Here is a 51,264-nt window from a genome sequence, read left to right as displayed (position 1 = left end):
TGCCAGAAGCGAAGGGCTGAAGATCACCCTGGATTATTTTAAATCCCTGCCCCAAAAGGAAATAAACCACAAGGATTTTGCGTACTATAATAAACTGCACAATTTTCCAGTAGTCGAAAATATTGCAATATAGAATTAACCGAACCGATTAAGAGAAAGCCCGGATCAGAGTTAACAACTCAGATCCGGGCTTTCTTTATTTCATGAACAGCGAGCTAAATAAGTCAGACCCCCACTTGCAATAGCATGGTACTACTTGTCATTTAGAGCCTGGTAGTTCGTTACACAATCGGTGGGTTTAAGTCCAGCCACGGTATTTAAAATACCAGATCTCTTTAGCGTATCAATTAGTTTGGCATTATATATATTAACTCCAAACTGATTTAAATGACTATCATCATAGTACATATTATCAGGTAAATTCAATATTTTATTGAAATTATAATACTCACCCAAACCAGAAAACAACCTGTCAATTTCATCATTATTTGTATAGGAATTATAGTTCGATTTTGAAAAAGGCGCCTGCACTATGATGTATTTAATGTTTCTGTGCCGCAACTCAGCCAGCATTTTTTTAAATGCGCCTAACTGTAAAGCAGATACACTAATTTTTTGAGTAAATCTTACCTTCTTAAATTTCAAACTTTCATATGATTGCACATATCCTCCGGGAATATAGGTATCTCCTTTTTTGTCTAATTTCTTTTGCTTTCTTAAATGGAACGTATTATTAAATGCGCCAAATATTAAACTGTTATAAAGCCTGATGTTATTAATTTCGAACGACATTTTCACGATATCCTTATCCATTAATCCACTTGATATCAAATCTATTTGCGATTCTAAGCCATCCACACCAAATAAAATGGGATATATGTCAACAATAACAAATTTTGGTTTTAAATTTTTAATATACTTTTCTACCAGGTATTTTGTTTGTAATGGCGATTGAGAACTTGAGCCAAGATTAAAAACACTTAATCCTTCCTTTTTAAATATCCTCGGGTCATAACCCCTGTAAGCATGTGATGATCCTATAATTATTACATCAACTCCATTTACCTTTGCCGCCTCACTCATCCTCCTGCTGGTAAAGCCCAATCCCCCAAAATCATCAAAGTTTTTAGCAAGCGACGAGGGAATTAATGTTCCAAATATTAATATCGTTATGATATAAAAAACGCTGGCAAACGCTATAAATAAGCATAGTCTAACTGTAAATCGTTTCATAACTAAAATTGAAAATAAATAAAATCTGACCCGCTCGTTTGCATATACATACCTATGCAAACTATAATGAATGAATAAAAACTCCACCTTAAAACTGGTGTCCATCTTATTCCTACATTTTCAATAGCATACCTTCCTTCCCTCCCAATCCATTCAATAATCACGAATAAAATGATTATAACCAGAATTACAGGTCGGGGTGACGTTTGAGGCATCTTAAATAAGTCTTTAGAAAATATACCGCCTATTATTTGTAGCGCTTGCCCTACACTTGCCGAGCGGAAAAATATCCATGCTATTAGAGTTAAAGAGAAGGTTAGCAGAATATCAAAAAGCTCCCGCAGAGAAGGAAGGGACTTACCTTTTGCTGCTATTTCTAAGTTGCTCCTGTTGGTTTTGAAAATTATAGAGGGCATTATAAAAAGTGCATTTAGCGCGCCCCATATTACAAATGTCCAGTTTGCTCCGTGCCAAAATCCGCTCACTATAAAAATTATAAATGTATTTCTAACCCGCATCCATAGGCCGCCTTTACTACCACCTAAGGGAATATACAGGTAATCTTTAAACCAGCTTGATAATGAAATGTGCCATCTCCTCCAAAACTCAGCTATATCTCTTGAAAAGTACGGAAAGGCAAAATTTCTTAACAAATCAATACCAAATAACTTCGCGGTACCTATGGCTATATCTGAGTAACCAGAAAAATCACAATAAATTTGAAAAGCAAATAACAAAGCGCCAAGCACTAATGAACTTCCTGAGTAATTAGAGGAATGATTAAAAATCAGGTTAGCGTATTCGGCGCAATTATCGGCAATTACAACTTTTTTAAACAGTCCCCATAAAATTTGCCTTAAACCATCAATTGCTTTACTATAATCAAAATATCTCTTTTTCTTTAATTGTGGTAACAGATGGGTTGCCCGTTCAATTGGCCCGGCCACCAAAAGCGGAAAAAAGCTTACAAATAATGAATAATCAATAAAATTTCTTTCAGGTTTAATGCGGTCTTTGTAAATATCAATAACATATGATAAACCATGAAAAGTATAAAAAGAAATACCTACCGGCAAAATCACATTAATTGTTGAAAGTTGCAGGTGCACGCCAAGGTGACTAAACATATCAACAAATGATTGCCCGAAGAAATTGTAATATTTGAATACACCCAAAAAGCCCAGATTAACCAACACACTTAACCAAAACCAACCTTTTTTACTCCGAGGGGTGCTTGCTTCCGCCATTTTAATGCCGGTGAAATAATCAAGTAAGGTTGAAAAAATAAGAAGAAAAAGAAATCTGTAATCCCAGCATGAATAAAAGTAATAGCTGGCAACTAAAAGCAGAATGTTTTGGATACGGAGACTTTGTTTATTTAATAACCAGTATAAAATAAAAATTACCGGTAAAAAAAATGCAAAGTTTAATGAGTTAAAAAGCATGAAAGAAAATTAAGATTTCAAATAATTAATTTTTCGACAAAACATTAATTTTAATGCATAAATTGTAATTGCTTTAATAGACACCATTATCAATAACACAATTTAATGTGTTAAATATATCTAACTTTTACGCGTTAGATAGTATATTCTATTCACAGTTTACTACACATTTATATACATTTTTTGTTCATCCCCAGTAAAGTAAATACCCTGGTGAACACAGTGTTCATGTACAGGCTATCTGTTCCTGTACATCTTCCGGAAGCATTAAAAGTTGAACTGAATAACGAATTATTTCTTTCTACCGGCAACACCTTTGACAGTTATGGAAAGGTATTATCAAAGGCCAACAAAAGGACATAGGTATCCCATGTATTAAAATCAGATGGAGGTGGATTCTAAAAATGTCTTATTTTACCAATCCAGCTTTAATAAAGAAACACCCTGGCGCGGCAATGCTATTTCGGTTTGTAACACGCCCGATTTAACCAGCATCTTTTCTGGCTTACCTGTCATTTGTAATTGCCCCGCCTTTTCAAGCTCCTGAATTTGTGCTGTAGTTGGGTTTTGAGGCGAACCCATTTTTTTCCAGGACTCGTATGAATTACTGTACTGCTTATCAATGCGGTACTGGGTAAATGTTACCGTTTTAGCAGGTAAATCGTTGATGTTTATTTTCACAGGTGCATCTGCACCTTGCAGGTCATCATCATGATAATTCCAAACCATCAGGGTAACTCCCCTTTTATCTTTAGCGGCCAATCCGCCAATATCGGTATAAGCACCTCTGACACTTGAATCTGCAACAGATTTAACTGTAAACATCTGGCTACCTTTTACTTCTACCCTTTTACCTTTCATCATACCAAACATGCGAAACACGTTTAGCACTGGCTTGTCTACCCCATTGGTTGCCAGATCACGAAAGCCATAGAACCAGGGTTGATTTTCAAATTCAAACGACCAGGAAACTGCGCCCATAAAATTTACCTTCAATGAATCTGCCAGCAAGTATTCCCGGGCAAATGAGGCCGCAGTGTAACTGGAATACATGGTTCCATTGCGGTAAGCATTTGATGGATTGGTTGCCATTCCGCAGGCAGCACAGCCTTCGGGATCAGATTCGCCGATAACTATCGGTATATTTTTGACCTGTGGGTAAGAAGCCACAATTTTAAATCCTTCCCTGATATCACGCAATTGCGGGGCCATATTCATCCGGACGTGCCCGTCTTCAACAGATGGCTGACCTTTGGCATGAAACGAGATCACATCAAGCGGGGAGCCAGTTTTACCTGTTACATAATTGGTACCGGTTATACAATGTTCAATAAAGGCTCTCAAAAACTTCATACCGCCGGGGCTGGAACCACCCGCCACTTCCGGTCCCCCTACCTTAGCCGTGGGCAATGCCCTTTTTACACCATGAGCCGCGTAATCATACAATTTAAAAAACTCAGGCATTGTACCTTTCCAGTACCCTATGTTGGGTTCGTTCCACACCTCCCAGTACCAGCTTTCCACTTCTTTTTTTCCATATCTGCCCACCTCATGTTTTACCCATTGGTAAACCAGTTCTTCCCATTTATTATAATCTTTAGGTGGATAGGCCCAGCCGGTATAAACTTCATTATAGTCGCGACCCGGCTGCCAGTGATGCCGGTAAGGTTCTGGGTTGGTAGACAGCACTTCGGGCATAAACCCAATCTGGGCATAGGGTTTCATACCCAATTTAATGTAGGTATCAAATATGCTGTCAACCAGGTGCCAGTCATAAACAGGCTTACCCTGAGCATCTTCAGTATAAGCATTGGTGGAGCCCCATTTTAAAGCAGCCTCGCCATTACCCGTATTTAGCAGGTTGTGTACGCGCATGTTAACAGGAACAGGGCTTAAAGCAGCTAATTCCGAAAGCAATTTCTTTCCATCCTTCATATAGGTATAGTTTGGCTCATCATGCCCAAACCAGGCCCAAACAGGACTTATTTCCCCAGCTTCTTTTTTTAAATTTACAGTGATGGTTGCAGGCGATTCTTTCTTTACCTGTGCAAATAAATACTGATAGCTCGTTAAGAGAACAAGCAGTGTAAAACTGAAGTACCCGGTTCTTTTCTTCATGCAGTAAATCTAAATAATTATTTATACCAAAAGTCCGATATAAAGATGAAGAAAGTCTATTTGAATTTAGCAATTAATAGTATTATTACTTGATAAGCTTTTACCTTTGCCGCTTAAATTTTATAACTAATTCAGTAATGGCTGCAATTGACGTCCACCCATCAGTAAAAGCGATCCGAACTACCCAAATAGGTATAGGGATCAGTATCGCCCTGATTTTCATGAAAGCTATTGCGGGCCATTTAGGGCATTCATATGCCTTAATTGCGGATGCAACGGAAACAGGTGCGGATGTATTCAGTTCTACCTTATTATGGATCGGGTTAAAAATTGCTATGAAACCGGCAGACCGGGAACACCCCTACGGGCATGGAAAAGCGGAGCCAATCGTATCTATCATTATTTCTTTTTTCCTGATGGGCGCTGCTGTCTGGATTGCCTGGCACGCTATCGAATTTGTAAGAACTCCGCATGATATGCCCAAACGGTTCACTTTGTATATCCTGTTAGGAGTTATTATTATCAAAGAGGGTATGTTTAGATATGTACTGAATATAGCAAATCAAATAGGCAGTAATGCTGTAAAAGCCGATGCATATCATCACCGGAGCGATGCCATTACATCTATCGCTGCTTTTATTGGAATTGTTATCGCATTAATAGCTGGTAAAGGTTATGAAGGAGCCGATGATTGGGCAGCACTTTTGGCATCGGGAATTGTCTTTTATAACGCGATCCAGCTTTTACGCCCTGGTTTAGCAGAAATCATGGATACAGCACCATCTGGTGAAATCGTAGATCAGGTTAGAGAATTGGCGGCCGAAGTTAAAGAAGTTAAATTTATAGAAAAGTGCTATGTAAGAAAAATGGGCTTTGATTATTTTGTTGACCTCCATATCCAGGTTGACCAGAATTTATCTGTTGCCGAGGGGCACCGTATAGCACATTTAGTCAAGGATAAATTATTAGAAAGTACCCTTTCAATAAAAGATGTACTTATCCATATTGAACCCTTCTCCTGAGTATTCAGCCTATGGTTAGTGTTATCACTATAGGTGTTCGGAAGAAATAAAAAGAAAGCTTGGGCCTAGTGCGATTCCTTCCTTGGGGAAGGGGGAGGTAGGGGTTTATTGAACATTACAGGTTTAATCGCACGTATAAACCCCTCCCTGCCATTTCACAATCCACGGCACCCCTCCCAAGGGAGGGAATATATACTGCAATTACAATCTTCCGAACACCTATAGTGTCATCACCAACCATAGGCTGAATATCTATTTAAATTCATTGATATTTCTTATCCTTACATTTGGCATACTTTTGAAAATGTCTTGCATATATTTTGTATGACTGGCCCCGACAATAACGACCACTTTTTCCGCCCCTGCCATTCTCGCTCTATTTACAACATTGTCACACATTCCCTTATTTCTCATTATCCACCAATGTATTTTTGAAAGCATTTCTTCTTTAGGAAAGTTCTTCATATCATACATCTCTGGCAAATAAAAATCGTCTGAGGCAGAAATGGCAGATGCCTCGTCCGTGTTTAACCATTCCGTTACAGTTTTTGAAGATTTTTCAATACTTTGATATTTTTCAGAACCATTATTGATCTTAGTCAAATTCGACTTCAATTCTTTTCTAAAAGACGCAGTGGTATCTTTTCTAAATAAATTGAATTTTGCATCGAATGCTGCCCAGGCTGCTCCCCAATTCAAATCGTAATCTTGACAATCCATAGAAAGCAATTCGTGAATTCCCATTTCCTGCATCATTGGAAATGCTATAAGTGCATATTCAGAGGTTTTCAGTCTTTTCATACTTCGCCCTGTTGTATCCAATTGAGGACTAAGTAATTTATTAACATAGTTTTCAAGTTTAGCATCAGGTGTTTGCTGAAGGTTATTGAAAACTTGCCAGAATTGATAGTGGCCGTTTGCAACATCTTGATTAAGATAATAGGCATGGGCTAAATCAGTTTTTACCCGATAGTCTTTGGGTTTTGATAGGGATAGTTTTTTTAAACTGTCAATTGTCTTAGGAAGCATCGCTACTGCTATACTTCGATTGTTCATCAGCATTTTTAGCCGTTTGATATTGTCCTGTTTACACCAATAATCCGTCACAAGTCGCTCATCTTCCTTACTCAAGAACTCGCCAAAAAAAGCATTAGGTTCGAATTTTTTGATTTTATTATAAATGCCGGAAAAATCCTGTGTAGGGTACTTGCTATAGTTATGGGAAGCACCTATCAGTATAATATCCACTTGTTGCGCACTGGCGTTAATCGAAGTAAAGAAAATAAAAAAAATGAAATACTTCATATTTCTGCCTTTTGTTTAGTTTAAGTGTTTGTCAGCTCTATTCATTTCAACCAATGACGACGGCCTGGTCATGTGGCGTTATTTGAAAATCGTCTGTATTTGTCTGCTACTAAATTTATAGATAAAAATTTATTATTTCCCTAAAAGATGAAACTCCCCCATCTGGTTGCCGTGGCGAATAGCTTTTTATAAAAGCGGGATGATTATTATAAGCACCGCTGCAACTCACTTATTTTAAGTATTTTTATCAAATTGAGAATTACATGACAAAGTTTATTTATTTTACAACTACGCTAATCAGCACCTAATTTGAAGAACCTGCTATATATAATTTTTTTTACCTTATTCATAACTGCAGGGGCGCAAGCTCAACCTGCACATCCGGATACGGTGCTAAGCGGAATCTATATCACCAGTATTCATGATATCAATTTTAAGGATAAGGAATACACCGTTAATCTTTGGCTTTGGTTAAAATACAAGAACAAAGATTTTGACTTTTTGCAAAATCTGGAAGTACCACAGGCAAAATCCGTTTCCAGATCCTTTTCAACAATTGATACATCCGGGAGCAGAGTTTACCTACTGATGAAACTGCAATGCGTAATGAAGGATTCATGGGCAATTGACAACTTCCCGTTTGACCGGCAAAAGCTGCGTTTCTCCATTGAAAATTCACAATTCGATTCCAAATCGCTGATTTTCGCCGCCGATACGCTGGGCAAACATTTCGACCCGCGTTTTACACTCAGGGGATGGCGCATCGATAGCCTTGATATCTCCACCGGGATCAAAGCCTACGAAACCGCCTTCGGGGATGAGAGCCTGAAGAAGCCCCATACTGATTACAGTAACTTTAAGGTCAAAATTGTGATCAACAGGGATGCCATGGGGCTGTTCTGGAAAATGTTTCTGGGCATGTATATAGCCTTCTTTATCGCCTACATGTGCTTCTATATCCATACAGACAGTATCGATTCACGCTTTGGGCTAAGTGTAGGATCACTTTTCGCGGTAATTGGTAATAAATATATCGTAGATTCATCACTGCCTGATTCTACCACCTTCACTTTAGTGGATACCCTACATGGAATTACGCTGTTGTTCATACTAACCATTATCATATCCACATCCTATACCCTGAAACTTGTTAAGCAAGAGAAAATTGAACAAGCTAAAAAGTTTGACAGAATGGGTGCCTGGGTTCTGCTGTCTGTTTACGTATTACTCAACTCCTATTTTATTATCATGGCCAGCCAGTAATTGGTCACTGGATTACAGCCTTGTGACCTTTCCTTATAACACATAAAGTATTAAAAAACACAAATACCTGTAGTCCGGCACTGTATAATGACTAAGGTCAGCCAAACTTTTAGGCATAAATAAAGGGGAGAAAAAATTCTCCCCTTTTCCTTTTGATAATGCTGATGCTTAAAACAGCAATAGCCCCTATTATCTCAAATTGCAATGAACCTTATTTTTATTTGGATTTATTCTAAATAATAATTTACTTTGCAGCTCACCTATAACGCTTCGCCATGAAAAAATACGGCCCGTCCTGAAAGCTCTTCTAAAAAAAGCCCGGTGATCCGTCGCCAAAACATCCCACCAGGCAACTGTTAACAAATCCTTAAACACATTAATCCATTTCATAATAATGAACTATTCAGTATGCAGTAATAACTTTACTTCTTTTACCCTCAAAAAAGTTTACCTAACCCTACTATTCCTGTTATTGGCGGGTATAACATTCGCGCAAACCGGTACGATCACCGGTTCTGTAAAAACAGCCGACGGCAGCCCGGCCGAGTCTGTAAGCATCGCAATTCAAGGGAGCAGCAAGGGCGCCCTCACCGATCAGAAAGGGAATTACCAGCTGCGAAATGTGAAGGTTGGACAATACCTTTTAATAGCCTCACTAATTGGCCTTGAAAAACAGGAACAGCGGGTTGAAGTAAAGCAAGGCGAAAAACTAACCATTAACTTTGTACTGAAAGAAAATACAGCACAATTAAATGAGGTTACCATATCCGCGAGAAACTCCAATAAGGTAAATGCTATAGTAGCTAAAATGCCTTTAAAAAAGCTGGAGAACCCGCAGGTTTACACCACCGTTTCTTCGGAGATAATCAAGCAGCAGGGTATTACCAATTTTGATGACGCGATGCGTAACGTTCCCGGCATTTCCAGAACCTGGGAATCAACAGGCCGAGCCGGTGACGGTGCCTCCTACTTCGCATTACGGGGATTTGAGGCACAACCTTCCCTGTACAACGGCTTTCCGGGCTTTACTAACGGCGACCTCGACCCGGCCGATATAGAAGAAATACAAGTATTGAAAGGTCCTTCGGGAACCCTTTTCGGCGCCAACTTTGTAGGTTACGGTGGCATCATCAACGTTGTAACCAAAAAGCCCTACTTTACTACAGGAGGCGAGATCACTTATAATATCGGCAGTTTTGGTCTCAACAGGATCTCCGCTGATGTAAACACGCCCCTCAGCAAAACAGAAAAGGTTGCTTTACGCGTTAATACCGCCTATTCCTCAGAAAACAGCTTTCAGGACGCCGGTTATAAAAAGACATTCTTTTTTGCGCCTTCATTGGTTTACCACGCTAATGATAAGCTGACCTTTAATTTCATGGCCGAGATTTTACAGGAAGACAGAGCCGTAGCACCGGTATTTTTCCATACAAACCGGGTAGACCCACTTACTTTTAAAACAATAAAAGATCTTAATCTGGATAATAACCAGTCATTCACCAGCAATGACCTGTCGATCAAAAACCCGCGCTACAATTTGCAGGGACAAATGCAGTATAAAATATCCGATCAATGGACCTCGCAAACTGTTATTTCAAGAGGTTCGGCACAGTCCAAAGGTTATTATGGCTACATATTTGGCAACGAGGCGGGAAGTAACGAATTTGAACAGTACATCCACAAAGAAAATCAAACCAGCAATACCACCGACATTCAGCAAAATTTCAATGGCGATTTCAAGATCGGCGGTTTAAGAAACCGTTTACTGATCGGGCTTGATTATTTTAACAGAAATATCATAGATAATGGCACCGGTTACGGGTTTATGCGATATGTTACCCCGCAGGGAGCAATAAGCTATGCAGATCCCGCTCATCCGGTATACACGACCCAAAACTCAGTTGATAGTTTATTAGCCGGCACCGGCGAAAGCAAAAGTAATGTAAGCAATAGCTCCTACAGCGCGTACGCATCCGATGTGATCAACATTACTCCCGAATTATCGGTAATGGCAAGCTTAAGGGCAGATTATTTTGTATCAAAAGGTGAAAAAGCGGACCCTTCAGACAATTTCAATCAGTTCGCACTATCACCAAAATTCGGTTTGGTTTATCAGCCTGTTTTAGATAAGGTATCGCTTTTTGCCAACTATATGAATTCGTTTTTAAACGTAGCTCCGCAACAGGTAACTGATGAGGATGGCAGCAACCCTCGTGTTAAATCATTTAAACCCGAGCATGCCAATCAGCTGGAATTTGGTATAAAGACCAACTTATTCTCAGATAAATTATCAGCCACAATTTCTTATTATAACATTAAAGTGGCTAACAGGGTAACACCGCTCGTAGGCAATATCAATGACGCCGACCAGCGCGGGGCAGTAAAAAGTAAAGGATTTGAGCTGGACCTGAATGCCAACCCGGCCCCTGGGTTCAACCTGATCGCTGGGTACAGCCATAACAATATCGTGAATACGTCAAGCAACGGAACCGACTTTTATACAGAACAGGGCCGGGCACCCGGAGGGCAAGGACCGCAGGACCTGGCTAACTTATGGGCGACCTACAAATTTACCCGTGGCTCACTAAAGGACTTTGGTTTTGGCCTTGGCGGAAACTATGCTGGTGTTTATAAAGTGGTTGATAACAGCGTAGTTGGTGTATTTGACCTGCCCAGCTATACGTTGCTAAACGCCAGCTTATTTTATAATGCCGACCGTTACCGTTTTACATTTAATGCTAACAACATCACCAACGAAAAATATTACATCGGTTACTGGTCGGTTAACCCGCAGCGCCCGGTCAATTTTACGGCGAGCGTTGCATTTAAATTTTAAGTAAATAAAAAGCCCGGTGATCCGTCGCCAAACATCCTACCGGGCAATGTTAACAAATCCTTCAATCCATTAACCATTTCGGCAAAACTATGAATTCTTTATTATTGTGCAGTAATATCTTAATCTTATCAAACTTCCTCTAAAAATACCTTTAAAGGAGGCCGTGCCATTGTTCGGCTTATAGATATGAAAGAACGTCACAGAAAAAGGCGTTCTTTTTTTATGACAATGATTTCCCGGGTAAACCTGACTTTCCTTCCCTATCCAATCCGGAGCATATCAGCTATCCCTTTTGACACACGTATCAGATTTTGCCCGGTACGGTTAAGCGCTGTCGAAATATCCGAGGGTTCGTTCCCTATGGCCAAAAGCACATCAAAGTACTGGTTAAGCTGCTCATTTGGCTTAGCTGGTACTTTGCCGGCCAGCCCTATAACAGGTATACCTTTTAGTTTCGCAAGGTTAGCTACCCCGAAAGGCCCTTTCCCCTGAAGGGTTTGTTCATCTATACTTCCTTCTCCGGTGATCACCAGTGTACTTCTGTTCAAAGCTTCGTTAAATCCGGTAAGCTCCATGAAATTATCAATTCCATTTACCAGGCTGGCATTTAAATAAGCATATACCCCGGCGGATGCCCCCCCGGCAGTACCTCCGTATTTTATTGTGGATATATCTTTCCCGGTTTCCCGGAGAGTGATATCATTGAACCTGGAAAGCCCTGCTTCCAATTTTCCAACCGCATCGGCATCTGCCCCTTTCTGCGGACCAAAAACAGCGGCTGCTCCCCTGCTTCCCAACAGCATATTATCCACATCACAAAGTACGGTGATTTCGCAATCAGGCAAGCGCTTATCCATATTTGAAATATCTATCCGCGCAAGGTCGGTCAGGCTTGCGGGTAAGTTGATTAGCTCATGCCCTGCTTCGTTCAGGAACCGGGCACCAAGCGCTTTTAAAATACCTGTACCTCCATCAACCGTTGCCGAACCGCCCATGGCTATGATGACTTTATTTACCCCGGCGTCAAGCGCCGTTTTGATCATCTCGCCAGTGCCGTATGAAGTAGCCGAAAGAGGATTGAGCTCATCATGCTTTAACAATCTTAAACCCGATGCATCCGCCATTTCAATCACAGCGGTACGCCCGTTTTCAATTAAACCGAATGAAGTTTGGATAAGTCTGCCTAACGGATCATGAACTGTTACAGGTACTGTTTTACCCTGCAGCTGCTTAATGATCAGGCTGGCTGTTCCATCGCCGCCGTCAGCTATCGGAAAACACTCTGTAGTGCATTTCAGTGTACTTAGTTTTATCCCCTTTTGAATGGCTTGCGCTGCATCATAAGCAGACAAACTATTTTTAAAGGCATTGGGTGCTATAAGGATATGCATAAGACTATATTAAAAAGGAAACAATATAAACCATAGCTAAAGCGGTTAAGCCCATGCATACCGTTGCCAGGGAATATACTTTTAACATGGTTTTCATTTCGAGGCCGGAAAATTTCGCGATCACCCAAAAATAAGCGTCATTAGCGTGCGAGATCATCATTGATCCGGCGCCCATTGATAAAACACAAAGTAAATGACCTTTGTCGGTATTAAGACCAAGTGCGTGCAGTAATGGAAGTATGATAGAAGCCGCGGTAATAATAGCTACGGTGGAAGACCCTTGTGCCGTTTTAAGTATACAGGTTAATAAAAATGGGAATAGTATCCCGAGGGTGGCCAGGGGTAATGCTTCACTTAAATGTGTCCCGAGTTTTGTAGCTGCCAAAACCGCTCCGAAGGCGCCACCTGCCCCAATAATCACTAAAATTCCTCCGGCTTTTTCTGCACCTTCCTGCAGTAATGGAGCAAGGATGTCTTTTTTCCACGATGACATGGTATTAAAAGCAAGCAATACGCCTATTGCCAGTGCAATTACGGGATCACCAGGTATAAGTAATAAATTTATCCACTTACCGGCAGCACCCGGTTCCACTACAAAAAATGATTTTACCGCTATTAAAATTATGGGAACAACCACCGGCATAAACGCTTTAATAACCGATGGCAGCTGCTGATTTCCGCTTATAAGCTCTGGTTCATCTATAACCTGTACGGGAATTTTCTTACCTGCGTATTTTGACCAAAGGTATCCGGAAATCATTGCCGGAATAGCGATCAAAATTCCTGTAAGCATGAGCTTACCAAAATCAACACCGATGATACCCGCTGCCGCCGCGGCACCCGGATGTGGCGGGATCATACAGTGAACCGCATATAAACCCGTAGCCAGTGAAGTGCTCATGATAATCAAAGAGATACCCGTACTTTTTGCCAAAGACTTGTTTAACCCGCTCAAAACAATATAGCCCGAATCACAAAAAATAGGTAAGCCTACTATAAATCCGGTTAAGCTCATGGCCAGCGCCGCATACTTTTCGCCAACAATTTTTAATATAGCATTGGCCATTACTCTTGTACTACCAGTATGCTCCAGTATAGCACCGAGTGTAGTGCCCAAAACTATCAGCAAACCCAATGATTTCAAAATATTGCCAAAACCTTCTTTAATCGTTGTCAGCACATCATTGAAAGTCATCCCAACTCCCAAACCAACTAAAAAACAAGCTATGATTAGTGCAAAGAAGGCATGCACCCTAAATTTTGCGGTAAGCAATACAATAATCGCTATTCCGGCTATGAGAGAGGTTAAAATACGTACAAGGGTAACATCCATAGAAGTGAAACTAATTTAGTAACAATTGCGCATTAATTAATTTTTTACTTTAATTATAACCTTCCTTATCATCTCACTTTTATCTAACTAAACACCCTTAATGCAAAAATCCCCTCTGTGTTTTCAGAGGGGATTTTTGCAATTTAATAATTAATTTATTTCGGCTTGCAGTTCTACAGAACAAGGATTTACCTTTACATTCTCATACCTGGCGCCTGGTGCTTTTACATATGGCCTACCGCGTAAGGAAAAGCTATGAGCTGAATAATCGCCTGTAGGAGGTATCTGCACATAATAGGTGCCTGATTTGAGTGCTACTGTTTTACTTCCTTTTGCCGGAAAACTAAAAGTATAATCTTGCGGCCCTGAAAATGTAATCACAAATGAATTAATGCCTGTTGAATTGCTTAAAACATAATGTATTATTTGAGCAGAGTCGCAATTGCGTTGTGTAGGTTGGCCTACTGATGAAACAGAATCTGTTTTGTTTAAGCCATTTCTGGGTTGTATTGCCTCATTTTTTCTACAAGATGCAATCAATAAAATAACGCATAATAAAGCTGGGGAATAAATTAGATTTTTCATGATGAGTTAATTAATGTGTTAACAATTTGTTAATTGGTCTGACTACTTCATTAGTCGAAAATTGGAACACAATAAGAAACATGTTTTACACTTTTTTAATGGATTCGCGAAGATTACAAGCAATAATTTTGCTTATTTCACAGGTTTCTTTTGCTCAAACACAAGTACATAAAGACAACCAAGCAAAGCGACCACCATTATGGAAGGGATAAATAACTGAATGAAATTAAGCGAACCCTGACTTAAAGGGGTGATTACGGCTGAGCTATCGCCTAAAATTATGGTAGCCCCCCAGTAATAAGGTAATAAATGGGATTGATCACTTTTTAAATAGTCGAGTTTGGCTAATCTTAAAGACACATCCTTGGGTAACCCTATCCTAAGGTAATTATAAAAGCTTTCTGTTAACTCATAAGTGGCCTGGTTATCAGCCTGCCATAAATTAGTTACCGTACTTGGAATACCCGCTAAACGAAATCCCCTGGCAAGGCTAAACAAGCCCTCACCAACTGCCATATAGCCTACCCCCGTGTTACAGGCCGAAAGTACTACCATACCCGTACCCCGGCATTTTAACTTTTGTATATCACTCATCAAAACAACCGAATCGGCCAAATAAAGCAACGGATCGCGTGTGGTACTGTCTGCCGCGGCATGTGAGTATATTTGTGCAATTTGAGATTGAGGCAACTTGGCAAGTAACTGGCTTCTTTTAGCATTCTCGCCATTTAACAATAAAGAGGCCTTGAACCTGGCTCCTATGCGCTTAAGAGAGGCAACAGAACCTGTTAAACTTTGCAGGTGGGTAGGCGAAGCATAATTTTCAGGAGCAATTCCTAAAAAAACAATCTTTTGATCAGTAGTGCTCCGGCGATGATTCATTAATACCCGCATGGAATAAACATAACTGAATGAATACTTTTTGACCAGGAAGCTATCGTCTGAATGCGGATCGTCAAGCAGGGCATCAAAAGAGATAAAATGATCTCCAGGCGAAATAATAACCCTTTGAGTTTTAATTTGCAAAGGCTCAAAAAGGTTTTGATATAATTTGCGGGCCAAATTTGTGTAATGGTCATAATGCTGATTAAGCAGGCCTGCATTTGAGCAGTATTTTAAAAATTCACTGCTATCATGAAAATAATCAGCATAAGATATTTTATATATCTGCGCTTTAACGGGCGTTATTAATAAAGCATAAACCACAGCGTTATTATTAAAATATTCTACCAGCGACTGTTTATTATTCAAGAGCTGCTGTTGTACCTTTTTAACTGACCAGAATGAGCTATCGGGAAGCATGGTGCTTTCAGACAGTTTTGCTTTAAGCTGGTTTTGCTCATCTTCCCACTCCTGGTGAACAGACAACCATTCTGTTTTTAACCTCTTAACAAGCTCATCACTATTTAGTGATATCAATTGTTTGTTAAGGCTATCCATTTTCGCCTGTAATTTCTTTTTCAGCTTTTCATCCGGAATGAACTGTGTTCCTGATGAGTAGCTCAGTTGATCATTTAGTAAAACAGACCTGCTTTTTTCAAAAAAATAAAATGCTTTTTCAATATCATTAAGTAGGTAACAAACTTCTATGGCATTCTCATACATTTGCCTGGTTTGGCTGCGCCAAAGCAGTTTGGAAAGTTCTCCGTACTGTTTCCAGCGCATCATATCTACAGATCTGTCGGCCAGGGTAAAAGTTTGCAGGGCAGCTTTTAACAAATTTTTATCTGATTTCTTTTTATGCGAGGCAAGCAGACTTTCTGCTTTATCAGCAAGTAATGTACTTACGTAGTAATCATTGGATACCTGGCTTAACATCCCTATTGTAGGATTACTGATAACCGCCGTATCTTTAAATTTTATTGGAAGAGCATTTAACCCTTTCTGATAAAATGTTAAAGCCTGTTTATAATCGCCCTGTCTCCAATAGCTAACGCCTATGTTTTCATAAAATCCCACCATTTGGTAACTGTTTTTATACTTGCTGGCTAATTGCAGCCCCAGGGTAAAGCATTTCCTTGCATTAGCTTCCTGCTTCAGATCTTTGCCATAAACATTCCCCAAATCATTTTGATCATTTGCACATTGATTAAAGTTTTGAAGTTTTTTATTTAAAAGAAAGGCTTTTAGGTAATAAACCAGGCTTGCCTGATGCTTGCCGGTAGCGTTGAGAAAATTAGCATAGGTAGAATAAGCTGAAGCAAGCTGAATAGTGGCTTTCCCTTTAAGCATTGATAATGCCATAATAATACTTTGTTGGGCACTTTTAAAATCACCAAGCTCAATCTCGGCCTGCGCCTTTTGCACCCACAGGGCCCCTCCCTCCACCGTATCTTTAGCGGCATTTGAGAAAAACATCCCTTTAGATGAAATTTCTTTTGCCTGTTGATAGTCACCAGCTTTAAAAAAGGCATATGCCAATTGCGTATGGGCCATCCCTGTAATAAAGTATTTTTCGGGAAAGTTCCTGCCAGTTGTTATGCAACGGTTAAAACAATCATTTGATTGATGGATCAGGTTTAATTGTAAATAAAATATCCCCAGATTATAATAGCTATTACATAAAAAAGGCTTCTTAATGCCGGTATGTTCATTAATGTTTACTGCAGCAACTGTGTACGCTATCCCCAATTCCAAATTTCCGGTTTGGGCGTAATAATCACCCAACCGGTGCATGATTTCTGCATATACTGCGCCAGTTTTTTGATGGCACTTTAAATAGGAGATCCGCAGTGTTGTAAGCTTGTGTATTTTTAAATAATTATCGCTCTGATCATTTTTAATGATACTGATCTCCTGGCGGATGCTATCATCAGAAAGACATTGCGCATGGCATATGGTTATCTGGAAAACCAACATGCATAACCAAACAGCAATTCTCCACAAGGCTTTCATAATGGACTTTTTTATATATCGGGGTGCTTTTGCACACACACGCCGTCTTTAATGAGCTCCTGTTCTAATGCCGCAAATTTTTTGCATAAAGCAACTCCCCGGGCATTTTCGGAAAAATCAAAAAGGTTTTTGATAAATGATTGTTTGTTTATCGTTTTTCTGGTATAAAGCTTCGTATCGCAATTGGCGCCAATTATGCCGGTAGCAATAGCAGTTGCAAAAGACGAACCTCTAACATACTCAACAGCCCCATTTAGGTTAAACGGAACTTCAAATAATAAATCCCCTTTTTCAGATTTATCTGCTAATACCCCAAGATCAACAAAAACATTAGAGTGATTTTCTGTAGCAGCAACCACTTCACCATTACTTGTAGTAGCAGTGATCAGATTTTCCGCAGATTTGCTAAGATTAGCCGGCAAAAAGTGGTGTATGGCCAGGTTACGAAGTTGAAAAGGGGAAGGATTGATACCTTGTTGCGCAAAAATTCCTCTTGCAATTTTATCGTCGGCATCGCTCTGATTACCTGCAGCAGTAACAAATAAAATACCCTCATCCTTTAAGGTTGCAATTAAGGCATTAAGTTGTTTTACAGGAGCTTCTTCATAATGATAAAACCCCCAACTGGCATTAATAATTTTCGCCCCCTTTGCTATTGCATAATAAATGGCGCAAAATATTTTAAACAGATCGCCCTTTCCGTTACGGTCATGGGTTTTTAGCGGAATGATCTTAACTGATTTAGTTGAGTTTTTAAACTGATTGATGATGAATTGAGTTACCAGGCTTCCGTGAAGACCAGGGTTATCATCTTTTATATTCGCGTTATCATCAACAAAGTTCCAGCCATTTACAGCATCGCCGAAACATTCATATCCAGGTTTGTTTTGATAATTATTACTGATATAACCCCCATCTACAATAGATAGATCAATACCCGTATCAAGAACAGCAATAGTTATTATCTCTTCTTTGGCAGGAGGGCATTCAGAATTTTTATATGGATAATGCTTGGACTGCCCCCAATGATGGCGCGGAATTTTACTTAAAAAATTTAGCGAGTAACTTTCGCCTACAGTTTTGGTACCGGGGCCTGTACCTGCTTTAACGCCATTTCCACTTACTATGGTATGAATATCCTTTGCAAGCCACAATTGTACGGGCATATTACAATTGCATTTAACTTTTTTAATCTTTTTAATACCCATTTTATTAAAATAACCTTTTACTTCTTTAACTTCTTCATCTGATGGAATTTTTCCAAAAGTTACAATAAGTTGGTTTTTGCGATAGGTTTTCTCCAAAAGGCTGTAATTTGGTTTGCAGGGGATAGCAATACGCGTAAACAAGTGCTGTGATTTTTTCTGATTGGTTTCCATGGGGCCTAATTTTTAATTTGTTTTAGCCAGTTCCTGGCTTCCTGATTGCCATATAAATTTTCATTAATTATTTTCCGTAGTATTTCTTTTGCTTGTTGAATATCTGAGCCCTGTGACCGTACCATGAGGGTAAGCGCTTTATAAAACTGCCCTGGATTGGTATATAAAGGCATTGCTGATAATTCATCAAAATTTTTCAAAGCATCATCATACCGCTTCATAGCAAGGTGGGTTAGCCCGAGGTATTTAATAGCCTCGGGAGCCATTCCCGGTTTATTTGTAAGCGGCATAAACAATCGCTCTGCTAAGGGGTACGATTTTGAATTATAGGCAGATATTCCTGCTTGCAGCGAATCAGCCCCTCCCATGTTTAACCCAAGTGTAGTTAAATTTGCAGCTATATATTTATCAGCGATTTTTTGAGGGTCAGGAGATTTTAAAAATGCAAACCAGCCAATGATCAACAGAATGCAGGCAGCTGCCAAAAAGGCTATCTGTTTAAGGTTAATAATCTTAGCTGGTTTGGTCGGGGCAGCAGATAACTCCTGGTATAGCCTTGCAAATTCTTCTCGTTTTTGCTGTTGTACGTGCACGTTTAACCCGTCACGAATACTGATATATCCCGCAACCTCCTTTGCGAAGTCCTGGTCATTAAGGCATCTTTGCTCAAATGCTTTTTTTTCATCATCGTTCAGTGCTCCGGTGAAATAATCATCAATATAGTGCAATGAATTATTCATTTTGGTGTTGGGTTCTTGTAAATTTCAATTTCAATTTTTCCAAACAGCGTAACCGTGTTGTTTTAACTACATCGGCCGACTGATACTTCATATATCCGGCAATTTCTTTATCGTTGTACCCATCTTCAAACAAGAGCAGCAACTCCTTGCATTTATTACCTATTTCCTCTAATTTTTCAATTATTTGCTGTCTTTCATCTTTTGCAATAAGCTTTTGGATAATGTTTCTTGTTTCATCCGGCAACTCATAAACCAAACTATCATAAGGTATGGTATCTTCTAACCTCCCCTTATTTGTCGTTTTTTTTCGCAAAAGGTCAACACATTTATTAGAAAATATTTGATAGATGTATGTTTTAAGGGAAGAGCGCCCTTCAAATTTCCCCGAGATTATATTTTTAATAACAGCCAGAATGGTATCGGAGTATATACTTGCAGCGTCCTCATCAGGAATGCCATACTTTTTTTCCGCTTCTTTTATTAAATAGAAAAATGTTTTATAAAGCTCCTTTTCAAAATTACGCCTTGAAGGTTCTCCAGATTTCAGTCCGCGCAAGATCAAATTTTCTGAAAATGAAGCCATGGCGTAAAAAATTAGTATTAAGGCATTTAGCGTAGAATTATGGTACAATATTATGAAAAAAAACTACACATACTTTACCATTACTGGCACAATATGGTAACAATAAGTGGTAACTAAACCTCCATAAATGGGTGTAAAATGTAACCATAAAACAAATTTTCGAATTAATAAGAAATTAACCTGCGAACCCTATTTTTGCTGAAATGGAGAATTTGTATGACGAAGCGCTGCATACTTTAATGCAAAATGACAACGTGGGTGCTTTCGCCGTGGTTGTTCACCGCTACCGACAACAACTCCCGATAACTGCCTCTTCCCTACCATACCTGTCAGGGCCGCGCAAGCGCTATCACCAGCATAATGAACATTTTGGGCTTTATGCAGTAAATAAAGCCCGCTAATTTTTAATAAAAGAACATGAAGACAAATTATAACATCGGCATTGCGTTTATTTTAACACTGTTTAGCCAAACGGTAAGCGCGCAAAAAACAACCCGGATAGATAGCCTGGTTAATCAGTTACACAACCCTTCGGATAAGCAGATCATGGTTACTGCACACCGGGGCGACTGGCGCAATGCCCCGGAAAATTCATTACAGGCATTCAAAAATGCCATAGCGATGGGTGCTGATATTATTGAACTGGACCTAAATAAAACCAAAGATGGTGTAATTGTAATTATGCATGATCAAACTATCGACAGGACCACCGATGGTAAAGGGAAACCGGGCGATTATACCTGGAGTGAGTTAAAACAGTTCCATCTAAAAAATGGTTTAGGCAGGGTTACCGCTCATACCATACCTACATTGCAAGAGGTAATGCTGCTGGCTAAAGGTAAGGTGCTGATTAACCTGGATAAGAGTTATAACTACTACGATGAGGCTTACCAGATACTGAAAAATACGGGTACTTTAAAACAAGCCATTTTTAAAACAGATGCAGTTTATGAAGCGCTGAAGAACAGGTACCCTAAAGTTGTAGACAGTATCACCTTTATGGCCGTTGTTGACCTGGATAAACCTGATGCACGGCAAATTATTAAAGACTATCAGCAACATATCAAGCCGGTAGCATTTGAACTTAATTTTAAAACAGATACCTCGGCTATTTTATCTGATTATGGGTTCATTAAAAATAACGGATCCAAAATATGGATTAATTCTTTGTGGGCAAGCCTGAATGCAGGGCATGATGATGATACGGCTGTTGATTTGGGAAATACAAAGGACAGCTGGGACTGGCTGATTGCTCACGGTGCAACTATCATTCAGACCGACAGGCCAAAAGAGCTATTGAGTTACCTTAAGAAACGGCAATTACATAGGTAAGTTGCCTGGTAACTTATTTAGTCGCCCCTTTCCATTGGTGTAATCCTTAATTCCAGATTTTGACTTCCTCTGATGATATTCATATATTGAAATTGCCCGATCTTGTCTTCGGAAAGTACTTTAAACAACTGGTCAGAAGTTTCAGTCAAACGATCATTAAACGCGTAAATAATATCACCACTTAAAAGACCTGCTTTCATCGCCGGGCTATTTCTTTCAACCTGAGTTACAAAAAGTGCCTGTTTGTTTTTCAACCCATGAAAACTTCGCAGTTTTGGAACAAGTTCAATTTGCTGTAAACTGGCACCGATGTAAGCTCTTTTCACCTTGCCGAATCGAATGAGCTGATTTGCGACGGATTTGGCTGTATTAATACTGATAGCGAAACACAAACCCTGGGCCCCATTAATAATAGCGGTATTAACGCCTATGATTTCGCCATCGCTGTTAACAAGCGGCCCACCAGAATTTCCAGGATTTAACGCAGCATCCGTTTGGATCATGCCATCCATCGTTGCCCCACTTACACCCTGAAGTGAACGCCCCAGCGCGCTAACCACCCCTGCGGTAACCGTATACTGAAATCCTAAGGGGTTTCCTATGGCAATCACCATTTGGCCAACTCTCAGCATATCTGAGTCGCCCAATTTTGCCGGGGTGTAATCATCGGCATCAATCTTTAAAATCGCCAGGTCGGTTAATGGATCTTCCCCTACAAGCTCTGCCAAAAATGACCGGCCATCTTCAAAAATAACTTTGAGTTGCCTCGCTTTGGTTATCACATGACTATTGGTAAAGAGATAACCATCCGAAGAAAACAGGAAGCCGGAGCCTGTTCCGGACGGCACCAGTTTGTCCCTATTGTAAATATATTTTTCGATCTTGACTACTGCCGAACTTACTTTCTCAATGGCCTGTATAATTGTTTCTGAATATGAGTCCATGTCTTTGTTTATCAAAATACCGACCATTTAAAATTTGGACAGCATGGCATGTTTTCAGGTCATCGTTTTGTAATCAGGCAAATTGAGGCTGTCTTAATGACACCAAACAGAAGCTGGTGGTGTAATAAAATCCGGTTATTTCCAATAAGGGGTTACATTCCGCCTTCGCAGAAATTCGCTGCATGAAATTTAAACCCCTTCCAACCCATATTGCTTTAAAACACCCGCCGGCACACCCTCCCACTTACCGGGCGAGTTTCCCTTATACCCGAGATCGGCAATACCTATTTTGCTGGTAAAAAAACCAATTGCAGTAAGTTCACGCATTTTGTTGAAAAAAGTGACACCTGGCAGCATATTCGGTTTTGCCTGTGCGGGGTAAGCAATTTCACTAATTATGGCTTCCTGCTGTTGTGGTGTACTGCTTTTAAACTCATTACCGTATATATTTAAACACTTTACATCCAACCAACGCAGGCCGCCACGCATAGGCAGGGCATGTTCGGGTTCGTCCTTTACGATAAACTCAATAAAATCGGTCACTTTAGCGTCCGAAGCACTGCCGCTATGTTCATCCCTTGGGATAATGATATCGGCCAGTACGGTGATCGTGGCTAGTTCATGCGCGGTAAAAAACTTTTCGGTCTGCAGGTGTTTGTCCCTGGCCACTTCGTAATCTTGTTTACCGGGTTCTGCTGTTGGCTTACTATCTTTTGTTTTTACTTCGGGAGTTGTTTTACAAGCATCCAGCAGTACCACTGTTGAAACCGATAAACCAATGGCTTTTAAACTTTCTCTTCTGTTCATAATCAGCTGTTTAGTTTTCTTTTTTGATCGATAATATACTCCGCGGTACGCATAGAAAGCGCCAGAATGGTCCAGGTTGGATTTTTCTCGGATTGCTGCGTAAACACCGCGCCATCAACTACAAAAAGGTTCCGGCAGTCATGTGCCTGGCACCATTTGTTTAATGCAGACTTGTTAGCTTTATCGCCCATACGTACCGTTCCAACCTCATGGATACCCTTGCCCGGCTTATCCAAACCATAATTTTTGTCGGCACCGGCCGGTTGTCCCAGGGGGATGCCGCCCATTGCTTTTATAATTTCCTGCGTGGTTTGCTGCATATGTTTGGCCTGGTTTATTTCTTGTTCGCCCCATTTGTAATTAAAGCGCAATACCGGGATACCATATTTGTCAACAACGGTATTATCTATTTCACAATAATTATCTTCCTTGGCGATATCAGTGCCATGACAGCCCACGCCGGCCATCGTGCCATAAAAACGGCGGTAATCTTCCTTTAATGATTTGCCAAAACCACCGCCAGGTTTCATTTTCCCATCGGGCCCGGGCAAATACCCGTTAATATAGGGCACCAGTGTACCTTCAAAACCCAAATATCCCCCGTATGATGGCATCATCATGCCGCCAAATATTTCCAGGTGATAGCCACGTGCAAAATCCAGCTTTTTATGATCGCCCCACCAGGGCGCGTACAGGTGCAGACTGCCAACACCATCCTCGTTAAAACGCTTGCGATTGAGTAATTGCGGCAAGATAGCAGCAGCACCGCCCTGGGTAGAATCATGCAGGTATTTGCCCACCACATTGCTGCTGTTGGCCAAACCGTTGGGATGTTGTGCCGATTTAGAATTAAGGAGGATCCGCGCTGATTCACAAGTGCCAGCCGCCAGGATCACTATTTTTGCTTTTACCGTATACTCTTGCATATCATCCTTATTGATGTAGGATACGCCGTTTGCCAGTCCGTCGCTGCCGGTCAGTATTTCGCGCGCCACGGCATTGGTAAATACGGTGAGGTTACCGGTTTTCATGGCTGGGATCACCAAACATGACGAAGCCGAAAAATCGCCATATATTTTACAGCTGCGGTTACATTGCCCGCAAAAAAAACAGGCTCCCCTATCCTTATTGCCCGGTAACGGCGCGGTAAGTACCGATCCCCGGCCGGCAATTACTTTAATACCCAGCCCGGTGGCGGCTTTTTTTACAAATAGTTCATTTAGCCGGGGTTTTGGCGCCGGCAAAAAAATACCATCCGGATCGTTCTCCATACCTTCCATGGAACCATATACCCCAATCAGCCGGTCAACCTTATCATAGTAAGGCTTAATATCTTCATAAGTGATTGGCCAGTCGTCGCCTACGCCAAAACTGCTATTGCACTTAAAATCTTTAGGGCTCATTCTTAAAGATATGCGTGCCCAGTGGTTGGTACGGCCGCCCAGCATTTTTGCCCTGAACCATTTAAAATCAGTATCTCCTTTTTGGGTATAAGGTTCACCATCTATTTCCCAGCCGCCATAGGCCGCGTCGAAATCGCCCATGGGCCGGGTGGCGTTGCCGCCGCGTCTTAACGATTCATAGGGCCATTTTAATTGCTGCGAATCTTTGGCCGGATCAAAGAATGGTCCCGCCTCCAGCATCAATACCTTGATACCTGCATGAGCCAGCACATAACCGGACATGCCACCACCCGCGCCCGAACCTATGATGACCACATCATAAACTTCGGCCGACTTTTTTATCTGGATATCTTTCATACCGCTCTATATTAAACTGCTTTGCCTGCTTTTTCAACCAGTTTTTTGGTAGCCAGAACTCCTGCGTCATCGTCCAGGTATTTGCTTTCGGGTGCATACATTTTAAACAGACCGCCTTCATATTCAATACTCACCCAGCCATTAAAACCCGATTTTTTGATGATGCTGAACATTTTATTAAAATCGGTTTCGGTGTCATTTCCATCAGCATCAAACGTGTGGGTTTTGGCGTGTACCCCTTTAGCATAAGGCATTAGCTCGGTGATACCTTTATAGCGGTCATACTCCTCCAGGCATTTGGTTTTCATATAGGCAGCCATGGTTTGCGCTTCGGGCTTGGTACGGTTGATGCAAAAATTCCCGAAGTCGGCCAGGGTGCCACTATGTTTGTTGTTTAAGCTTTTCATTACACCAGCCAGCCATGCGCCATTACAGGATATACCCACATGGTTTTCTACTATCACATCGATCTTGCTCTTGCTGCCATATTCAATCAGTTTAGCCAGGCTGTCTTCGGCGGCTTTGGCCACCTCATCGGGTTTACCTTCACCCTCAACATTCACCCTGATCATGGGGCAACCTAAAAAAGCGGCAGCATCTATCCATTTATAATGTTTTTCAATGGCTTTTGATCTTTCTTCGGTATTCAAGTCGCCCAATACCCCTTCACCATCAACCATGATGCGCAGGTTGTAGCAGCCATTATCGGCCGATCGTTTTTTTAATTCGCTTAAAAACGTAGTGTCTTTTGCTTTGTCAGCAAAAAACATGGAACAGTAATCGAGCCCTTCAATACCGAAGGCGGTTTTCGTTTTCAAAGGAAAGTCAAGCGGGTCGAGCTTTTTGCTCCAGAACTGGCTGGCCAGCGAAAACTGTGATAAGGCAAGCTTAAAAAACAGTCCATCATCTTTATGTTCTGTTTTAGCATATAAAAAATCGGGAATAGTGCTGGCTATACCAATCCCCGCCGCGCCCATTGCGGTACGGGTAATAAAGTCTCTTCTGTTTAATGTCATAATTGGTTAATGGTAAAAGGAGGTTTCTATTTGGTAAAATTTACACAATAAAGTTATGGCTTAATTTCTATTTTGCAAATTTTACCAAATAGATTTTTTTTATTTTTATTTTTAGACTGATTTTGACGTACTTTAAACCAATATGAACAGTGTTGCAGAACTTCAGGATTTTATCATCAACGGGCATAAGCACTATATGCCGCACATGTCTATTGATGCCGCCATATTCGGATATCATGACCACCAGTTAAAAATATTGTTATCAAGCTATAAAGCACTTGACGGTTATTGCCTGCCTGGCGGGTATATCAGACGAACGGAAACCCTTGATGAAGCCGCTAACCGCATTGTGGCCGAAAGAACCAGCTTAACGGACCTGTACCTGCAACAATACAAAACCTTTGGCGATCCCGACCGCATTAAGTGGAATGAGATGGATTTTGAAAATTTTTCAAAAAAGCTGGAGCTAAAATATATTAAAGATAGCTGGCTAATGGATCAGACCATTTCCATTGGGTATTATGCGCTTACTGATTTTTCGCTGGTTACACCGCAGGCTGATGTCATGTCTGATTTTTGTGCCTGGTTCAATATTAACGAGGTGCCTCCACTGCTGTTTGATCACGATCAGATGGTAAAAGATTCGCTCCACGCCTTGCGGATGCAGTTATATTATTATCCCATTGCCGAAAAACTGTTGCCTGCTAAGTTTACCCTTACAGAGATCCATGCCGTTTATGAAACACTGTTAGATAAAAAGCTGGATATACGCAACTTCCCAAAAAAGCTGGTATTTTTGGGATTGATCAAAAAGCTGAACGAAAAACGTAATATAGGCCCTCACCGGGCGCCTTTCTTATACAAATTTGATAAGAAAAAATACACTAAGGCATTAGAAACAGGGACAACGCTGACTTAAATATGAAATAATGATGATCAAAGATTATTACTTTAAAGTACGTTTAGTTAACACTGAATTGAAACACCCCGGAATCGGATTTATTACCTTTTGAATCGCGGGTGATGATCTTCCAATAGTACGTTTTTTTAGACGTTACCGCCACAGCTACATTACTGTCAGTAACATTCGCTTTCAATAATACAGGAGTTGATGAAGTGCCCAGGTAAACGTCATAATCAACAATATCGTTATCTATATCCTTACCGCTCCAGCTCAGGGTAACATTACCGGAAACAGCATCAATTTTTTGCTCCATAGCCGGGCTTATTACTTCGGCTGGAAATGGAGCGTATGAACTTACGCCCGGACCTGAATTATAAAATCGCCAGGTATCACTTTTTGCAGTGCTGCTATTGTTTTTAACTTTTGATGTAACAAACCATGAATAAGGTGTGTTTAACGCCAACGCAATGTCAAGCTGCAGCCCTGATGATGATTTTGTTATGGTATTTCCACTTATCAGGTCTTTTATTGTTATATCATAACTATCAGCTGTGGCGGCACTTTGCCATTTAAAACTAACCGTACTTTGCGTTGCAGATACATTGCCTCCTACTATACAAGCAGCATCCTTATCCGGAAATATTAGTAACGAGGCGGTAGGATTCACCATCGGGTCATTATGCTTACCACCACATGATGCTATAAACACAGCAACCAATAACATCGTTAAGGTATATTTTATTTTTTCCATATTTTGATCACTGATTGCTTATTATCCAATGTTAACTTTAAAATAAAAACGCCTGAGTTCAGCGAACCAAACGCCAGGTTCAGTTTGTTCTCTTCTATAATGGGACTACCAGAATACACGACCTTGCCGCTCATGTCCCGTACCTCAACTGTGGCTTTTCTGGCATTACGGGTATTTAGCTGAAGGCTCACCCTATCAACAAATGGATTAGGATAAGCCACAATATTTTGAGGCAATACAAACAGTTGTTTAACCGCACCCTGACATTCCTTATCGGTTGTTATTATAACCGTATTACTGCCACCTGCAAGCTCAAGTGTAATATGACCAGCAGTAGTAGTGTAAACGGTTCCGTTTAAATTCACATTATAACTTATACCGCCATCTAAAGCAAGGCTTACAGTACGATCAGTTTGATTTACTGTTGCATACACCGCCAGATCCTTCGGTTCAGCTATTACAACATCATAGCACTGCTGGTAATCGGGCTGACCGCTCACGCTTATACATACGTGATATGTACCTGTCATAAGGTTGTTTATGGAAACCGAATCTTTAAAGGAAACTGATTTTCCAAAGTTGCCCATTTGTAGCGTTGCCGTATAATTCAATTTACGATCGGCAGAAATCTTTATTTGCCCGTTATTACTTCCTTTACATGATTCGGCGATAGCCTTGATCTTGAAATTTGTTTGCGGTAAAGAAAATGGCGGATTTTTGATAGTTACGTTAAGAATAGCAGATGTTTTATTGCCTGTGCTCAATTGAGTCTCTATGACCTCAATCTTGCCTGTGCCGGCAGTGGCCCAATTAATAATCGCGTTATTGGCCGTTGTTGTAGTAGTACTATCGCCACTAACCACCCAGCTATAAGTACTATTCTCATGCAATACCGCATTATAGGCAACATTAAGGGAATGCGCGAACACCGTATCAGGACCGGTTACCTTTGACTTAAAGGTTGAATCGACAGTAATATCCAGGGATCGTACGCTGCCCTGTCCGCAATTATTATAAGCGCTAACCTGCAACTGGTATTTACCGGGTGTATTCCATTGTACAGTAGCGGTGTTACCCAACGATGTTAATTTTGCATCGCCAGTAAATGACCATTTAAAATTAGTACCAGCGGTTGCCGCTACCGTATACTGGTTCTTTATTTTTTCAGCTACGGTGGTTTCCCCAGTTATATAACCAAGTTCTGAGAAAATTTCAGGACTGGCTATTTTACTAACCGACCCTCCGTTTCCTGCTATATATACTACATTACCATAACTATCCACTCCGCTTCCTTCGTCATTTGTAGATGTTAAATAGCTCCAGTTTTCTCCTCCGTCAAACGTTTCATAAATATAACCGTAAGAATTACCATAGTTGCCGGCAAAAACATAACCATGATTCTTGTCAAGAAACTTAATGTGACTGATATCCGCCTGTTGTATAGTTGATCTGATGAGATTCCAGCTTACGCCTCCGTCTTTAGAGCGTAACAGTACGCCATCGAGCCCGCCGGCAATAATATTATTCTCATCAAATATGTGTACACTGGTAAACCAATAGTTTTCATCCGTAATTATTCTTTTCCAGCTATTGCCGCCATCGGTAGTTTTTATAATTGTTCCCTGTCCTCCTACACCAAATCCTAAATTGGAATTAAGAAATTCGAGGTTATTGACAAAGCCAAATTTCGAGATATCTGTTTTGGACCAATGAACACCACCGTCGGTAGTTTTGGCTACAATGCCATTATCCGCATATGTAGAATAAAAACCAGTATCTGCATTTACAAAACAAACACTTCTTATCTGCTCGGGACCATCGCCTGTTAGTATTTTGGTCCAGCTATTACCGGCATCAGTAGTTTTATACATATCCAACAGATCAGCAGCATAACCTGTGTTTTTAACAAAAGCGCTGTGTCTTAAGCCATATGTGCCGGTTAATGGCATTTCGGTCCAGGTGATCCCGCCGTCGGTGGTTTTTGCGGTCTTATATTTTCCAAACACATAACCATTTTTATTGTCAATGAAATTAATACTGTAGTAATCATCACTGCTTGGCAGCATTGATATATTTTTCCAGCTATCAGTACCCTGTTTCATCCAGATACCACGGCCCGCCGCACCCGAATACCCCAGCCCTTGTCCCGAACCTACAGCCACACCAATGGTCTTGTTTTTATTAAATTTTATTCCAAAAAATGTTGCAAAACCGGGTTGCAGGTCATTTGTCCACGTTATACCACCATCTACGGTTTTATAGATGATTGAGCCTCCATAGCCAGCCAAAATATATCCTGTTTTATCATCGGTGAAATAAAAATCTGTTATATAATCATTTACAACACCCACTCTTGTCCAATTATCCCCGCTATCAGTAGTTTTAACTACATCACCTGCTGTACTTATAATATAACCCGTTTTGTTACTCGTAAAAATAACTTTAAACAAATTGGTATACTCCCCCAACGGCACTGTGGTTATTCTCGCCCAGGTACCACCGCCGTTTTTTGTACGGAACAATGTGCGATCAGAACCGCATACGAAACCTGTTTGCTCATCAATAAAATATGCCGAGTTCATAAAACTAAACCCAATTGAAGCATTCTTTTTCCATGAACGGCCGCCGTCGGTAGATTTTAAAGAGGCTTGATCGGTAAAAGCATATCCAACATTGTTATTTACAAAAAAACTATTCTTTACAAGCTGGTCCGTTACATCAATCGGGAACCAGTTATCACCAGCATCCTCAGTTTTCAGTAATATCGACTGATAATTATTTACATAAGATGCATACCCTGTTTTATCATCGGTAAACTGTACTTTGTTAAGCGACATGCCGGTGCCGCTGTTTGCCATGCTCCAATCCTTACCATTATTATCTGATTTAATGATATTTCCATTTTCGCCAACTGCCACTATCCGGTTACCGGCAAAATCAACACTATTTAAGGAATAAGCCATATTTTGGACTACCGTATTACAATTGCCGGCTGTAACAACAGTAGCGTCCTGGGAAACACTGATGGCGAAAACCTGTTCATGATTAGTTGTATCATGACTGGCTTTTACACGTATGGTGTACGTATTTTTGTCGGCGTATTTAAATACTGAATTGGTCTTTAAAACATTACCTACAATTGTAAAGCTATTATTATCGGTTGATCCGGTTCCGTTTATAAACTGGTAAGTGAAAGCATTATTACTGTCTTTAACCGAAAAGGCCCCAACTACTGTACCTTTAGGCTTGTTTTCATTAACTGTGCCGGCACTTAAATTTATTACTGCGGATGTATCTGTAAAGTCAATATATTTAAGCAGGCCCCCACCCGGTAGCTGATTTTTAATATCCGCTTTACCTATGCTGCTACCTGTTAGGTCAACAACAAAATTACCCTGAAAGCTGTCATTACTCCTGATTAGCAGGCTTCCTTTATCCTGTATTTCTTTTCCCGTCAAATATTCAAGTTTAAAGGTGGCTTGTTCACCTGCTTTTATCACTTGCGCTGGCGTCCCGTTTACATAAAACGGTGTTCCGGCAACACTGATTTCTGATAATACGAGATCTGTATTACCGGCATTTTTTAGGGTGAATGATTTTATAACGGCACTATCAACCTTTGAGCTGAAACTCATCTTATCGCCTGATGCTATGGTGCCATAATCGGCGGTAACTGCAAGCACAGGTCCGGAAACATTATTCCAGAGGGCTGTAACAAAGTTATTCGAACTTTTCACAGTAAAATAAAGCGTGTTATTAAGATCAAACAAAGAGGCCGGATTTGGAGCGCTAAACTGGCTTTTGGCTGTTCCCGAAGCATCAACCGACCATAGGCTGCCCAACGCATTGTAAAACAGACGGTTATTTGATACAACCGGTGTTACCGAGGTGTTAACAGCGGCATCAGATACCTTAACAGTGCCCGCGGTAGTACCGTCGCTACTCCATAAAGCAAAATTTGAGGTAACGGCAAAATATAGTTTACTGTTATAACTAACAAAACTTTGCATTTGTGAGCCACTTAAATATCGTTTCCAGTCAAAACTCTTGATACTAACAGTTCCGTTTGGTGTACCATCACTATGCCATAGGTAATCAATGCCATTGTCATTGGCATCCACCGTTCTGATGGAGTAGAAAAATCCATCGCCTACTGCCGTTATATTGTCAATATCATTTGTTCCGTAGGTTACGGCATCATATTGATGAAGTAAAATGGGCTTATCATCATTAAAACCAAGGTGATATAGGCGGATGTTTTGCCTGTACGAGGTGTTGGTGATAAAAACCAGTCCGTCATTCACGGCGCGTAGCGCATCAACCGTATAATAATCATCAACTGCTACTGCTTTGGTACCAGCTATCGTTCCATCCGTTTTCCATAGTGCCCGGTTTCCCTCGCGCGTAAAAAAAATACTATTTTTAACAACGGTAAACTGTCCCGATCCAAAATAATCCAAATCAGTTAATCGTATAGTTCCGGCTGCAGTGCCATCTGTTTTAAATACTGCCGAAGTAGGTGTGCTGTCTGAATCGGTCCCTGTAAATACCAGTACACCATTTACAACTGTTAGGTTTGCCGGGATTGATCCATTATTGCCAATACGGCTTGGGTTGATATCTTTAACCATAGTTGTACCCGCCGCGGTTCCATCGGTTTTCCAAAGCTCTGCTCCGTTTACGCCATCATTAGCTGAAAAATATACCTTATTATTATATAAAGTTAACCCGCTTACCGTTGATGAAGGAGCACCGGGGGCAATATCCTTTACCAAAACCGTACCTGCAACAGTTCCGTCGCTTTTCCATAGCTCATTCCCGTGAACGCCGTCATCGGCAGCAAACAGCAGGTAATTATTATACTTCGTAATAGGCCCTACAGACGAGAAATTTTTCAGGAATTTTTGGGCATTGGAAATGTTGACACAACAAAATATTGTTATCAAAAGGAGTATGTATTTTCGACACATTTAGCAGAATATGATAAGGTTGTAATTCTATTCGAAAATAGTGAAATATTTCATCAATCATAGAGATCTGCCTAAAACGAAACATATTTTGCAGCGATTACTGGTAATTTTGAAGTTGCGCTGATGGATTCTGTGACACTTTTACTATACTCCTCTACCTGATAAGATCACTTTGCTTACGATCAGTTTCCAGTCAATAAAGGCAGCCCTGGTGAATCTGATAAAAGGTTTAAAGGCGCAATAACCGGAGCAATGATGAACTTTCCTTCAACGTTTTAATAAACGCCGCGCTACCTCCCGTATCAGGTGATCGCAGTAAGCCCAACTGACCGATATTGGCCTCGCGCTGATGAGTACCTGATCAGGTATTTTAGTTAAGAGCGTTTTATTTTACTCAGCAGATAATGAAGGATTATGGCAAGGATAGACCAGTAGAAAGCAAACCCGGCAAGAAAAAATGGAGGCGGTGTATCTGGATCTTGACGTAAAAATTTAATAAAAGGCAATAGCGGTCCTATCAAAATAACTTTGACAGGAGACACAATTGCGGATACGACAGATTTCCAGGCTACTTGTGATCCCGATCCGAGTAAAGATTCTGGTGGTTGATCCAAAAACAAAGTGGTGCTAAAAAGAAAGGCAAAAGCAAAGATGAGGAAGAAGAAAACGAATCTTGTTCTTGAAGTTTTCATACGCTATTACAATTAAAATTATGTTTTTATTAATGTCAAACGGAGTCTTATTTTTTTAAACTAAGATTTAACCCTTCACTGAACCTTTAAACCAGGAAGTTAATTTTCCTTTGTGAATACCCTTTCAACACCTGGCCGCTTCATGATCATCTGTTTTTTTGCTGCGTCGAATTCAAAGGTTACGCCGTTGGTGCCCTCGATCTTGAATTTATCCCGTGCCGTTGCTTCGAGCGGAGCTGCAGATTGCCCCGGCGGTTGAATGTAAAGGATGGTGCCATTCCTGGTGATCGTGAATTTTACAGGAGCTCCTGTGGTCGAATAAACTCCTATATAATTGTCCAGAACTTCTGCGCTGATGGCGACGGGTTCGAAGGTGGGGATCTCAAACGGTTTATTGTAGTAAATATCCATAATGTTTTTCATTATGTCTGCTACCGGGTAAACCTTCGCATTTGTTGCATAAGCAACCGCCAGCTTTTCTTCCGGCAGGTAAGCCAGCCACGCGCCATAGTTGTCGCCTCCGCCGGTATGCCCGTAGAAGGTCTTGCCGGCAAACAGGAAAGGCTCCATTCCTGACCCGTCGCCGTCCCTGATCGTCTTCATCAGTTCGAGGTGTTCCTTAGAGATTAGTTTCAGGTCAAACAACGCGTGGATGAATTTGACCATGTCATTCGGTGTAGAAATGATCGAACCTCCACCGAAAAGAATGCTTGGATGAGTTTCTGGTTCTTGTTTCCAGCCGCCGGTATACCGGTAAGTAAGGCTTTCATTTTTATTTACATCAATATTTCCCGTAGCGATATAGGTATCGTTGAGCCCGATCTTTGAAGTAATACTGCCCCTTAGCGTTTCCACATAGGATTTATTACTCAATTTTTCAACAATAAGACCTAAAAGGGCATAGCCGGAATTGCTGTACAAGTGCTTTGAGCCCGGCTCGAAATCAGACGGGCCTTTTGAAATTATGTTGAGTAATTCCTCTTTCGTTACGGGGCTGGTCTTCGATGCAGGCCGTAATTTCTCATCTAAGAGTGCATCATGGATCCCGCTTCGGTGTGCGAGGATCTGTGCGATGGTAACTTTTCCGGCGTTAGCGACCTGAGGGAAGAATTTACCGAGTGTATCAGTGAGCTTTAACTTTCTCTCTTCGACAAGTTGAAAGATCATTACAGCGGTGTACATTTTGGTGACCGAAGCGATCCGGTATCTGCTTTCTGCAGTCAGTGGTTTCTTTACCGTTTCGCTGATCTGGCCATACCCAATAGACCGGTTGTAAAGCACCTTTCCATCTTTTGAAATGACAAGAGTGCCCATCGCCTTATTTCTTTCAGCGAGCCGGTCAAAATACTGGTCTAACTTTGCTTTGTCAAAAGTTTGTGCATATCCGGTGGTAAACACCGCCAGCGTCAATAAAAGCGCAAATGATATTTTAATGTTCATAGCGTTAATCGAGTCTATTTGTTAAAAAAAGTACTTTGCAATACAAAGTTAAATGAAAACATTTTGTATTTCAAGTATTTTTATAAAAAATTTGGATTAGCGCAGGGAATTTGTTTCTGTTAAAAATGCCTGAAATTCGGTCGGCTGATCAGTGGCGAAAAAGACCAGGGCACCGAGCTTAAAATGACTAACAGGGCTATCGTAAACCAAATTGCTATCGTTTTAAATTTTTCCCTGTCCGTTGTTTTCCGTTTGGCTTTAGCAGAGCCAATCGTGATAACAGTTATCCCTATGAGCATCATGGTAATATGTTCCATGCCAAAAAACCTGATGGCACGTTCATGCACAGCTGTACTGAAGTTATGTAAGAAATAGGAGACTATTGGGCTGAGCAAATAAAGCCAGATACCCAATACTAATTGAATATGCGCCACGGTAGCAGTCGTATACCTTACCGCATTATCGAATTTTAAATAGGGCTTATCCAATAACCAACCGCGATAGCCGCCAAAGATGGCAAAAAGCAGGGTGCATAATACCAGCCAGCGGGTGAAGGAGTGTAATGCTAATAAGGTTACGTACATACTGATGCAGACGATTATTCAATAAAAATATTTTAAACCATAATACTTTTAATTTCACCCGCTACATTTTCGCATTGAAACCCGCGCCACCGAAACTAATTGAAACAGAGCAATTTGCTTAAATATGCCAAAAACATCAGGTTAAATACAGATTTAAGTGTTAATTTAGGACTGAAATTTAAATACGCCCTAACATAATTGAATGACTGTATAAATACCTGCTTTATTTTTTATCAATAAATTATTTATTCAGTTGGCATTTATTTTTTGGAATCCCTCTACACGATTGACTCCCGCTATGCGGATGATGACCGCGTTCCAAAGCGTTTATAAATTAAAGAAACTAAGTTTTTTATACTTTATTTTCATTTCGCTAAGCGTATCGGCTCAACAACAAAGCAATACCGGGGATAAGTCGACACAGGTAAGCGGGCGTATTACCGACGCCGCATCCGGGGCACCACTTTCATTTATCCGGGTAAATTTTACGGGCAGTTCTTACAGCACTACTTCAGATAATCATGGTAATTATTCATTAAGTGCTCCCGGTTCTTTTAACCAGGTATCTTATTCATCTATGGGATATATACCAGAAATCAGGAAAATTAATCCCGGGCAGGTCAATAACGTATCTGTTAAACTCAGGTACACTGAAACCCAGCTAAAAGAAGTCAAAATAACATCGGCTAAAAGTAAACGGTACCGTAACAAAGGAAACCCCGCGGTTGAACTTATTCAACAGGTTATTGATCACAAAGAAAGGAACCGGATGCAAAGTTCAAACTACCTGCAGTATGATTTGTATGAGCGTATCGGGCTTTCTGTTTTTAATCTTTCCAATAAATTCCTGAACGGGCGCTTTTTCAGCAAGTACAAGTTTATGCTGGATACAACTTCAAAAATAAACGGACAAACGCAAACTTCGCTACCTGTTTTTTTTAGCGAAAAATTGTTTCAAAACTATTATCGCAAAGATCCATCAAAGTCTATCCAGATCCTTAACGCTCAAAAACAAACCAACATCCTTAAATTTATCGATACCACGGGGCTCGATATTTATCTCAACCGTCTTTATGGTAATAGTGTTGATATCTATTCAAATAACATCTTTATTATCAATCGACAATTCCTGAGCCCGATTGCAAATCATGCACCCGATTTTTATAAGTTTTTTATCACCGATACTGTTAAAACAACAGCCGAAAAATTAATAGAGATCAGCTTTACCCCACGCAACAAGGGCGATCTCTTGTTTGAAGGTAAATTATACGTTACGATGGATGGAAATTATGCCGTTAAATCGTGCGAATTGAAAGTAAATAAAGAGATCAATATCAATTTTATGCGCAGTCTCAACATCCAACAGGATTTTAAGCAGGACTCGGGTCGTTATTTCCTGGTAAAAAGCAATGTTAGGGCTGATTTTGGCCTTTTAAAGGAGAAAGGAATGGGTGTAATTGGCGAGCGTACGGCCGTATTTTCCAATTATAAATTAAACGCCCCCCAACCCGACGCCTTTTATGCGGGGAAAAGCGAGCAGGTTATTGAAAATTCTAACCAAGCCGATACAAGTTATTGGGCTCATCACCGCCCGGATACATTGAATCATCAGCAAGCTAAAGTATATGCGCATGTTACGCGGCTGGAAAACATGCCCTCATTTAAAAGAACCACCTGGATCGCTTCTGCACTTACCGGCGGCTACGCCAATATCGGCCCAGTGCAATTAGGGCCTCTTGGGTCTACTTACGCCTACGACACACAGGAGGGCTCCAGGCTACAGGTAGGCGGCCGAACGACGCCCCAGTTTAACAGTACCATTTATCTGGAAGATCACATCGCTTACGGCTTTAGGGATCAACAGGTAAAATATAACCTTAACACCTATTTTTCGTTAAATAAGATGTCTCCTTTCCGGTATCCCCGCGACTATTTTAAAGTAAGTTACCGGTACGATGCCGACCTTCCGGGACAAAGCCTGACCATTATTCCTGAACAGGCGGCACTTACATCCTTCAGCACCGGTAAAACAGATTACTGGTTATATAACAAAACTTATACCGTTGCTTACGTGAGGGATTTTGAAAATCATTTTTCCTTTAACATTGCTTTCAGAAACTGGAACCAGCAACCGGCAGGCACACTGGAATTCCTGTCAAATAATGCTGATCATAATATCATCCATAGCTTAACTACCAGCGAGGTTGAACTGAACATGAGATACGCGCCGCATGAGCAAATTATACAGGGTACGCAGGAACGGCATACCATTCGTAGCAGGTACCCGATCTTGAACCTGCAAGTAAGCCACGCGTTTAAAGATGTATTTAACGGCTCATATGCCTATAACAACATTACCGCCAATATTTACAAACGTTTTTTTCTTTCACAGTTAGGCTACTCGGATATTACCTTAGTGGGGAGCATCACAACAGGGAAAGTACCATTTCCGTTACTTAGCATTCTGCGGGCTAACCAATCCATAGCCTATGATCCCGATGCGTATAACAAAATGAACTACCTGGAATTTGTTAGCGATCATTATATAGGCCTTAATCTTACACACAGCTTTAGCGGTTTCATCCTGAACAAGATCCCGTTGATCCGGCATTTGAAATGGAGAGAATACCTTTCCTTTAAAGTATTATATGGTGGTTTACGTAATGAAAACAACCCATTATTTTCAAAAGACCTTTATCAATTCCCGGTAGGTTCAAACGGATCAAACGGCACTTTTTCGTTAGGCGATACACCATATATTGAAGGAGGTGCCGGTATCGGAAATATTTTCAAATTTTTAAGAATAGATGTGATCAAAAGGTTCAACTATCTTGATCATCCCGCGGTTTCGGCATACGGCGTTAAACTTAGCTTTAGCCCCCATCTTTAAATTCTTTGCTGATCAATCATCGATTTTCGGATTGGTGAACAACAGCTTGAGATATATTGGCATAATTGGCATGGGACAAAAAATATAAAACCCTGTAAATCAGCATATTTACAGGGTTTTGATTTGATATCGCTATGTAACAGGACAGGATTATTCACTTACCACCATAAGCCGGTTCAACGGTGCACCGTACAGAGTGCGTAATCAATCACCAATCTCATGTTGGTGATGTCCTGCTGCTTACTGCGAGATGTTATGGTCAATTCATTGAGCGATACTCATTCGGTGTATGGCCAACCCGTTTTTTGAACACCCTAACAAAATGCTGAGGGTATTTAAAGCCCAGCTCGTATGCCACCTGATTAATGGTTTTGCTGCCATCGAAAATCTTTTCTTTCGCAACATCTATTAGTTTAGCTTGTATATATTCCTGCGCAGTTTTGCCGGTATCCTTTTTTATCAGGTCGCCAAAGTAATTAGGAGATAAATGGAGCTGTTCTGCACAATAAGCAACTGACGGCAACCCAACATCCTGTGGCCTGTCAGAAGCAAAATAATCATTCAGCAGGTTTTCAAACTTTTCCAAAACACCCTGATACACATGATCCCTGGTAATAAATTGACGCTCATAAAAACGAACACTGTAATCCAGGAAAAGTTCTATGTTCGATACGATGAGCCGTTTACTGTGTTTGTCTACACCGCGCTCCAGTTCGTAATCTATCTTGGAGAAACAATCTAAAACGATATTCCTTTCCCGACCGGACAAATGCAACGCTTCGCTTGACTGGTAGCCGAAGAAAGTGTATTCCTGAATACGGCGGCCAAGCGACGTACCATGTATCAGATCTGGGTGAAATGCAAGCGCGTAGCCCTTGGGCTGGTAGGTTTCGCCGTTACTGTTTACACCGGCAACTTGTCCCGGTGCCATGAAAACCAATGTGCCTTCCTGGTAGTCATAAGTGTCTCTGCCGTATACCAGATCACCGCATTTTACATCTTTTAAAAATGCAATATAAAAGCCAAAGTACATCCTGGAGCCTTGCCTTGGGTCGGCTTTTGACAGATCCACCACGCTTACTAAAGGGTGCTTTGTCTCATTTTTATTAAAGGCATTATATTCACTGATCGTGTTGAAACGTCGCATGTCATCCATAACCGGTTATTTTTAATTCTAATTTACATTAATAATCAATGGGTTGATACTGAACCTATCTAAATCAGTAATAATGGTATAAACATCCGTAATCTGTATCATGCCAGCCTCGATGAAACACCTGACATTTGTATAACCGGCAAGCTTTTGAGCGTATGCCCGGTAGTCTATAATAAACCTAATCTCAATCTTGCAGTGTTATGAAAAGAACCTTAACAGGTATTGTTTTGTTGATTGCTTGCTCTGTGCACGCGCAGCAAACAGAAAATAAAGTTACTAATGCTGCTACTGGACCTACAGTTCGCACCGCATCCGGCATACTGCGCGGCGTGACTGAGGGAGATGTTTCCAGCTTTAAGGGAATACCTTATGCCGCTGCGCCGGTAGGTGCCAACCGCTGGAGGCCGCCGCAACCCTATCCTGTCTGGACAGGTGACCGTGACGCGAGCAAATTCGGCGCGGATTGCGCACAGATGGGATGGCCCCGTAATGGAACGGAAATATCAAAAACATCTGCTGAAGATTGCCTTTTTCTTAACGTTTGGAAGCCCGCAGATTCCCCGTCGGGCGCAAAACTACCGGTAATGGTATGGATACATGGCGGTGGTTTCGTTGCCGGCAGCGGCAGGCAGACAGATGCTGATTACGTACAATTTGCAAAGCACGGCGTTATGCTGGTCACCATCAACTATCGCCTTGGCCGGCTCGGCTTTTTTGCTTTTCCGGCGCTTAGTGCAGCGCATCCGGAAGAATATAAAGGCAATTACGGTTACATGGATCAGATCGCTGCACTTAAATGGGTGAAGCAAAACATTGCGGCTTTCGGCGGTGATCCGAAGAACGTAACCATCTTTGGTGAGTCTGCAGGTGGGGTTTCTGTACAATCACTTTTGACCATTCCGAGTGCAAAGGGCTTATTTCATAAGGCCATTATCGAGTCTGGCGGTGGCCGCGATGGTGTGCTCACCGGGCGTCCGATCAGTAAAGATAACGCCGATGCCTATTATCCGGTATCGGCAGAAGCTATTGGTATAAACTTCGCCAAGAAGCATGGAATCGAAGGCACGGATGCTGGGGCTCTGGAAAAATTAAGGTCCCTTAGTGTGTCAGAGATCGTTGACGGAGGCCAGGAAAGTGATGGTCGTGGAGGGCCGCTGATCTATACAGGGCCGATCCTCGACGGCAAACTAGTTGTAGAAACTGCGCAGAGCGCCTACAATACCGGCAGGGCTCTAAAAATCCCGCTGATGATCGGGTCGAACAGTGCAGAAGTACCCGCCGGTTTTGTTAACGCCAGTTCGAAAGACTCGTTACTGAATTTGTTCGGTAACATGAAAGCTGAAGCAAAGGCAGTTTACTATCCTGATGGCACTACCGAATTTTCCAAAATGCTTTCCATGGTTAACACTGATAAGGTATGGGCAGAACCCGCCCGGTTTACCGCCGGGCCTTTACAGCTAAAGGAGCGCCGGCCTATATTTATCTTTTCTCCTACGTATCTCCTTCCATGCAGCAGTGGATGCGGTATGGCGCGGCACATGCATCTGAAATAGCCTATGTGTTCGGCAACCCGGTTAACAGGAATGGAGCGCCCGTAGCACAAAAAGATCAGGAGGTCGCCAATTTAATGAATGCCTATTGGACAAATTTTGCCAAAACAGGCGATCCTAATGGAGGTGGATTGCCGAAATGGCCCGTTTATGATCCCAAAGAAAATCAACTTTTGGAGATCCAGGCGGATGGCTCAGCAGTGGGTAAACCAGATCCAAAGAAAGCAAGGATCGACGTTATCGAAAAGGCCGTTACTTCCGGGAACCTGCACTAAACCATCAATCTGTAATAATGGTATAAATGTCCGTAATCCGTATCCCATTTATCAGAATTATAGATGTGACCTTTGTACAGGTTTAGTAAAAAGAAATTATGCAAACAGTAAAATTAAATAACGGCGTTGAAATGCCCATCTTAGGATTCGGCGTCTTCCAGGTGACCGACCTAGCCGAATGTGAAAGAAGTGTAGTTGATGCTATAGAAACCGGCTACAGGCTAATCGACACCGCGCAATCTTATATGAACGAAGAAGCCGTTGGCAAAGCCATAAAGTCTGCCGGCGTAACTCGCGAAGAACTGTTTATCACCACCAAGCTGTGGATACAATCTAATGGTTACGAAGGAGCGAAAAAGGCTTTTGAAAACTCTTTAAAGAAACTGCAGCTGGATTACCTCGACCTGTACCTCATCCATCAGCCCTTTGGCGATGTTTATGGAGAATGGCGGGCGATGGAAGAACTTTATAAAGAAGGAAAGGTGAGAGCCATCGGGGTAAGTAATTTTCAACCCGACAGGTTGATTGACCTGATCATTCACAACGAGATCGTTCCGGCGGTTAACCAGGTAGAAACACATCCGTTCCACCAGCAGCATGATGCGCAGCAGTTCATGATTGATAATAAGGTGCAGATCGAATCATGGGGACCGTTTGCGGAGGGCAAGAATGATATTTTTAAGAACGAGTTGCTTAAATCTATCGGTGATAAATACAATAAATCAATTGCCCAGGTTATCCTGCGTTGGTTGACGCAAAAAGGCGTGGTTGCCATTCCAAAATCTGTGCGCAAAGAACGCATGGCCGAAAACCTGAACAGCCTTGATTTTCAGTTAACCACTGAGGAAATGGATAAGATCAAAACAATGGACACAAACACCAGCAGCTTTTTCGATCATCGTGATCCGAAAATGGTGAAATGGCTTGGAGAGCGTAAACTAAACGATTAATTATTCTATCAAATTATGGAAATCAAACGTATTGGCTCCAGGTCTTCGGGAAAAGGACCTGCTGAATATTTTACCGGCTCTGTCCGGATTGACCCGCTGAATGAACCGCCTGAACCTGCCCGCGTTGTGATGGCATTAGTCACATTTGAACCCGGTGCACGTACAGCCTGGCATACGCATCCTTTTGGGCAAACATTAATCGTTACAGCTGGTGCAGGCTGGGTACAACGTGAGGACGATGAAAGGCAAAATATATATCCCGGCGATGTGGTTTATTTTGAACCGAATGAAAAACATTGGCATGGCGCAACCGCTGTTACGGCTATGAGTCATATCGCCGTCCAGGAAAAAGAGAACGGTTCGCCGGTAGACTGGTTGGAGCAGGTGACAGACAAACAATACCATAGTTAAAAACATCAACATGAAAAAGAGACAATTAGGAAATAGTGGATTAGAAGTTTCAGCATTAGGATTAGGCTGTATGGGTCTCAGCTTTGGTTATGGACCAGCGGCTGAGAAATCCGCCGCGATAAAATTGCTGCACGCGGCGGTAGAACGCGGTGTGACCTTTTTTGATACTGCCGAAGCATACGGTCCTTTTGATAACGAAGAGTTGCTTGGCGAGGCGTTGGCCGCATACCGCAACAACGTAGTTATAGCAACCAAATTTGGCTTTAAAGAAGGAAAAACACCTTTGGGGACGGACAGCCGCCCGAAAACCATCAGAGCAGTAGCAGAAGCCTCGCTTAAGCGCTTGAAAACCGATGTGATCGACCTGTTTTATCAGCACCGGGTTGACCCAAACATTCCGATGGAAGATGTGGCGGGAACGGTTAAAGACCTGATACAGGAAGGTAAAGTAAAACATTTCGGCCTTTCGGAAGCCGGCGTACCATCTATCCGCAAAGCACATGCGGTGCAGCCAGTTGCAGCCCTGCAAAGTGAATATTCACTTTGGTGGCGTGAACCGGAAAAGGAGATACTGCCAACGCTTGAAGAACTTGGAATAGGCTTTGTGCCTTTCAGTCCGCTCGGTAAAGGATTTTTGACCGGAGCGATAAATGAAAATACGACTTTCGATAAAACCGATTTCCGGAATACCGTTCCCCGTTTTTCGGAAGAGAACCGCAAAGCCAATCAGGCATTGGTTGACCTGTTGGGCAAAATTGCTGCTGACAGAAATGCAACTTCGGCACAAATAGCCTTAACCTGGCTGCTCGCCCAAAAAACCTGGATCGTTCCGATCCCGGGTACAACGAAACTGCACCGTCTGGAAGAGAACCTGGGTGCTGCTGATATCGAGCTGTCAGGCAATGACCTTAAAGAGATTGGGGATGCCCTGTCTCAGATTGAAGTGCAGGGGCACCGTTATTCAGAACAGGCACAAAAAATGATTAACCGTTAAAACTACTACCATGAAAAAAATATTTTTTGTTACCATTGTATTAATTAACTGCAGGCATCGCAATCCGTATAGCGGCGCAAACCGCGCCCATTTTTCCAAAGGGTGAGATCGCTACCGTAAATAACCATACCGGAACGGTTTGGCTTACCGAACTCAATAAGCCTGACAGCACCATTGATATTGCTGTGGCAAATGCAACTTTTGCACCCAGTGCAAAACTCGACTGGCACATTCATCCCGCAGGGCAGATCCTGATGATTACAGAAGGTACCGGTTATTACCAGGAAAAAGGTAAGCCTATCCAGGTGGTTCACAAAGGAGATGTCATTAAATGCGTTCCGGGCATTGCACACTGGCACGGCGCATCACCCAAAAGTTCCTTTTCCTATCTGGCGGTAAGTACAAACAGCGCAAAAAACAAAACGGTATGGCTTCAAAGGGTAACTGATGCGGAATACAATAGCGTTAAAAATTAAGCAACATACAAACTTAAAACCTAAGATTATGAAAAAAGCTATTATCGGAATGTTCCTGTGTTTCGCCACCGTGCAGCTATCCCATGCTCAGGCTAAATTGCCAAATGCAGCAACAACAAGCACTACAAAAGAAGAGCAGGAGATCCTTGATCTATCCAAAACGAAATGGACATGGATGGCAGACAAAAATGTAGAGTCTCTAAACGGACTGTTTACCGAGAATTGTGCCTTTGTTCACATGGGGGGAAGCTGGGGAAAGACCCAGGAATTGAACACAATTAAAGGCGGCTTTATCTGGTATAAGAAGGCAGAGGTTTATGGCGCGTCTGTAAATATTTTTGGTAACACCGCTATCCTGTTAAATGATATCGATTTGCTGGCAGTAGTTGGCGGCAACGAAGTAGTCCATGCGTTTATGGTGACGGAAGTGTACCTTAAGGAAAACGGAAAATGGAAAATGGGCTCACTCACTTTTTCAACGCTGGTGAGGCCGGTTAAAATGAAAACCAACATCCCGCAAACGGCGCAGCCGCAACATTAACATCAACTTATAAGATATGAACCGTCGTGATGTTTTAAAACAGGCCTGACACTTGCAGATGGCACCTTGCTTGCTTCAAATGCAGCCGCCAAAAACCTGATTTCAGAAGCATCGGGTAAGGGATAAAAAACTTAAATCTATGGAAAAAGTAAAAGTCCTTTTTGTAATGGCAACTATTGCTTTCAGCACCATATCGGGATGTTCGAAGGCTCAAAAATTAACCGGTAACACAACAGATAAACCAACTGCCACGGTTATCGATGGTAATAAAAAAATACTGATCGTGTATTTGTCCCGGACGAATAATACCAAAGCAATCGCACAGATCATTCAGAAACAGGTTGGCGGAAAACTGGTCGCCTTGGAGCTCGTTAATCCTTATCCCGAAAACTATCAGGCTATCGTTGCGCAGGTAGTTCGGGAGAATGAAACGGATTTTTTACCACCGCTTAAAACGAAGATCGACAGCATTGCGAAATATGATATGATATTCGTTGGCTTTCCTACATGGGGCATGCAACTGCCGCCGCCAATGAAAAGCTTTTTGACGCAATATGACCTGAGCGGGAAAACTATCATTCCTTTTAATACCAATGCCGGTTATGGCATCGGCAGCACTTTTGAAACTGTAAAAGCGCTTTGTCCAAACAGCACCGTATTGGATGCGTATACTATAAAAGGTGGAATTGAAAGGGATGGTATCCTCTTCGTGATGGAAGGTGCAAAAGAAAGGCAGGCACAGACAGAGATTAAAACATGGTTGAAAAAAATAAAAATCATTAAGTAATGAGTAATATTTCAAAATTGATCTTTTCCGTATCTCTGACTTTAATCATATGCCTCGGCTCAGTTGCTTACAGCCAGCAGACGACTAAAAGTGAATTGCCTTTAACTTCCAGACAGCAAGCCATTGTTCTTATTTCAGCATATGCCGCTAAAGGAGATCAGGTTAATTTAAAAGTTGCTTTAGCCAAAGGCCTGGAAGCAGGCCTGACCGTAAATGAGATTAAAGAAGTTTTGGTTCAGCTATATGCTTATGCAGGTTTCCCGAGAAGTTTGAACGCGATCAGCACCTTTCAAAATGTTGTTAATGATAGAAAGAAAATAGGAAAAACGGATATAGAGGGTAAGAAACCGGCAAAAATAAATTATGGTGACGATAAGTATCAGTTTGGGAAAAATGTCCAAGCAAAGCTGACAGGCAGATCCGCAAATTCCACACAAGGTTTCGTTCCGGTGATTGATACCTTTTTAAAGGAGCATTTGTTTGCTGACATTTTTGGCAGAAATAATCTTGACTATCAAAGCCGGGAGATCGCGACGATCTCCATATTAGCAACTATCGGTAATGCCGACGCTCAGCTTGGCAGCCATTTAAGTGTAGGACGAAACACAGGCCTAACAGAAGGGCAATTGCTGGGAATCGCTGCCCAATTGTCGAAAGCTATTGGTCCGAATGCTGGCAATTCGGCAATCCGATTCATAGACGCCATGTTCGGTTCCAAGGGCAACGCCCCAACTCCTGCTTCAGAGCAGACGATAGTCTCGGAGCCGACTTTCCCAAAAGGAAACAAAGTTTCCAATGGTAATTTCACCGGTGATGTCTGGGTAAGCATGCTAACGAGCGTAGACACGGCGAACAGTACCTCGGTTGGCAATGTGACCTTCGCACCAAAAGCACGGTCAAACTGGCACTTGCATCCTTCAGGACAAATATTATTAATCACAGACGGTGTGGGGTATTACCAGGAAAAAGGTCAGCCTATCCGTTTGATCCGCAAGGGTGATGTCATCAAATGTTCCGCTAATGTAGCTCATTGGCATGGAGCATCGCGGGATAGCTCTATGTCACATATCGCTTTGGGACCAAATAACGGCAAAGGTATAGTGGTGTGGATGGGCAGCGTATCAGACGAAGAGTATGCTAAGTTTAAGTGATAAAATGGATGCCCAATTTGTCTGATAAAAGCAGGGGCAACAAAATCTATTACGATAGCTCAAGCTCAATTTATAGCAGTTCTATGATTTAAAATTAATTATTTTTTGTACCTTTTAACTTATAAAGCACTATACCTAAGATAATTATATTAACCACTATGATTTTTTGCGAACCTCTTCACCCGTTAAAAGCGTGTGAAATTCGCTGTTCAATATTAAAAGTTTGATACACCATTAGAAAACTAATATTAAAATGGAAAAGACCAAAACCAATTTCAGCAGGCGTGCCTTTTTAAAGGCTTCTGCACTTGTCGGAGGCGGACTGATGATCCAATTCAGTGCACTCGCAAAATTTGGGCTTGCCGCCAGGGGCGTTGACGCTGGTACTACTGCAGAGTGGAATGAAATAAACGGATATATCAAGATCACCGCGGATAATATCATAAAAATCATTTGCCCTAACCCGGAATTCGGACAAAATGTGATGACTTCACTTCCTATGATCGTAGCCGAGGAGCTGGACGTGACCTGGGAAAAAGTAGTGGTTGAAATGGGGCCGCACGACAACGTAAAATTAGGCCCTCAGTTTACCGGAGGCAGTAATTCCGTGAGAATGTACTGGAAGCCGCTCCGCGAAGCGGGCGCAACTACCCGCCGCATGCTGATGGAGGCCGCAGCCCAAACCTGGGGAGTACCTGTGGAAGAAGTGACAACTAAAGCCGGAGTGCTTTACCATGAAAAAAGCGGTAAAACAGGGAAGTATGGTGACTTTGCATCAAAAGCTGCAGGTATTCCCGTACCCAAGGGCGTTAAGTTAAAAGATGTCAAAAATTTTAACGTTGTTAGAAGTTCACAAAAAAATGTTGAAGGGACGAAGATCATCAGCGGCAAGCCGCTTTTTGGGTTGGATTATAAACATGAAGGTATGCTGATTGCCATGATCCAGCATCCGCCTGCATTTGGTATGAAACTCAAATCGTTTGATGCATCCCAGGCTTTGAGAATGCCCGGTGTAAAAGATGTCTTCACTCTGAAATTATATGAAGATGGATTTGAACAGGGCGGTTTTGACACGCGTACCTTCAATGATCTGCTGGTGGTGGTAGGCAAAACCACCTGGGAAGTGATGAATGCCCGTAAAAAACTCATCACAGAATGGGAACCCACTGGTGATACCAAAGATACTATAGGAGGCAGGGGAGGAAAAAGGGAGGTTATCGTTCCCGGGGAGCTTGAAAATACCGCCACCCAATATGAAAAAATGCGAGAGTACGCCAGTAAACCCGGACAGGAATTAAGAAAAGACGGCGATCCGGAAACCGCGTTCAAGAATGCGGCGCAAATCATCGAACGCACTTATAATGCACCTTTCCTGGCACATAACTGCATGGAGCCGATGAATTTCTTTGCCCACGTCACCGATGAAAAAGCTTTAGTAGTAGGCCCTTTACAAGCCCCTGGCTGGACAGAGCCGACGCTTTCGAAAGTTTTAAAACTACCCGCCGACAAGATCGAAATTCAGATGACCCGTATGGGTGGAGGATTTGGCCGCAGAGCTTATGGACATTATCTGATAGAGGCTGCTCTGATCTCTAAAAAAGCCAAGGCACCTGTTAAACTCATCTACAGTCGCGAAGATGACACAACCTATGGTATTTATCGCCCTATGTACACGGCTACCTACCGGGCTGCGCTGGATGCCAATAAAAACCTGATCGCCTTTCACGTTAAAGGTGGCGGGATACCTGAACATGCCATTCATGCAAACAGGTTTCCGGCCGGTGCGATAGATAATTACCTTGCCGAAGGCTGGCAGATCGCATCCAACATTACCATCGGTGCGTTCCGGGCTCCGAGATCTAACTTCAATGCGGCCGCAGAACAGTCTTTCCTGGATGAATTGGCGGAAGCAATGGGTGAAGACCCAATAGACTTCCGGTTGGAGTTGTTAAAAAGAGCAAAAGAAAATCCAGTAGGTAAAAACAATGAATATGATGCTGACCGGTACGCCGGCGTGTTGAAATTAGTTAAAGAAAAATCGGGGTGGAATGGCCCGGAACATAAAAAATTCAGCCGTGGCGTTGCCGCTTATTTCTGCCATAATTCTTATGCGGCCCATGTAGTAGATATGACGACCAAAGACGGGCAACCGTATGTCGAAAGAGTATTTAGCGCCATGGATTGCGGAATAGTGATAAACCCGGATGCAGCAACGAATATGGTACAGGGCGCAGTTGTTGACGGAATTGGAAATTCCCTTTATGGCGGATTGACGCATAAAAATGGCGTGGTAGAAGAAAATAATTTTCATAAGTACAGGATCATCCGCATGCACGAAGCACCTAAAAAAGTTGAGGTCCATTTTGTTCAGAATGATATTGATCCTACCGGATTGGGTGAGCCACCCTTTCCTCCTGTATTTGGCGCAGTAGCTAACGCGTTATACAAGGCATCCGGCCGGCGTTACTATCAGCAGCCTTTTTCTTCACCACAGCCTGAGATACCTGCGGTTTAATTCATTGATTTTTTCAACCATAATATTTTAGTTATGATCACACTAAACATTAATAAGAAAACCTACAATATAGATACAAACCCTGATACACCATTGTTGTGGGTGCTCCGGGATATCATTGGTCTTGTGGGAACAAAGTATGGCTGCGGGGTGGCACAATGCGGTGCATGTGTAGTTCATTTGAATGGTGAGGCCGTTCGCTCCTGCGTTACAAAAGTAAGCCGTGCCGAAGGAAAAAAGGTAGTGACGATTGAAGGCTTATCTGCAACCAACACCCACCCGTTACAAAAGGCCTGGCTGGAGTTAGACGTGTCTCAATGCGGCTACTGCCAGGCCGGGCAGATCATGTCAGCTGCTGTGCTGCTAAAAGAAAACAAAAAACCTACAGACCAGGATATTGATGACGCCATGGCAGGCAATATTTGTCGCTGCGGTACTTATTTGCGCATACGTGAAGCTATCCATTTAGCGTCAGAACTGCAAGGGAAGGAGACTTTAGGGAAATGAAAAAGAGATCTCTTGCTGTAATAGGCACCTTGTTGATCATGGTTGGCATAATGGCTTTTAGCCTGAATACTTCAAAAACAATTGTCCCCTTAGTTGTAGTAAAAAAAGATAGTTTAGCTTCTGTAGCAGCTTTCAAGCAAGTGTATACTGTACTAATGAGCGCCCGTTGTATGAATTGCCATCCATCCGGAGATGTCCCACTTCAGGGAGACGACAGCCATTTGCACGCTATGCTTCCCAAGAGAGGCGTAGAGGGTAAAGGCTTGTATGCGATGAAATGCTCAAACTGCCATCAGCCGACAAATATTGCGGGGTTGAATAAACCTCCAGGGAATCCTAATTGGCATCTACCTCCGGCAAATATGAAAATGGTTTTCCAGGGAAGGACGCCAAATCAACTGGCCAAACAGTTGGTGAACCCAAAGACAAATGGTAATAAAACATTGCAGCAGTTGATAGCACATGCTGACGACGGATTAGTCAAGGCAGGATGGAATCCCGGTGAAGGGCGAACACTTCCACCGTTGAGCCATGCAGCGTTTAAGAAAGCATGGATTACCTGGCTTAAAAACGGTGCTTATGCACCTGCAAAATAATTCATGACACACTTAAAGGTCCATCAGATCTCCACAGAGCCTTTATTGTGCTTCAGAAATTGATAGCGAATATTGATAATCTCCTGTGCTGCAACTTCCCTAACAAATTCACAAAAATTGGAGGGGGATCTATCGCGAAATTGTCCATATCACCCTATTAAAATCAATTCACCGGAAAGCGAAAAAAGAGACCTGAATGCGTCCTTTTTAGTCTGATTTTTTTTGATGTAATTATCTATTAATTAGATCCTTTATGGTGAACAAATCAAAAAAACGGATTTTGTTCACCTTATTGTTCACATAAAGCATGGAATAGTATGTACTATACGGTACTATAAAAACAGGTTTTGGGTTTATTTCGGCACTCCTGATGACGGATTTTTTATGAGTTCGGCCACCAATGCCGGCGGCCCCTGGGAACCCCTGCATCAGGTTTGGAAGACCGCGGGCTGGGATGATTGCAGTTCTTTTTGTGACGATGACGGCCAGCTTTATTTTATCGCTACGAATTTTAAATTCGACCCCAAAACCAACAAACAATACAACATCCACCTGTTCAGGATGAGCCCGGACGGCAAAAGCCTTATCACCTCATCAGATACGATCATCCACCAGTCCAAGGGCAGCGAAGCCAATAAACTGTATAAGATAGGTAGTTTTTATTTCCATTATTTCAGCGAGGTCAGGAAAGAGGGACGTGTGATGATGATGGAACGCGCTACAAAGCTTACCGGCCCCTGGGAGGTCAGGCAGTTGAACCATGTCGATTCAAAGGTAGATAGAGAGCCTAACCAAGGTGGTTTAATACAGTTGTCGAACGGTCAGTGGTATTTTTTCACACATCACGGTACTGGTGACTGGGAAGGCCGGGCCGCCAGTCTGCTGCCCGTACAATGGATTGATGGATGGCCCGTCGTCGGAGCGGTTGGAGAAGATGGTATAGGCCGGATGGTGTGGTCGGCCGCTAAACCGATCGATGTCAAAAACGACCTTGGCATTTTAGGCAGCGATGATTTCAGTTCATCGATCCTGAAAGCTCAATGGGAATGGAATTACCAGCCCAGAGCCGAAAAGTGGTCGCTGACAGAGCGTCCGGGGTATCTCCGTCTGCATGCGTTCAAACCGCTCATGCCCTAC

The 51,264-nt window shown here is 41.8% G+C and carries 42 protein-coding genes (1 of these 42 running past the window's edge); 21 read left to right on the top strand and 21 right to left on the bottom strand.

Annotated elements, in window-relative coordinates:
• Positions 1 to 252: 252 nt before the first annotated feature.
• Positions 253 to 1,233 (bottom strand): hypothetical protein, encoded by a 981-nt coding sequence (locus M2273_RS20170; RefSeq protein WP_429399568.1) that lies wholly within the window; start codon positions 1,231 to 1,233, stop codon positions 253 to 255.
• A gap of 2 nt (positions 1,234 to 1,235) precedes the next feature.
• Positions 1,236 to 2,480, bottom strand: coding sequence for an MBOAT family O-acyltransferase (locus M2273_RS20165; RefSeq protein WP_429399567.1), 1,245 nt, complete (start codon positions 2,478 to 2,480; stop codon positions 1,236 to 1,238).
• A gap of 381 nt (positions 2,481 to 2,861) precedes the next feature.
• Here M2273_RS20165 and M2273_RS20160 point away from each other — a divergent pair, with 381 nt between their 5' ends.
• Positions 2,862 to 3,041 (top strand): hypothetical protein, encoded by a 180-nt coding sequence (locus M2273_RS20160; protein WP_429399566.1) that lies wholly within the window; start codon positions 2,862 to 2,864, stop codon positions 3,039 to 3,041.
• 51 nt (positions 3,042 to 3,092) lie between these two features.
• On the opposite strand, the gene M2273_RS20155 is transcribed toward M2273_RS20160, so the two are convergent.
• The gene (locus M2273_RS20155) at positions 3,093 to 4,796 is read right to left on the bottom strand and encodes a GH39 family glycosyl hydrolase (protein ID WP_429399565.1); all 1,704 of its coding nucleotides are present in this window, start codon (positions 4,794 to 4,796) and stop codon (positions 3,093 to 3,095) included.
• Positions 4,797 to 4,933: 137 nt separating this feature from the next.
• On the opposite strand from M2273_RS20155, the gene M2273_RS20150 reads away from it, so the two are divergent.
• Entirely contained in the window at positions 4,934 to 5,818 is an 885-nt protein-coding gene (locus tag M2273_RS20150; protein ID WP_429399564.1) for a cation diffusion facilitator family transporter, read from the top strand.
• Between the two features lie 252 nt (positions 5,819 to 6,070).
• On the opposite strand, the gene M2273_RS20145 is transcribed toward M2273_RS20150, so the two are convergent.
• On the bottom strand, positions 6,071 to 7,123 hold the full coding sequence (locus tag M2273_RS20145) for a DUF5694 domain-containing protein (protein ID WP_429399563.1): 1,053 nt from the start codon (positions 7,121 to 7,123) through the stop codon (positions 6,071 to 6,073).
• Between the two features lie 309 nt (positions 7,124 to 7,432).
• On the opposite strand from M2273_RS20145, the gene M2273_RS20140 reads away from it, so the two are divergent.
• Both M2273_RS20140 and M2273_RS20135 read left to right on the top strand, forming a co-directional pair.
• Positions 7,433 to 8,386, top strand: coding sequence for a hypothetical protein (locus M2273_RS20140; RefSeq protein ID WP_429399562.1), 954 nt, complete (start codon positions 7,433 to 7,435; stop codon positions 8,384 to 8,386).
• A 394-nt stretch (positions 8,387 to 8,780) separates the two neighbouring features.
• A complete protein-coding gene (locus M2273_RS20135; protein WP_429399561.1) occupies positions 8,781 to 11,222 on the top strand; it encodes a TonB-dependent receptor domain-containing protein in 2,442 nt (813 codons plus the stop codon).
• A 260-nt stretch (positions 11,223 to 11,482) separates the two neighbouring features.
• On the opposite strand, the gene M2273_RS20130 is transcribed toward M2273_RS20135, so the two are convergent.
• From M2273_RS20130 to M2273_RS20100, 7 genes are all read right to left on the bottom strand, one after another.
• Positions 11,483 to 12,613: a glycerate kinase gene (locus tag M2273_RS20130; RefSeq protein WP_429399560.1), complete on the bottom strand. Its 1,131-nt coding sequence runs from the start codon at positions 12,611 to 12,613 to the stop codon at positions 11,483 to 11,485.
• A 4-nt stretch (positions 12,614 to 12,617) separates the two neighbouring features.
• Positions 12,618 to 13,946: a GntP family permease gene (locus M2273_RS20125; RefSeq protein WP_429399559.1), complete on the bottom strand. Its 1,329-nt coding sequence runs from the start codon at positions 13,944 to 13,946 to the stop codon at positions 12,618 to 12,620.
• Between the two features lie 150 nt (positions 13,947 to 14,096).
• A complete protein-coding gene (locus tag M2273_RS20120) occupies positions 14,097 to 14,531 on the bottom strand; it encodes a hypothetical protein (protein WP_429399558.1) in 435 nt (144 codons plus the stop codon).
• Positions 14,532 to 14,663: 132 nt separating this feature from the next.
• Entirely contained in the window at positions 14,664 to 17,426 is a 2,763-nt protein-coding gene (locus tag M2273_RS20115) for a CHAT domain-containing protein (RefSeq protein WP_429399557.1), read from the bottom strand.
• Between the two features lie 11 nt (positions 17,427 to 17,437).
• Positions 17,438 to 18,805 carry a S8 family serine peptidase gene (locus M2273_RS20110; RefSeq protein WP_429399556.1) on the bottom strand — a complete coding sequence of 456 codons (1,368 nt, stop codon included), beginning with the start codon at positions 18,803 to 18,805 and terminating at the stop codon, positions 17,438 to 17,440.
• Positions 18,806 to 18,810: 5 nt separating this feature from the next.
• Positions 18,811 to 19,545: a tetratricopeptide repeat protein gene (locus M2273_RS20105; RefSeq protein WP_429399555.1), complete on the bottom strand. Its 735-nt coding sequence runs from the start codon at positions 19,543 to 19,545 to the stop codon at positions 18,811 to 18,813.
• The gene (locus M2273_RS20100) at positions 19,538 to 20,128 is read right to left on the bottom strand and encodes an RNA polymerase sigma factor (RefSeq protein ID WP_429399554.1); all 591 of its coding nucleotides are present in this window, start codon (positions 20,126 to 20,128) and stop codon (positions 19,538 to 19,540) included. The genes M2273_RS20105 and M2273_RS20100 overlap by 8 nt, the downstream gene beginning before the upstream one ends.
• Positions 20,129 to 20,331: 203 nt before the next feature.
• Here M2273_RS20100 and M2273_RS20095 point away from each other — a divergent pair, with 203 nt between their 5' ends.
• Positions 20,332 to 20,529 (top strand): hypothetical protein, encoded by a 198-nt coding sequence (locus M2273_RS20095; protein ID WP_429399553.1) that lies wholly within the window; start codon positions 20,332 to 20,334, stop codon positions 20,527 to 20,529.
• 16 nt (positions 20,530 to 20,545) lie between these two features.
• Positions 20,546 to 21,460: a glycerophosphodiester phosphodiesterase family protein gene (locus M2273_RS20090; protein ID WP_429399552.1), complete on the top strand. Its 915-nt coding sequence runs from the start codon at positions 20,546 to 20,548 to the stop codon at positions 21,458 to 21,460.
• A 17-nt stretch (positions 21,461 to 21,477) separates the two neighbouring features.
• Here M2273_RS20090 and M2273_RS20085 read toward each other — a convergent pair whose 3' ends face one another.
• The 4 genes from M2273_RS20085 to M2273_RS20070 form a co-directional block, all read right to left on the bottom strand.
• Positions 21,478 to 22,404 carry a S1C family serine protease gene (locus tag M2273_RS20085; protein ID WP_429399551.1) on the bottom strand — a complete coding sequence of 309 codons (927 nt, stop codon included), beginning with the start codon at positions 22,402 to 22,404 and terminating at the stop codon, positions 21,478 to 21,480.
• Between the two features lie 189 nt (positions 22,405 to 22,593).
• Positions 22,594 to 23,211: a gluconate 2-dehydrogenase subunit 3 family protein gene (locus M2273_RS20080; protein ID WP_429399550.1), complete on the bottom strand. Its 618-nt coding sequence runs from the start codon at positions 23,209 to 23,211 to the stop codon at positions 22,594 to 22,596.
• A 2-nt stretch (positions 23,212 to 23,213) separates the two neighbouring features.
• A complete protein-coding gene (locus tag M2273_RS20075) occupies positions 23,214 to 24,971 on the bottom strand; it encodes a GMC family oxidoreductase (RefSeq protein WP_429399549.1) in 1,758 nt (585 codons plus the stop codon).
• An 11-nt stretch (positions 24,972 to 24,982) separates the two neighbouring features.
• Complete coding sequence (locus M2273_RS20070; protein ID WP_429399548.1) at positions 24,983 to 25,987, bottom strand: sugar phosphate isomerase/epimerase family protein; 1,005 nt, start codon at positions 25,985 to 25,987, stop codon at positions 24,983 to 24,985.
• Between the two features lie 142 nt (positions 25,988 to 26,129).
• Between M2273_RS20070 and M2273_RS20065 the strand changes: the two genes are divergently transcribed.
• Positions 26,130 to 26,906 carry an NUDIX hydrolase gene (locus tag M2273_RS20065; RefSeq protein WP_429399547.1) on the top strand — a complete coding sequence of 259 codons (777 nt, stop codon included), beginning with the start codon at positions 26,130 to 26,132 and terminating at the stop codon, positions 26,904 to 26,906.
• 43 nt (positions 26,907 to 26,949) lie between these two features.
• On the opposite strand, the gene M2273_RS20060 is transcribed toward M2273_RS20065, so the two are convergent.
• The 5 genes from M2273_RS20060 to M2273_RS20040 form a co-directional block, all read right to left on the bottom strand.
• Positions 26,950 to 27,642, bottom strand: a complete 693-nt coding sequence (locus M2273_RS20060) for a hypothetical protein (protein WP_429399546.1) — start codon at positions 27,640 to 27,642, stop codon at positions 26,950 to 26,952.
• Complete coding sequence (locus tag M2273_RS20055; protein WP_429399545.1) at positions 27,630 to 32,588, bottom strand: ELWxxDGT repeat protein; 4,959 nt, start codon at positions 32,586 to 32,588, stop codon at positions 27,630 to 27,632. The genes M2273_RS20060 and M2273_RS20055 overlap by 13 nt, the downstream gene beginning before the upstream one ends.
• A 398-nt stretch (positions 32,589 to 32,986) precedes the next feature.
• Complete coding sequence (locus M2273_RS20050) at positions 32,987 to 33,304, bottom strand: hypothetical protein (protein WP_429399544.1); 318 nt, start codon at positions 33,302 to 33,304, stop codon at positions 32,987 to 32,989.
• Between the two features lie 99 nt (positions 33,305 to 33,403).
• Positions 33,404 to 34,744 (bottom strand): serine hydrolase domain-containing protein, encoded by a 1,341-nt coding sequence (locus M2273_RS20045; RefSeq protein ID WP_429399543.1) that lies wholly within the window; start codon positions 34,742 to 34,744, stop codon positions 33,404 to 33,406.
• Between the two features lie 119 nt (positions 34,745 to 34,863).
• Entirely contained in the window at positions 34,864 to 35,328 is a 465-nt protein-coding gene (locus M2273_RS20040; protein WP_429399542.1) for a hypothetical protein, read from the bottom strand.
• A 253-nt stretch (positions 35,329 to 35,581) separates the two neighbouring features.
• On the opposite strand from M2273_RS20040, the gene M2273_RS20035 reads away from it, so the two are divergent.
• Positions 35,582 to 38,218, top strand: coding sequence for a DUF5686 family protein (locus M2273_RS20035; RefSeq protein WP_429399541.1), 2,637 nt, complete (start codon positions 35,582 to 35,584; stop codon positions 38,216 to 38,218).
• 259 nt (positions 38,219 to 38,477) lie between these two features.
• On the opposite strand, the gene M2273_RS20030 is transcribed toward M2273_RS20035, so the two are convergent.
• Positions 38,478 to 39,374 (bottom strand): helix-turn-helix domain-containing protein, encoded by an 897-nt coding sequence (locus M2273_RS20030; protein WP_429399540.1) that lies wholly within the window; start codon positions 39,372 to 39,374, stop codon positions 38,478 to 38,480.
• 200 nt (positions 39,375 to 39,574) lie between these two features.
• Here M2273_RS20030 and M2273_RS20025 point away from each other — a divergent pair, with 200 nt between their 5' ends.
• The 13 genes from M2273_RS20025 to M2273_RS19965 form a co-directional block, all read left to right on the top strand.
• Positions 39,575 to 40,927 carry a carboxylesterase/lipase family protein gene (locus M2273_RS20025; RefSeq protein ID WP_429399539.1) on the top strand — a complete coding sequence of 451 codons (1,353 nt, stop codon included), beginning with the start codon at positions 39,575 to 39,577 and terminating at the stop codon, positions 40,925 to 40,927.
• Positions 40,882 to 41,199: a carboxylesterase family protein gene (locus tag M2273_RS20020; RefSeq protein WP_429399538.1), complete on the top strand. Its 318-nt coding sequence runs from the start codon at positions 40,882 to 40,884 to the stop codon at positions 41,197 to 41,199. The genes M2273_RS20025 and M2273_RS20020 overlap by 46 nt, the downstream gene beginning before the upstream one ends.
• Positions 41,200 to 41,297: 98 nt before the next feature.
• Entirely contained in the window at positions 41,298 to 42,149 is an 852-nt protein-coding gene (locus M2273_RS20015) for an aldo/keto reductase (protein WP_429399537.1), read from the top strand.
• Between the two features lie 15 nt (positions 42,150 to 42,164).
• Complete coding sequence (locus M2273_RS20010) at positions 42,165 to 42,560, top strand: (R)-mandelonitrile lyase (protein ID WP_429399536.1); 396 nt, start codon at positions 42,165 to 42,167, stop codon at positions 42,558 to 42,560.
• A gap of 10 nt (positions 42,561 to 42,570) precedes the next feature.
• Complete coding sequence (locus M2273_RS20005) at positions 42,571 to 43,554, top strand: aldo/keto reductase (RefSeq protein ID WP_429399535.1); 984 nt, start codon at positions 42,571 to 42,573, stop codon at positions 43,552 to 43,554.
• A gap of 56 nt (positions 43,555 to 43,610) precedes the next feature.
• Entirely contained in the window at positions 43,611 to 44,030 is a 420-nt protein-coding gene (locus M2273_RS20000) for a cupin domain-containing protein (RefSeq protein WP_429399572.1), read from the top strand.
• Positions 44,031 to 44,058: 28 nt separating this feature from the next.
• Entirely contained in the window at positions 44,059 to 44,571 is a 513-nt protein-coding gene (locus M2273_RS19995) for a nuclear transport factor 2 family protein (protein WP_429399534.1), read from the top strand.
• Between the two features lie 139 nt (positions 44,572 to 44,710).
• Complete coding sequence (locus tag M2273_RS19990; RefSeq protein ID WP_429399533.1) at positions 44,711 to 45,358, top strand: flavodoxin; 648 nt, start codon at positions 44,711 to 44,713, stop codon at positions 45,356 to 45,358.
• Positions 45,358 to 46,509 carry a carboxymuconolactone decarboxylase family protein gene (locus M2273_RS19985; RefSeq protein WP_429399532.1) on the top strand — a complete coding sequence of 384 codons (1,152 nt, stop codon included), beginning with the start codon at positions 45,358 to 45,360 and terminating at the stop codon, positions 46,507 to 46,509. The genes M2273_RS19990 and M2273_RS19985 overlap by 1 nt, the downstream gene beginning before the upstream one ends.
• A gap of 253 nt (positions 46,510 to 46,762) precedes the next feature.
• Entirely contained in the window at positions 46,763 to 49,024 is a 2,262-nt protein-coding gene (locus M2273_RS19980; protein WP_429399531.1) for a molybdopterin cofactor-binding domain-containing protein, read from the top strand.
• A gap of 33 nt (positions 49,025 to 49,057) precedes the next feature.
• Complete coding sequence (locus M2273_RS19975) at positions 49,058 to 49,531, top strand: (2Fe-2S)-binding protein (protein ID WP_429399530.1); 474 nt, start codon at positions 49,058 to 49,060, stop codon at positions 49,529 to 49,531.
• Positions 49,528 to 50,127 (top strand): hypothetical protein, encoded by a 600-nt coding sequence (locus M2273_RS19970; RefSeq protein WP_429399529.1) that lies wholly within the window; start codon positions 49,528 to 49,530, stop codon positions 50,125 to 50,127. Before M2273_RS19975 ends, M2273_RS19970 begins: the two co-directional genes overlap by 4 nt.
• A gap of 246 nt (positions 50,128 to 50,373) precedes the next feature.
• Positions 50,374 to 51,264, top strand: the 5' portion of a protein-coding gene (locus M2273_RS19965) for a family 43 glycosylhydrolase (protein ID WP_429399571.1). The gene runs 459 nt beyond the window's last position; 891 of the gene's 1,350 nt are visible here — the first part of the coding sequence; the start codon lies at positions 50,374 to 50,376; the stop codon falls past the right edge of the window.

The organism is Mucilaginibacter lappiensis (assembly GCF_050433765.1).
In the GTDB taxonomy this organism is placed as follows: domain Bacteria; phylum Bacteroidota; class Bacteroidia; order Sphingobacteriales; family Sphingobacteriaceae; genus Mucilaginibacter; species Mucilaginibacter lappiensis_A.
The sequence above is the reverse complement of the archived record's forward strand: the minus strand, read 5'-3'. Positions and strand labels throughout refer to the sequence as shown.

What these genes read in the sequence shown, in the direction of transcription:
- M2273_RS20135 (WP_429399561.1), top strand. Translation starts at nt 8,781, where the DNA reads ATGAACTATTCAGTATGCAGTAATAACTTTACTTCTTTTACCCTCAAA.
- M2273_RS20100 (WP_429399554.1), bottom strand. Translation starts at nt 20,128, where the DNA reads ATGGCTTCATTTTCAGAAAATTTGATCTTGCGCGGACTGAAATCTGGA.
- M2273_RS20015 (WP_429399537.1), top strand. Translation starts at nt 41,298, where the DNA reads ATGCAAACAGTAAAATTAAATAACGGCGTTGAAATGCCCATCTTAGGA.
- M2273_RS20050 (WP_429399544.1), bottom strand. Translation starts at nt 33,304, where the DNA reads ATGAAAACTTCAAGAACAAGATTCGTTTTCTTCTTCCTCATCTTTGCT.
- M2273_RS20115 (WP_429399557.1), bottom strand. Translation starts at nt 17,426, where the DNA reads ATGAAAGCCTTGTGGAGAATTGCTGTTTGGTTATGCATGTTGGTTTTC.
- M2273_RS19970 (WP_429399529.1), top strand. Translation starts at nt 49,528, where the DNA reads ATGAAAAAGAGATCTCTTGCTGTAATAGGCACCTTGTTGATCATGGTT.
- M2273_RS20090 (WP_429399552.1), top strand. Translation starts at nt 20,546, where the DNA reads ATGAAGACAAATTATAACATCGGCATTGCGTTTATTTTAACACTGTTT.
- M2273_RS20170 (WP_429399568.1), bottom strand. Translation starts at nt 1,233, where the DNA reads ATGAAACGATTTACAGTTAGACTATGCTTATTTATAGCGTTTGCCAGC.
- M2273_RS20045 (WP_429399543.1), bottom strand. Translation starts at nt 34,744, where the DNA reads ATGAACATTAAAATATCATTTGCGCTTTTATTGACGCTGGCGGTGTTT.
- M2273_RS20020 (WP_429399538.1), top strand. Translation starts at nt 40,882, where the DNA reads ATGCAGCAGTGGATGCGGTATGGCGCGGCACATGCATCTGAAATAGCC.
- M2273_RS19975 (WP_429399530.1), top strand. Translation starts at nt 49,058, where the DNA reads ATGATCACACTAAACATTAATAAGAAAACCTACAATATAGATACAAAC.
- M2273_RS20155 (WP_429399565.1), bottom strand. Translation starts at nt 4,796, where the DNA reads ATGAAGAAAAGAACCGGGTACTTCAGTTTTACACTGCTTGTTCTCTTA.
- M2273_RS20005 (WP_429399535.1), top strand. Translation starts at nt 42,571, where the DNA reads ATGAAAAAGAGACAATTAGGAAATAGTGGATTAGAAGTTTCAGCATTA.
- M2273_RS20085 (WP_429399551.1), bottom strand. Translation starts at nt 22,404, where the DNA reads ATGGACTCATATTCAGAAACAATTATACAGGCCATTGAGAAAGTAAGT.
- M2273_RS20125 (WP_429399559.1), bottom strand. Translation starts at nt 13,946, where the DNA reads ATGGATGTTACCCTTGTACGTATTTTAACCTCTCTCATAGCCGGAATA.
- M2273_RS19995 (WP_429399534.1), top strand. Translation starts at nt 44,059, where the DNA reads ATGAAAAAAGCTATTATCGGAATGTTCCTGTGTTTCGCCACCGTGCAG.
- M2273_RS20165 (WP_429399567.1), bottom strand. Translation starts at nt 2,480, where the DNA reads ATGGCGGAAGCAAGCACCCCTCGGAGTAAAAAAGGTTGGTTTTGGTTA.
- M2273_RS20070 (WP_429399548.1), bottom strand. Translation starts at nt 25,987, where the DNA reads ATGACATTAAACAGAAGAGACTTTATTACCCGTACCGCAATGGGCGCG.
- M2273_RS20095 (WP_429399553.1), top strand. Translation starts at nt 20,332, where the DNA reads ATGGAGAATTTGTATGACGAAGCGCTGCATACTTTAATGCAAAATGAC.
- M2273_RS20030 (WP_429399540.1), bottom strand. Translation starts at nt 39,374, where the DNA reads ATGGATGACATGCGACGTTTCAACACGATCAGTGAATATAATGCCTTT.
- M2273_RS20075 (WP_429399549.1), bottom strand. Translation starts at nt 24,971, where the DNA reads ATGAAAGATATCCAGATAAAAAAGTCGGCCGAAGTTTATGATGTGGTC.
- M2273_RS20080 (WP_429399550.1), bottom strand. Translation starts at nt 23,211, where the DNA reads ATGAACAGAAGAGAAAGTTTAAAAGCCATTGGTTTATCGGTTTCAACA.
- M2273_RS20145 (WP_429399563.1), bottom strand. Translation starts at nt 7,123, where the DNA reads ATGAAGTATTTCATTTTTTTTATTTTCTTTACTTCGATTAACGCCAGT.
- M2273_RS20065 (WP_429399547.1), top strand. Translation starts at nt 26,130, where the DNA reads ATGAACAGTGTTGCAGAACTTCAGGATTTTATCATCAACGGGCATAAG.
- M2273_RS19990 (WP_429399533.1), top strand. Translation starts at nt 44,711, where the DNA reads ATGGAAAAAGTAAAAGTCCTTTTTGTAATGGCAACTATTGCTTTCAGC.
- M2273_RS19985 (WP_429399532.1), top strand. Translation starts at nt 45,358, where the DNA reads ATGAGTAATATTTCAAAATTGATCTTTTCCGTATCTCTGACTTTAATC.
- M2273_RS20130 (WP_429399560.1), bottom strand. Translation starts at nt 12,613, where the DNA reads ATGCATATCCTTATAGCACCCAATGCCTTTAAAAATAGTTTGTCTGCT.
- M2273_RS20040 (WP_429399542.1), bottom strand. Translation starts at nt 35,328, where the DNA reads ATGTACGTAACCTTATTAGCATTACACTCCTTCACCCGCTGGCTGGTA.
- M2273_RS20060 (WP_429399546.1), bottom strand. Translation starts at nt 27,642, where the DNA reads ATGGAAAAAATAAAATATACCTTAACGATGTTATTGGTTGCTGTGTTT.
- M2273_RS20120 (WP_429399558.1), bottom strand. Translation starts at nt 14,531, where the DNA reads ATGAAAAATCTAATTTATTCCCCAGCTTTATTATGCGTTATTTTATTG.
- M2273_RS20025 (WP_429399539.1), top strand. Translation starts at nt 39,575, where the DNA reads ATGAAAAGAACCTTAACAGGTATTGTTTTGTTGATTGCTTGCTCTGTG.
- M2273_RS20110 (WP_429399556.1), bottom strand. Translation starts at nt 18,805, where the DNA reads ATGGAAACCAATCAGAAAAAATCACAGCACTTGTTTACGCGTATTGCT.
- M2273_RS20150 (WP_429399564.1), top strand. Translation starts at nt 4,934, where the DNA reads ATGGCTGCAATTGACGTCCACCCATCAGTAAAAGCGATCCGAACTACC.
- M2273_RS19980 (WP_429399531.1), top strand. Translation starts at nt 46,763, where the DNA reads ATGGAAAAGACCAAAACCAATTTCAGCAGGCGTGCCTTTTTAAAGGCT.
- M2273_RS20105 (WP_429399555.1), bottom strand. Translation starts at nt 19,545, where the DNA reads ATGAATAATTCATTGCACTATATTGATGATTATTTCACCGGAGCACTG.
- M2273_RS20010 (WP_429399536.1), top strand. Translation starts at nt 42,165, where the DNA reads ATGGAAATCAAACGTATTGGCTCCAGGTCTTCGGGAAAAGGACCTGCT.